The sequence below is a fragment of the Oceanobacillus salinisoli genome (genome assembly GCF_009733865.1).
In the GTDB taxonomy this organism is placed as follows: Bacteria; Bacillota; Bacilli; order Bacillales; family Amphibacillaceae; genus Oceanobacillus; species Oceanobacillus salinisoli.
On record NZ_WOFB01000002.1, the window covers coordinates 1 to 57671 of the forward strand.

The 57671-nt window shown below is 38.0% G+C and carries 57 protein-coding genes, 1 tRNA gene and 1 pseudogene; 41 read left to right on the plus strand and 18 right to left on the minus strand.

Annotated features, from left to right (window positions below; genetic code table 11):
• Window positions 1-836: 836 nt before the first annotated feature.
• Both GMJ66_RS01870 and GMJ66_RS01875 read right to left on the minus strand, forming a co-directional pair.
• On the minus strand, window positions 837-1340 hold the full coding sequence (locus GMJ66_RS01870; protein ID WP_156288655.1) for a hypothetical protein: 504 nt from the start codon (window positions 1338-1340) through the stop codon (window positions 837-839).
• Between the two features lie 405 nt (window positions 1341-1745).
• A complete protein-coding gene (locus GMJ66_RS01875) occupies window positions 1746-2663 on the minus strand; it encodes a helix-turn-helix domain-containing protein (RefSeq protein WP_156288656.1) in 918 nt (305 codons plus the stop codon).
• A gap of 204 nt (window positions 2664-2867) precedes the next feature.
• Between GMJ66_RS01875 and GMJ66_RS01880 the strand changes: the two genes are divergently transcribed.
• Window positions 2868-4991 (plus strand): glycoside hydrolase family 3 protein, encoded by a 2124-nt coding sequence (locus tag GMJ66_RS01880; RefSeq protein WP_156288657.1) that lies wholly within the window; start codon window positions 2868-2870, stop codon window positions 4989-4991.
• A gap of 299 nt (window positions 4992-5290) precedes the next feature.
• Here GMJ66_RS01880 and GMJ66_RS01885 read toward each other — a convergent pair whose 3' ends face one another.
• The gene (locus GMJ66_RS01885) at window positions 5291-5782 is read right to left on the minus strand and encodes a LysM peptidoglycan-binding domain-containing protein (protein ID WP_197046575.1); all 492 of its coding nucleotides are present in this window, start codon (window positions 5780-5782) and stop codon (window positions 5291-5293) included.
• Window positions 5783-6255: 473 nt separating this feature from the next.
• Between GMJ66_RS01885 and GMJ66_RS01890 the strand changes: the two genes are divergently transcribed.
• A complete protein-coding gene (locus tag GMJ66_RS01890) occupies window positions 6256-7221 on the plus strand; it encodes an aromatic acid exporter family protein (protein WP_156288659.1) in 966 nt (321 codons plus the stop codon).
• A 56-nt stretch (window positions 7222-7277) separates the two neighbouring features.
• Here the strand turns inward: GMJ66_RS01890 and GMJ66_RS01895 are convergent, their stop codons facing one another.
• On the minus strand, window positions 7278-7610 hold the full coding sequence (locus GMJ66_RS01895; RefSeq protein ID WP_156288660.1) for a hypothetical protein: 333 nt from the start codon (window positions 7608-7610) through the stop codon (window positions 7278-7280).
• A 292-nt stretch (window positions 7611-7902) separates the two neighbouring features.
• On the opposite strand from GMJ66_RS01895, the gene GMJ66_RS01900 reads away from it, so the two are divergent.
• Together GMJ66_RS01900 and GMJ66_RS01905 are read left to right on the plus strand one after the other, a co-directional pair.
• Complete coding sequence (locus tag GMJ66_RS01900) at window positions 7903-8178, plus strand: hypothetical protein (protein WP_156288661.1); 276 nt, start codon at window positions 7903-7905, stop codon at window positions 8176-8178.
• 77 nt (window positions 8179-8255) lie between these two features.
• Window positions 8256-8660, plus strand: coding sequence for a hypothetical protein (locus GMJ66_RS01905; RefSeq protein ID WP_156288662.1), 405 nt, complete (start codon window positions 8256-8258; stop codon window positions 8658-8660).
• Between the two features lie 50 nt (window positions 8661-8710).
• On the opposite strand, the gene GMJ66_RS01910 is transcribed toward GMJ66_RS01905, so the two are convergent.
• Together GMJ66_RS01910 and GMJ66_RS01915 are read right to left on the minus strand one after the other, a co-directional pair.
• Complete coding sequence (locus GMJ66_RS01910) at window positions 8711-10207, minus strand: BCCT family transporter (RefSeq protein ID WP_156288663.1); 1497 nt, start codon at window positions 10205-10207, stop codon at window positions 8711-8713.
• 174 nt (window positions 10208-10381) lie between these two features.
• The gene (locus GMJ66_RS01915) at window positions 10382-11098 is read right to left on the minus strand and encodes an aspartate/glutamate racemase family protein (RefSeq protein WP_156288664.1); all 717 of its coding nucleotides are present in this window, start codon (window positions 11096-11098) and stop codon (window positions 10382-10384) included.
• A 475-nt stretch (window positions 11099-11573) separates the two neighbouring features.
• On the opposite strand from GMJ66_RS01915, the gene GMJ66_RS01920 reads away from it, so the two are divergent.
• The 3 genes from GMJ66_RS01920 to GMJ66_RS01925 all read left to right on the plus strand — a co-directional run bounded on the left by GMJ66_RS01920 (window position 11574) and on the right by GMJ66_RS01925 (window position 13369).
• Window positions 11574-12791, plus strand: a complete 1218-nt coding sequence (locus GMJ66_RS01920) for a dicarboxylate/amino acid:cation symporter (protein WP_156288665.1) — start codon at window positions 11574-11576, stop codon at window positions 12789-12791.
• Window positions 12792-12795: 4 nt separating this feature from the next.
• Window positions 12796-13026, plus strand: coding sequence for a hypothetical protein (locus GMJ66_RS20360; protein WP_197046576.1), 231 nt, complete (start codon window positions 12796-12798; stop codon window positions 13024-13026).
• 196 nt (window positions 13027-13222) lie between these two features.
• A complete protein-coding gene (locus GMJ66_RS01925; RefSeq protein ID WP_156288666.1) occupies window positions 13223-13369 on the plus strand; it encodes an FbpB family small basic protein in 147 nt (48 codons plus the stop codon).
• 115 nt (window positions 13370-13484) lie between these two features.
• Here the strand turns inward: GMJ66_RS01925 and GMJ66_RS01930 are convergent, their stop codons facing one another.
• Complete coding sequence (locus tag GMJ66_RS01930; RefSeq protein WP_156288667.1) at window positions 13485-15731, minus strand: glycoside hydrolase family 3 protein; 2247 nt, start codon at window positions 15729-15731, stop codon at window positions 13485-13487.
• A 320-nt stretch (window positions 15732-16051) separates the two neighbouring features.
• On the opposite strand from GMJ66_RS01930, the gene GMJ66_RS01935 reads away from it, so the two are divergent.
• Window positions 16052-16312: a hypothetical protein gene (locus GMJ66_RS01935; RefSeq protein WP_156288668.1), complete on the plus strand. Its 261-nt coding sequence runs from the start codon at window positions 16052-16054 to the stop codon at window positions 16310-16312.
• 276 nt (window positions 16313-16588) lie between these two features.
• Window positions 16589-16735, plus strand: coding sequence for an FbpB family small basic protein (locus tag GMJ66_RS01940; protein WP_156288669.1), 147 nt, complete (start codon window positions 16589-16591; stop codon window positions 16733-16735).
• Window positions 16736-16938: 203 nt separating this feature from the next.
• Here GMJ66_RS01940 and GMJ66_RS01945 read toward each other — a convergent pair whose 3' ends face one another.
• Together GMJ66_RS01945 and GMJ66_RS01950 are read right to left on the minus strand one after the other, a co-directional pair.
• Window positions 16939-17397, minus strand: coding sequence for a DinB family protein (locus GMJ66_RS01945; protein ID WP_156288670.1), 459 nt, complete (start codon window positions 17395-17397; stop codon window positions 16939-16941).
• 655 nt (window positions 17398-18052) lie between these two features.
• Window positions 18053-19492, minus strand: coding sequence for a sodium:solute symporter family protein (locus tag GMJ66_RS01950; protein WP_156288671.1), 1440 nt, complete (start codon window positions 19490-19492; stop codon window positions 18053-18055).
• A 235-nt stretch (window positions 19493-19727) separates the two neighbouring features.
• On the opposite strand from GMJ66_RS01950, the pseudogene GMJ66_RS20535 reads away from it, so the two are divergent.
• The 3 genes and pseudogenes from GMJ66_RS20535 to GMJ66_RS01965 all read left to right on the plus strand — a co-directional run.
• A pseudogene (locus GMJ66_RS20535) lies at window positions 19728-20097 on the plus strand (DUF3231 family protein); the annotation flags it as partial.
• Between the two features lie 12 nt (window positions 20098-20109).
• Complete coding sequence (locus GMJ66_RS20540) at window positions 20110-20709, plus strand: DUF3231 family protein (RefSeq protein ID WP_269321859.1); 600 nt, start codon at window positions 20110-20112, stop codon at window positions 20707-20709.
• Window positions 20710-20924: 215 nt separating this feature from the next.
• On the plus strand, window positions 20925-22478 hold the full coding sequence (locus GMJ66_RS01965; protein ID WP_156288674.1) for a bifunctional GNAT family N-acetyltransferase/carbon-nitrogen hydrolase family protein: 1554 nt from the start codon (window positions 20925-20927) through the stop codon (window positions 22476-22478).
• A gap of 33 nt (window positions 22479-22511) precedes the next feature.
• Here the strand turns inward: GMJ66_RS01965 and GMJ66_RS01970 are convergent, their stop codons facing one another.
• A complete protein-coding gene (locus GMJ66_RS01970) occupies window positions 22512-23117 on the minus strand; it encodes a hypothetical protein (protein ID WP_156288675.1) in 606 nt (201 codons plus the stop codon).
• A gap of 420 nt (window positions 23118-23537) precedes the next feature.
• Between GMJ66_RS01970 and GMJ66_RS01975 the strand changes: the two genes are divergently transcribed.
• From GMJ66_RS01975 to GMJ66_RS01985, 3 genes are all read left to right on the plus strand, one after another.
• A complete protein-coding gene (locus tag GMJ66_RS01975) occupies window positions 23538-24173 on the plus strand; it encodes a YczE/YyaS/YitT family protein (protein ID WP_156288676.1) in 636 nt (211 codons plus the stop codon).
• A 305-nt stretch (window positions 24174-24478) separates the two neighbouring features.
• Window positions 24479-25171, plus strand: a complete 693-nt coding sequence (locus GMJ66_RS01980) for a hypothetical protein (protein WP_156288677.1) — start codon at window positions 24479-24481, stop codon at window positions 25169-25171.
• 291 nt (window positions 25172-25462) lie between these two features.
• Window positions 25463-26923 carry a SulP family inorganic anion transporter gene (locus GMJ66_RS01985; protein ID WP_156288678.1) on the plus strand — a complete coding sequence of 487 codons (1461 nt, stop codon included), beginning with the start codon at window positions 25463-25465 and terminating at the stop codon, window positions 26921-26923.
• 312 nt (window positions 26924-27235) lie between these two features.
• Here GMJ66_RS01985 and GMJ66_RS01990 read toward each other — a convergent pair whose 3' ends face one another.
• Complete coding sequence (locus GMJ66_RS01990) at window positions 27236-28348, minus strand: NAD(P)/FAD-dependent oxidoreductase (protein ID WP_156288679.1); 1113 nt, start codon at window positions 28346-28348, stop codon at window positions 27236-27238.
• A 180-nt stretch (window positions 28349-28528) separates the two neighbouring features.
• Here GMJ66_RS01990 and GMJ66_RS01995 point away from each other — a divergent pair, with 180 nt between their 5' ends.
• The 3 genes from GMJ66_RS01995 (at window position 28529) to GMJ66_RS02005 (ending at window position 30462) form a co-directional block, all read left to right on the plus strand.
• The gene (locus tag GMJ66_RS01995; RefSeq protein ID WP_156288680.1) at window positions 28529-29086 is read left to right on the plus strand and encodes a hypothetical protein; all 558 of its coding nucleotides are present in this window, start codon (window positions 28529-28531) and stop codon (window positions 29084-29086) included.
• Between the two features lie 118 nt (window positions 29087-29204).
• Complete coding sequence (locus GMJ66_RS02000; protein ID WP_156288681.1) at window positions 29205-30134, plus strand: manganese-dependent inorganic pyrophosphatase; 930 nt, start codon at window positions 29205-29207, stop codon at window positions 30132-30134.
• A 175-nt stretch (window positions 30135-30309) separates the two neighbouring features.
• Window positions 30310-30462, plus strand: coding sequence for a small acid-soluble spore protein P (locus GMJ66_RS02005; protein ID WP_156288682.1), 153 nt, complete (start codon window positions 30310-30312; stop codon window positions 30460-30462).
• A 53-nt stretch (window positions 30463-30515) separates the two neighbouring features.
• Here the strand turns inward: GMJ66_RS02005 and yidC are convergent, their stop codons facing one another.
• Together yidC and GMJ66_RS02015 are read right to left on the minus strand one after the other, a co-directional pair.
• A complete protein-coding gene (yidC, locus tag GMJ66_RS02010) occupies window positions 30516-31325 on the minus strand; it encodes a membrane protein insertase YidC (RefSeq protein ID WP_156288683.1) in 810 nt (269 codons plus the stop codon).
• Complete coding sequence (locus GMJ66_RS02015) at window positions 31280-31642, minus strand: hypothetical protein (protein ID WP_156288684.1); 363 nt, start codon at window positions 31640-31642, stop codon at window positions 31280-31282. Before GMJ66_RS02015 ends, yidC begins: the two co-directional genes overlap by 46 nt.
• A 257-nt stretch (window positions 31643-31899) precedes the next feature.
• On the opposite strand from GMJ66_RS02015, the gene GMJ66_RS02020 reads away from it, so the two are divergent.
• From GMJ66_RS02020 to GMJ66_RS02045, 6 genes are all read left to right on the plus strand, one after another.
• Window positions 31900-32883 (plus strand): ABC transporter ATP-binding protein, encoded by a 984-nt coding sequence (locus GMJ66_RS02020; protein WP_156288685.1) that lies wholly within the window; start codon window positions 31900-31902, stop codon window positions 32881-32883.
• Window positions 32861-33634: an ABC transporter permease gene (locus GMJ66_RS02025; protein ID WP_156288686.1), complete on the plus strand. Its 774-nt coding sequence runs from the start codon at window positions 32861-32863 to the stop codon at window positions 33632-33634. Before GMJ66_RS02020 ends, GMJ66_RS02025 begins: the two co-directional genes overlap by 23 nt.
• A gap of 149 nt (window positions 33635-33783) precedes the next feature.
• A complete protein-coding gene (locus tag GMJ66_RS02030; RefSeq protein ID WP_156288687.1) occupies window positions 33784-34137 on the plus strand; it encodes a CotD family spore coat protein in 354 nt (117 codons plus the stop codon).
• A 281-nt stretch (window positions 34138-34418) separates the two neighbouring features.
• The gene (locus GMJ66_RS02035; RefSeq protein ID WP_156288688.1) at window positions 34419-34970 is read left to right on the plus strand and encodes an SLOG family protein; all 552 of its coding nucleotides are present in this window, start codon (window positions 34419-34421) and stop codon (window positions 34968-34970) included.
• Window positions 34971-35092: 122 nt separating this feature from the next.
• A complete protein-coding gene (locus GMJ66_RS02040) occupies window positions 35093-35869 on the plus strand; it encodes an SIMPL domain-containing protein (protein ID WP_156288689.1) in 777 nt (258 codons plus the stop codon).
• A 386-nt stretch (window positions 35870-36255) separates the two neighbouring features.
• Complete coding sequence (locus tag GMJ66_RS02045) at window positions 36256-36852, plus strand: GNAT family N-acetyltransferase (RefSeq protein WP_156288690.1); 597 nt, start codon at window positions 36256-36258, stop codon at window positions 36850-36852.
• A gap of 104 nt (window positions 36853-36956) precedes the next feature.
• Here the strand turns inward: GMJ66_RS02045 and GMJ66_RS02050 are convergent, their stop codons facing one another.
• Window positions 36957-37913 carry a glycoside hydrolase domain-containing protein gene (locus GMJ66_RS02050; RefSeq protein WP_231514785.1) on the minus strand — a complete coding sequence of 319 codons (957 nt, stop codon included), beginning with the start codon at window positions 37911-37913 and terminating at the stop codon, window positions 36957-36959.
• Window positions 37914-38494: 581 nt separating this feature from the next.
• Between GMJ66_RS02050 and GMJ66_RS02055 the strand changes: the two genes are divergently transcribed.
• From GMJ66_RS02055 to GMJ66_RS20545, 6 genes are all read left to right on the plus strand, one after another.
• Complete coding sequence (locus GMJ66_RS02055) at window positions 38495-39010, plus strand: GNAT family N-acetyltransferase (RefSeq protein WP_197046578.1); 516 nt, start codon at window positions 38495-38497, stop codon at window positions 39008-39010.
• Window positions 39011-39019: 9 nt separating this feature from the next.
• Window positions 39020-39472, plus strand: a complete 453-nt coding sequence (locus GMJ66_RS02060) for a YrvL family regulatory protein (RefSeq protein ID WP_156288691.1) — start codon at window positions 39020-39022, stop codon at window positions 39470-39472.
• Window positions 39473-40272: 800 nt separating this feature from the next.
• Window positions 40273-40785, plus strand: a complete 513-nt coding sequence (locus tag GMJ66_RS02065; RefSeq protein WP_156288692.1) for an NUDIX hydrolase — start codon at window positions 40273-40275, stop codon at window positions 40783-40785.
• Window positions 40786-40854: 69 nt separating this feature from the next.
• Window positions 40855-41283: an NUDIX hydrolase gene (locus tag GMJ66_RS02070; protein WP_331279651.1), complete on the plus strand. Its 429-nt coding sequence runs from the start codon at window positions 40855-40857 to the stop codon at window positions 41281-41283.
• Between the two features lie 819 nt (window positions 41284-42102).
• A complete protein-coding gene (locus GMJ66_RS02075; RefSeq protein WP_197046579.1) occupies window positions 42103-43140 on the plus strand; it encodes a potassium channel family protein in 1038 nt (345 codons plus the stop codon).
• 140 nt (window positions 43141-43280) lie between these two features.
• Window positions 43281-43406: a DUF6254 family protein gene (locus GMJ66_RS20545; RefSeq protein ID WP_231514786.1), complete on the plus strand. Its 126-nt coding sequence runs from the start codon at window positions 43281-43283 to the stop codon at window positions 43404-43406.
• Window positions 43407-43450: 44 nt separating this feature from the next.
• Here the strand turns inward: GMJ66_RS20545 and GMJ66_RS20365 are convergent, their stop codons facing one another.
• The gene (locus GMJ66_RS20365; protein ID WP_197046580.1) at window positions 43451-43618 is read right to left on the minus strand and encodes a hypothetical protein; all 168 of its coding nucleotides are present in this window, start codon (window positions 43616-43618) and stop codon (window positions 43451-43453) included.
• Window positions 43619-43841: 223 nt separating this feature from the next.
• Here GMJ66_RS20365 and GMJ66_RS02080 point away from each other — a divergent pair, with 223 nt between their 5' ends.
• Both GMJ66_RS02080 and GMJ66_RS02085 read left to right on the plus strand, forming a co-directional pair.
• A complete protein-coding gene (locus GMJ66_RS02080) occupies window positions 43842-44378 on the plus strand; it encodes a DUF3267 domain-containing protein (protein WP_156288694.1) in 537 nt (178 codons plus the stop codon).
• Window positions 44379-44541: 163 nt separating this feature from the next.
• Window positions 44542-44817, plus strand: coding sequence for a hypothetical protein (locus GMJ66_RS02085; RefSeq protein WP_156288695.1), 276 nt, complete (start codon window positions 44542-44544; stop codon window positions 44815-44817).
• 222 nt (window positions 44818-45039) lie between these two features.
• Here GMJ66_RS02085 and GMJ66_RS02090 read toward each other — a convergent pair whose 3' ends face one another.
• Window positions 45040-46596 (minus strand): ABC-F family ATP-binding cassette domain-containing protein, encoded by a 1557-nt coding sequence (locus tag GMJ66_RS02090; RefSeq protein WP_156288696.1) that lies wholly within the window; start codon window positions 46594-46596, stop codon window positions 45040-45042.
• A gap of 231 nt (window positions 46597-46827) precedes the next feature.
• Between GMJ66_RS02090 and GMJ66_RS02095 the strand changes: the two genes are divergently transcribed.
• The 6 genes from GMJ66_RS02095 to GMJ66_RS02120 all read left to right on the plus strand — a co-directional run bounded on the left by GMJ66_RS02095 (window position 46828) and on the right by GMJ66_RS02120 (window position 53048).
• Complete coding sequence (locus GMJ66_RS02095) at window positions 46828-47682, plus strand: DegV family protein (RefSeq protein WP_156288697.1); 855 nt, start codon at window positions 46828-46830, stop codon at window positions 47680-47682.
• A 269-nt stretch (window positions 47683-47951) separates the two neighbouring features.
• Window positions 47952-49628, plus strand: coding sequence for a formate--tetrahydrofolate ligase (locus GMJ66_RS02100; RefSeq protein WP_156288698.1), 1677 nt, complete (start codon window positions 47952-47954; stop codon window positions 49626-49628).
• Window positions 49629-49649: 21 nt separating this feature from the next.
• Window positions 49650-50945: a bifunctional folylpolyglutamate synthase/dihydrofolate synthase gene (locus GMJ66_RS02105; RefSeq protein ID WP_156288699.1), complete on the plus strand. Its 1296-nt coding sequence runs from the start codon at window positions 49650-49652 to the stop codon at window positions 50943-50945.
• A 71-nt stretch (window positions 50946-51016) separates the two neighbouring features.
• Window positions 51017-51574, plus strand: a complete 558-nt coding sequence (gene folE / locus GMJ66_RS02110; protein ID WP_156288700.1) for a GTP cyclohydrolase I FolE — start codon at window positions 51017-51019, stop codon at window positions 51572-51574.
• A 21-nt stretch (window positions 51575-51595) separates the two neighbouring features.
• Window positions 51596-52150, plus strand: coding sequence for a 5-formyltetrahydrofolate cyclo-ligase (locus GMJ66_RS02115; protein WP_156288701.1), 555 nt, complete (start codon window positions 51596-51598; stop codon window positions 52148-52150).
• 418 nt (window positions 52151-52568) lie between these two features.
• Window positions 52569-53048, plus strand: coding sequence for a GNAT family N-acetyltransferase (locus GMJ66_RS02120; RefSeq protein WP_156288702.1), 480 nt, complete (start codon window positions 52569-52571; stop codon window positions 53046-53048).
• 110 nt (window positions 53049-53158) lie between these two features.
• Here GMJ66_RS02120 and GMJ66_RS02125 read toward each other — a convergent pair.
• Together GMJ66_RS02125 and GMJ66_RS02130 are read right to left on the minus strand one after the other, a co-directional pair.
• Window positions 53159-53251: transfer RNA gene (locus GMJ66_RS02125), tRNA-Ser, on the minus strand.
• 139 nt (window positions 53252-53390) lie between these two features.
• A complete protein-coding gene (locus GMJ66_RS02130) occupies window positions 53391-54431 on the minus strand; it encodes a C45 family autoproteolytic acyltransferase/hydolase (RefSeq protein WP_156288703.1) in 1041 nt (346 codons plus the stop codon).
• A 229-nt stretch (window positions 54432-54660) separates the two neighbouring features.
• Here GMJ66_RS02130 and GMJ66_RS02135 point away from each other — a divergent pair, with 229 nt between their 5' ends.
• From GMJ66_RS02135 to GMJ66_RS02145, 3 genes are all read left to right on the plus strand, one after another.
• Window positions 54661-54876 carry a heavy-metal-associated domain-containing protein gene (locus GMJ66_RS02135; protein WP_156288704.1) on the plus strand — a complete coding sequence of 72 codons (216 nt, stop codon included), beginning with the start codon at window positions 54661-54663 and terminating at the stop codon, window positions 54874-54876.
• A gap of 516 nt (window positions 54877-55392) precedes the next feature.
• Window positions 55393-56529: a metal ABC transporter solute-binding protein, Zn/Mn family gene (locus GMJ66_RS02140; protein WP_156288705.1), complete on the plus strand. Its 1137-nt coding sequence runs from the start codon at window positions 55393-55395 to the stop codon at window positions 56527-56529.
• A gap of 391 nt (window positions 56530-56920) precedes the next feature.
• Complete coding sequence (locus GMJ66_RS02145) at window positions 56921-57481, plus strand: NADPH-dependent FMN reductase (protein ID WP_156288706.1); 561 nt, start codon at window positions 56921-56923, stop codon at window positions 57479-57481.
• The last annotated feature ends 190 nt before the right edge of the window (window positions 57482-57671 follow it).

Genomic DNA, 57671 nt, shown 5'->3' on the forward strand with positions numbered 1-57671 from the left:
AGTCCGTACGTCGCTAAACGGGCGCTTGCGCCTTTGTTCTTATAAGGCTGTTTGCTAAAAGATTGGGACTACTTGTTTGTCCCACTGAAAAGCTTTGTTGTTTTTGTCACTAAAGACATAAACCGCGAACTAACTTTTTTTAGATGATATTGGAGTGTTAACTACCGCTCCGGAAATACACTACGCGCACCTTAAGGTGACCCGTGAGCCTCCTCGTGCTGTCTTCTTTAGGGGTCTCACTTTGGCCACTTTCCCGCAGGAGTCTCCGCGTATTTCCTCCGCTATTGTTGAGCATTCTAACTTCTCAACATATTGTTATTGTTAGGTTAACCATCCGTTAGTTAATTACTATTAAAATGGTTTATTGGAGCGAAGTGCAGTCGACTCCTGCTGGAAAAGCAACAACTGAAGACCCTGCAGGAAGTGGTTTCTTCCGAGGAGGCTGAAGTGTTAACCTAAGGTGCGCGACTGCCCGTAGCGGAAATCAACGTTAACACTCACTTAGTTCGTAGTTTATATTTGCTGTGAGATTAAAAACAACAACTACGAATGAGCCTTATATAATCTTCCTTATCATGAAATCATTCGCTTTTAGAACTGAGTGTTTTAGTAATGTCCCAGCCCCAGCAAGTCGATTCCATAATTGTTTTTTTTATGTGATGAAATTGGCTGTATGACCTCACTCCAAGAGTTCGCGACACTCCATGAATTATAAATTGAGGTGCGGGCAGACAGTACACTCCTGATTCGTTCACAATCAGCGGGAGATAAAAAACACTTGTTGAAGATCCACTTGATACTTGTACTGAGAAGTATGAAGTGCAATAGAAGAAGCATTACCACGAACTTTGGTAAAGAAGATAATTATTCTCGAAGAAGGGATCCTCCAGTACTTCTTTTAATGTATTCAGGGTTCTTTCTGTCTCGTCAAAGTAAATGGAATCATATTCTAAACTTCCAAAGAAGGGACCATACATTGTTGGTAAAAGATTGATAGCCTTTGATTTGTCTTTTAGTATGGAATGGCAATGCTGATAAAGCTCCACTATCTGTACTTTTTTTACCTCAGTTAAGGCCAAGTTATCATCTATTCCACCTTGAACATTTTGAACGAACCAATGATGGATATGATTGGCTTTTCTCCAGTATATTACTTCGGTAAAGAGGCTTTCCCATTTGAACTCGAATTCCTCAAAATGTTTCACATAATCCTTAATTTTAAAATAAAGCTCACTTTTTTCTTTTTTCAACGTTGTTAGGTTAGCATTAGACCAACAGATTTCTTTCAATTCGAGGCCTTCAATCTTAGGTGCTGCAAAAAGATACATATCAAGTCCCATTTTTTACACCTACCTTTATTTTAAAAAAGCCCATATCCTCTTTTCTGGTATATCAACTTGTCCTCCTTTCAGATAAATGTTAATGATGGTTTGAATTTGGGAAATTTTTGAATCCTGGAAGCATGCGTTTGGAATTGGATCGTTGAGTAGTAGTAATGGAAGAAAGAAACGCAATGCAGAATGTTGTGGCAAAAAAATAATAGAGTGAAAACGAGGATATAGATTTAGGTATATTTTACCATTAATTAAAAAGGTCTGTCTCCATTTTTTTATAAAAAAAAGATTAAGTTTTGTCACGTGATACATTTCTATATAGCAGGGGAATAGGATAGGGCTTATTCTCCGTTCTCCTTGCTAAATAATAAAAGCCAAAATTCGACAAAAACCGGGAAGTGACAGGCACCATTAATTTTTGTGTTCTTGTTGGAGTTGTTTGGGGGAGAGGTTGTATTCTTTTTTGAATAGCCGGTAAAAGCTGGAATAGTCAGGGAAGCCGCATTGTAAGGCAATGTTCTCTAAAGAAAGCTTATTTTGTTTGATCAATGTGACTGCATTGGATAGTCGCTTTAAGGATACGTAACGGTAAAAGGGCAGGTTCATGTTGTTTTTAAAATAATGGGAAAAATAATATTTGTTTAGATGAAAATAATTCGAAACATGATCTAAACTTAAATTTGAATCGGTTAAATGGGATTCAATGTAATCCAAAATAGCTGCTAACCTTGCATCCAGCTCTTTCTTTTCGTTAAAAATTGGGATACTACTCTCCGGGTTCAAAATAATTTGAAGTGCCTGAAATAATAAGTAATGTAATGTAAAAGAATGGTTCTCTTCGTCCTGCCTGATTCGCTGCGTAATATCATGGAGTAAGTCAACCATTCTTTGAAAGTTTCTTTCATGAAGATTTAGTACATAAGATCCTTGTGTTTTTTGATAAATGATATGCTCTTTCATCGCTTGGGCACTGCGCATATAGTCTTCGAGTAAATGGGAACTAATATTAAGAATAATCCGGTCATAGTTATGAATATCCGCAACTTCCGCTTTATGCACAGCATATGGAGGAACCACCACCACATCCCCCTTTTTCAAGGAGTAGGTCTTTCCTTCACAGAAAAATTCGCATTCTCCACCTAAAAAAACAAGAATCTCCATCACATCATGACTATGTAATCGGAATAACGACTCTAACCGGGAAAATTCCTCTGCGGATTCATTATGTTTCTTGAGCCAATCATAGGATTCGGATTGATTTTCTTTGCCAACAAAATAATAGAGTTCAAAGCTTTTATTCGTTACTGGCAAATGAATGGAATGTTCCATTTTGAATCCCCTTTCTAATAGCAATATTTACAATAATTTTAGCAATAAGTATCATTTATTTATAGCATTTTGTTGCTATTATATCATTATGGATGATAAAAAAGTAATTGCAATATACTAAATAGAAAGCCCTATCATCCCATTTTAAAAGATATATTCTTAAAAAAGATGATTAGGGCAGTTAATGATTAGGAGGCACGTAAAGTGGAAGATAATCAGAAACAGCCAGATTTAGAGGTGAGAAAGAAACCACTCATTGAAGAAAATGGTTTGAAATTTAAAGATTTAAACAACAATGGCAAATTGGATCCATATGAAGACTGGCGTTTAAGCCCGAAAGAACGTGCAGAGAACTTGGTTTCCTTAATGAATATGGATGAGAAAATCGGGATGATGCTCATTAATACACGGAAAATGGGGCTTTCTCAGGAAGATAAGAGTAAGACAAGTCATGATGGTGTATTAGATGAAGGTGTTGTAGAAAAAGGGGAAAATATTTTCGCCGTCAATAAAATATATGGAACGACCCATACCGTTGAAAACATGCATTTGCGCCACTTCATTTTAAGAGACAACTTCAGTCCTGCTGAAATGGCGGAATGGATTAATACCATGAATGAAGTGGCGGAGAGTACACGTTTGGGAATTCCTGTTTTGATCACTTCAAATTCCAGAAACGAAAATGCCGAAGCTGTTTTTGGTATGAATGATGCAGCAGGGATATTCTCCACATGGCCGGGGACGCTAGGTCTTGCTGCAGCAGCGAAGGGTGATATTAAAAATGGAGGAGATGCATCTTTAATCAGCCAGTTTGCTAAAATTGCACGTAAAGAATGGGATGCAACTGGTATCCGTAAAGGCTATATGTATATGGCGGATGTAGTTACCGATCCAAGATGGCAGCGTACATATGGTACATTTGGTGAAGATCCGGAATTTATTGCAGATGCAATTGGTCGTATCATTGATGAATTCCAAGGTGAAGAACTAGGCAAACATAGTATTGCACTGACAACGAAGCACTTCCCAGGTGGAGGGGCAAGAGAAAATGGATTTGACCCGCATTATGAAGAGGGTAAATGGAATTTATATCCAACACCAGGAAGCTTAGAAAAATATCACTTACCACCATTTAGAGCGGCGGTAGAACATGGAACATCTTCTATCATGCCATATTATTCTATCCCAAGCATTAAGAAGAGTGTAGTTCAGGAATTCGAAGGCGAAGATATTCCGTTTGAAGAAGTAGGCTTTACATTTAATCATTACTTCTTAAATGAAATTCTACGCAAGCAACTTGGTTTCAAAGGCTATGTCAATAGTGATAGTGGTATTGTAAACAAGATGAGTTGGGGGATGGAAGATAGTAGTGAAGCAGAACGTTTTGCTAAAGCAATTAATGCCGGTACTGATTTGATCGCTGATACGAATGATATCGAAAATCTTAAGATGGCAATCAGCAAGGGTTGGATTAGTGAAAAACGTATTGACGAAGCAAATGTACGGCTTCTAACGGAAATGTTTACTTTGGGTCTATTTGATGACCGTACGTACAATCCACCAGAAAAGGCAACAGAAGTTATAAGCACAAAAGAACATTGGGAAGCTGCCTATGAAGCACATAAGAAATCTGTAACCGTATTGAAAAATTCCGAACAGACATTACCATTAACAGCAGACAAGTTAAATGGTAAGAAGGTTTATGTGGAAGTATTCCATAAAGAACAGGAAAAAGCGGATAAATATACGGAACAAGCAAGAAATGAAGCAAACGAGGTTGGTCTGTTTAACTTAACTAATAACTATGAAGAAGCAGATACAGCTATTCTGTTCTTACATCCAAAATCCGGAGCTTACTTTAATGCAACACCAGGACTGTTAGAGCTTGAATTATGTGAGGATAAAGTGAACACTGCCTTAGATGGTGCACTATATCAAGAGACTACATTAAGTGGTATGGATCATCTGAAAGAAGTGGCAGACAGTATTCACAACCGCGGTGGAAAAGTCATTATGAGTGTGAATTTCGTTCTACCTTGGATTCTTGGCAATGTAGAGCCAATGGCAGATGCCTTAATTGCTGGATATGACACATTCTTCAATGCTCAGTTTGAGGTTATGGCAGGAAATTATAAGCCAACAGGTGTTTTACCATTAACATTACCAGCCAGCGAAGAAGTCATTGCCGTTTACCAGGATGGTCAAAGTGTATCAAGAAATGATGTGCCTGGCTATGATAAAGATAAATATATGCCAAAAGGAATGAGCTATGCATACAAAGATAGCGACGGCAATGTGTATAAACTTGGTCATGGATTAACTTATTAATATAAAATGGAAGCAAAGGGACTGATCTTTTGCTTCCATTTTTTTTGATGTTTCTGGGAAAGTATATAAAGTAAAGCAAAAACTGAATTCGACGTAGCTAAAATGTTAACGTCCCAAGTATAAGAAAAACTTTGCTAAAGGATGAGCGAATACGAGTTTTCCAAAAGCGATTGATCTATCACAATTCCAACCGCCCCGGGTTTCAAAAATTTGCCCCTGTATCCAATTAAATTAAAAGAAGCAGACACCTGATGATATCTGCTTCTCCTTATTATTTAAACGAGAATCGAAAAACTCATTTATTGTGGAATGATAATGGAGTATCCGGGCCATATTGTACTTGCTGAAAAACCTGGACGCTGCCAGTTAGCACGCAATATATCTTCCACCGAAACCTGAAAGCGATTGGCTATTCCGTTCATGGTATCAGTGGGTTCAATGTCATAAATCAAAGCAGGTATCCGTAATGATTGCCCGATATAAATTAAATTAGGATCTTTTAATTGATTCATGACGGCAATTGATTCGGTTGGAACGGAAAAACGCTGGGCGATGTCAAATAACCTTTCATTTTGTGACACAATATAAAAGGTTGCTGAATCACCATTTCCAGCGATAGGCACTACTAACACCTGCTCAGGAAAAATGAGATATGGATCTGTAACTGGTGGATACAAATGGTTGGCCCTGGCAATGGACTGAATATCACTTGCAAACCTTGCCGCTATTGAATTCAGTGTATCCCCTGGCTGAACAGTATAAATAACATGACTATTCGTTTTAATATTCAAGCATATCATCTCCATTAGTTAAGAAATGTTTTCAGTTTATCATGTGATTAACTGGCTGTAAGACCCCCACTTCATGATTTCAAGTTTTCAAGAGGATTTAATGAAAGGTAAATGGGGGAAGGCAGCCAGTAAACACCTGATTCGTTCATCTAACAATCAGTGGGGGATGAAAAAAACCACTGATTGAAGATTCACTTTATCATATGCAGTAATTGAATGAATGTTTATATCCTTTAAAAAGCCCGTGTTGTGTAAAAGTTTCTTCATCAGTTTGGAATGTCAACAAGACGGAGCATATCTTTTCCTTTTGCATTTCACATATATCAGTGACCAGTACAAGCAAGCTGATCTGTCCTGTCCGGATTTAGCAAGTCAATGACATGACTATAAATTACCATCAAAAAATGATTGCAGTTTGACGGAAAGTATGAAACTATTTATATATTAAACAACAGAGAAGGTGCTTTTAAAAAATGGTTGGCATGGGCTATCGGACGATTAAAACAGCTGTAGGAGCGGGGCTGGCGGTTTGGATTGCCAGTTTACTGGATTTGGAATTTGCTACCTTTGCAGGTATCATCGTCATTATGTGTATTGAGAAAACGAAAAAGAAGACAATTAGTACGATACAAAAAAAGTTCTTTGCGTCTCTTTTATCCATCATTGTTGGTGGTTTGTTCTTTGAATGGTTGGGCTATAATCCACTTGTTTTCTCCGTATTTATTCTCGTGTTTGTTCCAATCCTTGTGAAAGCTCGCATACAAGGCGGTTTCGTCACAAGCATGGTTGTCGTTTTACATCTGTATACGGTGCAGGATGCAAACATGGACGTGTTTTTAAATGAGTTCTATATTATTATAATCGGAATGGGGATTGCCCTGCTCGTCAACAGCTTTATGCCAAATTTTAAAAAAGATATTGAAACATATAAATATAAAATTGAACAGAAATTTGCAATTATCCTGTATGAATTTTCGGCGTATTTAAGGGACGGTGAACGGAACTGGAGCGGGAAAGAGTTATTAGAAGCAGAAGAAATCATTAATCAATACAAAAGTGTTGCCATTCAGGATGTAGAAAATCATCTGTTAAGAAAACAGAATAAAGATTATTATTATTTGGAAATGCGGGAGAATCAGCTGGAACTGCTTAGTCGAATGGCGAAAATTGTTTCGGTTGTGTCTTCTCTAGGGCTACATGTAAAGCAGAAGGAAATGTTTGCCGATTTCCTCGAGTATTTAAGTGAACATGTGCATTCTGGAAATACAACCGGCATCTCATTAAATAGGTTAGAGGAATGCAAGACATCCATTCGCGAGACCGAATTGCCGAAAACAAGAGAAGAATTTGAAATAAGAGCGAATCTCTTTTATCTCATCAATGAAATTGAAAACTACCTAACTATTAAGAAAATGCTGTTTGCAAAAAGGAGCGATTGATGGCAGCATAAGACGGTTCTTTTACATTTGCTGAAAAGAAAGAACCGTCAATCTGCTTAATATTCACTTAAAAATTGCATATCATCCTTTGATAAAGGTTGATTGTTAATCCGTAACCTTCCTCTTGCCTCTACCAGGCTTACTTTTCCATTTATTAAATCTTTCTCTGGAAGAATACATGGAATTTCATAGGTCACAAGCTTTCCTTCCTGATCATAAAACAAATATCCTTCTTTCTCGTCATGGATGAAGGAGTTGATTTTTATATTAGGGGTAATGAACAACGTAATCTTTTCCTTATCATTCCACATGACTTTGATAAGGATTTTTTTCTTTACTTTCTTTTCTGTTAGAGCTTTAATAGCACTTAATGAAATGGAGTCTTCCATTGTTTTTCCTCCAAGCATACGTTTATTTACTCTTTAGTAAAGTATAAAAAAAACTACCACATTTGTTAAAAGATGAGCGAATGCGGGTTTTTCCAAGAATACTCATGCTTTCCTATCCTTAGTATGGACAATTGCTGAAATGAGAGTCATTTTCAGTCCATTTCTATCTGTACCATAAATAACATAGATAATCCACTGTTATAAAGAAATTTTCATCTGGTTTATATTTCGAGCAACTGGATAAAATGATTAAAAATCACAGCTGAAAAGGTGAAAAGAGGGATGGATGCTTATGGAAAAAACGATATTAAAACTGCCAGGGCTGGAGGATGATTTTAAGCCAGTGGAAGGAGAGACTACAGAGGTGTTTGCTTCTTTTATTGGAGAGAATAATAAGAACTTTTTAGCTTTTATACGGAACGAACGAACCGAGAATCCTGTAGAAATGGTGGTTTTAATACCAAATTTAAAACGGTGGTATTTATACAAAAAGTTAAATGAAGAAATCGGCTTAAGTGTTCAGATTTTACAAAGACCGGATAAGTGTATGGATTATAAATTTCTTTAATTTTAATTAAGTGATTAACTAGCTGTAACAAACCGTATTGATGGAAGATTTACTTTATAGATAAGGAAGGGCATATATTGGAATTAGCAGGAATAAAAGATGATTTTATTTTACTTTCTAACAATCCAAGAGGGCTAGCTGTCTATTTAGGTAGAAACCATAGCAATATTCTTATTTTCCACCCTATAGAAGAACCGAGAGAATCAGAAGAGTTACTCGCTCATATAAGGGAGGAGGAAAAGGGGTATTTATTTGACAAGCTAAACCATCAGCATAAATTAGTCGCCTACATTAGTAAACTACCGCTGATGAGAAGCGGTTATACATTGTTTTACCAATCATTTGATGATGTCAATCGATTTATTTTGGATTCCATGTATGATGAATTACTGAAATATTTGAAGGAAAAAGCGAACAATAGTAGTATTTTGGCCTATAATGTAGTCAAAGATGGTGTAGTAAAAGAAGTGCCTTATTTTTAAAGAAGCATGGGGACGGTTCTTGCAGTAGTAAGAACCGCCCCCATACTTCTTCATATATTTTTTTTCTTTTTGATCTCTTTCAACTCTGTATTCAGTGCTTTTAACAGGGAAATGCTCATTAAAATTACGATAAAAGAAAATGGCAGGGCAGCAGCAATGATAGTATTTTGAAGTGCTGTTAGCCCACCAACGTATAGGAGGACAAGTGCTACAGATGATAGAGCGAATCCCCAAACGATTTTAACACTTGCTGCAGGATTCAAGGAACCATTTGTAGTTTGCATACCAAGTACAAAGGTTGCTGAATCGGCAGAAGTAATAAAAAAGGTTAGAATCAGTGCAATGGAAATAATGGACAACAGAAACGAAAAGGATAATTGATCATACATATGGAAATTCAAAACTTCGATTGCATATTGAGTTAAATCCACTCCACTTTCCTGAACACTGCTTGCGGTTGTCCCGAATGTTGCGAACCATATACCGCAAATAACTGTTGGAACAATCATGACTCCAAACATAAATTCGCGAATCGTTCGGCCACGGGAGACTCTAGCAATGAACATGCCGACAAATGGTGCCCATGAAATCCACCACGCCCAATAGAAAACTGTCCAGGCATCGAGCCATGCACGATTATCACTAGGGAGAGGTGCTGTACGGAAACTCATCTGGATGAGATTTTGCAAATAATAGCCAAAGGTTTCCGTGAATATATTAAGAATTAGCAGAGTTGGTCCAATAAGGAACATACTAATAAATAGTAAAACAGCGAGTACCATGTTTGCGTTTGATAAAAACTGAATTCCTTTGCTTAAGCCGGTCCAGGCAGATATGAGAAATAATACGGTGATAATTAGGATAATAAAAAGTTGGCTAACGAAACTTTCTTCCAGCCCGAATAGATGGGAAAGTCCGGCGTTAATCTGTGCTGCACCTAAACCTAATGAAGTAGCAACCCCAAAGATTGTCGCAAAGGTGGCCAGGACATCGATTGCCTTCCCGGAAGGTCCCTTAATTCGATCACCAAATAATGGCTTTAATGTAGTGGAAATTAAACCAGGCTCCCCTTTACGAAATTGGAAGAATGCAAGGGCCAGCGCGACTAATCCATACATCGCCCAGCCATGGAGTCCCCAATGAAAATAGGTGAATACAAGTCCTTCTTTAATAGCTTGCTCGGAACCAGGGTTTGATAATGGGGCATCTGCATAGGAATGAAGCAATGGTTCCGAAGCACCGTAGAATACAAGACCAATCCCGAGTCCAGCAGAGAAAAGCATGGCAATCCATGACGATGTAGAGAAGTCAGGTTTCTCATCATCTCTTCCTAAGCGAATTTTTCCATAACGACTAAAGGCAATGAAAAAGGAAATTGCTATAAACCCAAGCATAATCCACATGTAATACCAGCCAAACGTAGTAGATAAGAAGGCATTTAGATTGGTTGTTAGGTTTTCTGCATATACAGGGAATAAAGCTCCTAATAATACTGCTAAAATAATTAATGCAGCAGTTATGTAAAAGACACTTGTTACTTTTTTCATATTACCCCCCCAAGATATTTTGATTAAGCCTTAGTATGCAAATATTTCTCAGGAGTATACAAAATTAGTAACTGTCACCATCCTCCGCTTCCGTAACTACTGTGAACAGCCGTAACCCCTCCAAAAAAAAGGACTAATTTTTTCGACAAATTTCGGGAAGTGACAGGCACCAAATCAAAAGGGGCCTTGAAATGAATGATAGACGTAATCAATCATTGTCTTATAGTCGAAAACAGGAAGCTGAACCGCATCTTTTACAGCATTTGTGTAAGGAGGCAGGAAGCTACATTCAAGTAGAATTGTTTTTATTTGAGGATCATCATGGACCATTTTAGTTGCAAGGGAAATGACCTCCTGTTTGATTCCCTCGTCGTTCAATAAACCACTTTCATTGATACAAGCATCATAAAAGAATGGCATGTTTTGTAGGCCTTTAATGTGCAGGCGCTGCGTATCGTATATCTTTATTTCACTAAGTAAGTTCTTATTAAGGCTGGTGGAATCTGCGGTAATAATACCGACCTTTTCTGTTTCGTTTAACATATGTAAAAGAAAAGGAAGTTGCAGCAAACTGGATAAAAATACAGGAACCTTTAATGCTTGACGTATTTCGTTTTGATAACAAAGCAAAAAGCCGCAATCTGCTGTAATAGCTTTGGCACCATTTTGTATTAGTTCCTTCCCTCTATTAATAATTTCCGGTAAAACCATTTCATCCTTATTTGTAATTTTTTGCGCGGTCACCTTTTCCAATGTCCTATATATAATAGGATAGGAATACGAGGCAGCATTGCCAACATCACCAAGGATTCTTGGTACATTTGTATCCAGCATTAAAATTCCAATCGTATATCCGTAATTTACCTGTCCTTGTTTCGCGTGATATATCATACAGTGCTCCTTTCCGATAACATAATGTTAGTATGGCCGGCATATTTTGATTTCATTACTATTTGGGGAGGGCAGCATGTATTCAAATCGCACGGCCCTCAAATCAAAAAGGTGAGAAGAGAAACCCCAATCCTAACTTTTAAAAACAGAATCACAAAAAGCTGGTTCTAATAGTTCTATATTCCTTCAATCTAACGTATTATAATAAAAATATTCTGAAAAGTTAATCGGTACATTATCGAGGTCTGTCTTTATTAACGGTTTTAGTCATTTGTTGTAAAAACAAATAGAAACTGGTATGGAGTATTCCATTCCTGCTTCTGAACATTAAAAAGGAGGGGATGCTTTTAATTTAAAAAAGAAGATTACCCGTAATGAAAAGGGAAGTCATTTTGATTCGAATGCTTGGTACCGCCACGTTAAGTTTCTGGAATAATTATGGGATTCTTAGTCATTTAAGAGAGGTGGACAAGAAATGAGTTTAACCAAAAAGATATTAATAGCCCTTTTTCTTGGTGTGATTACTGGTTTAATTTTAACCTTTGTACCGGAAAATATCTATTCTGTCCTGGATACGTACATTTTAAATCCAGTTGGACAAATCTTTATTCATTTAATCATGATGCTTGTTGTACCAATTGTGTTTGTATCTATCGTTCTTGGAAGCGCAGGCTTGGGTGATCCAGCTAAGCTTGGGAAGGTTGGGATACAGACGATCAGTTTTTTCCTTACAACCACAGCCATTGCTCTTTGTATCAGCCTTGCATTGGCATATATGATAAAGCCGGGAACAGAGGGAGTCTTTAATGTAAGCGCTGCAGATTATGAAGCAAGTGAAGCTCCACCTATCATGGAAACACTCGTGAATATTATCCCAACAAACCCGTTATCCTCCATGTCTTCGGGGGACATGCTGCAAATTATTGCCTTTGCGGTTTTTGTTGGAATTGCTCTTGCCTTATTAGGGAAAAAGACTCTTGGCATGTACCGGTTATTTGAGCAAGCAAATGAGATTTTGATGCTGCTGGTTAACATTGTGATGAAAACTGCCCCATATGGTGCGTTCGCTTTAATTGCTTCTGCCATTGGAGGTGCAGGCTTAAATGCGATTGGATCGATGGGAGCATATATGGGAACCGTAATTTTAGGGCTGATTATTCATGCGGCCTTCACATACAGTCTGGCAATCTGGCTAATTGGAAAAGGAAACCCAATTCAATTTTATAAAAACTTTTTCCCGGCGATGTCTGTATCTTTTAGTACGGCCAGTTCCAGTGCAACTTTGCCCATTTCGATAAAAACGGCCCAGGAAAACATTGGCATCGATAAAAATATCAGCAGTTTCGTCCAGCCACTGGGAGCTACGATTAATATGGACGGTACAGCGATTATGCAAGCAACAGCTGCGGTATTTATCTCTCAGGTGTATGCGATACCATTGGATTTTAGTGATATCATTATGATTATTCTTACTGCTACATTGGCTAGTATCGGTACGGCTGGTGTGCCTGGGGTTGGATTGATTATGCTTGCTATGGTGCTAACACAAATTGGTTTGCCTGTCGAAGGAATTGCGCTCATTATTGGTATCGACCGCATACTTGATATGCTTCGAACCGCATTGAATGTTACCGGAGACGCAACGTGTGCTTACTTAATTTCTGAAAGCGAAAAACGAAAAAAGGCAGGTTAATTGGATGCATGGGGATGGCTCTTTTGCTTTATTTAAAGCAGAGAAACCATCTCCATGCTTTGTTATTAATGTGAGCAGAACAGCTGTGAGAACTGCTGGAGCAATTAGTGCTGGTGCTCGTAATGTTGTGCCCGCAGAAAGTTCAGCCCGTAGCGGAAATCAACCTAACAGTTATTTCTGGGTTTATATCAAACCAAAAGCATCAATTAGTGTGAAAAGACTTATAAAGTTGTGAAGGAAGGTCAGTACCCACTATGCTTGTGATGATGATGACCCATTCTTTATTTATACAAAATTTTTATATAATTAACTTGAATTACATCAACTCAGATTATATAATTAGAAATGGTAAAAGTATTAGTTAAATATTCTAATAATTTACATTATAAATTATGTTATAATAAGTTGAAATCTAAAAAGGAGTATGTAAAATGAGACCGAAACTGTTAAATTTTGAACAATTGGTTCAACAAAATAAGCAGGAATTATTAGCAGATGAAAAACGAATAGCGCAAATCGAGAGGCGTTTGGAAAAGAAACAGGAAGAATCAGTTAAGAAAAAACAATATCAGCAATGATAAAGAAGCAGGGAAAGATTTCCTGCTTCTTTTACACTTTTATATTTTTGGGAAAACAGGCTCTTAGAATAAATATGCAGAGCCTGTTTCAATACTTTTCAATTTCGAAAGTGGACTATTTTTTATTCGGATTACCTGCATGCCCTGGTTTTTCAGGGTCACCTGCATGGTTAGGTGCTCCTTGTTCTCCAGCATGGTCTGGTTTACCTTTAGCCTTTCCATTATTATAGGATAGTCCGAAATCGTATCCATATGCATCTCCGTGTTTGTTAACATAAACATAAGACGGATCTTCATCGTAACCAGGAACATCTCCTGCGCCATTTTCAACTGCTTCCATATTAGCTGGAATAGTAAATGGCATTTTTCCAGTAGGGTTGTAGTTACCACGAATAACATCTACTATTGCTTCTGGTTTAACATTGAATGTACTAATTACAGCAGCAGCATTTGGTTCGATAGCTTCTATAATCCATGGGCTGGTCATGTTGATTGAAAGTATAGTTGGGACAGTTTCTTGAATTTCATTGATTCGATCAACCTCTGTGATTCCTGTTTCAGGTCCTATCGTAATGGCTGGATCTCCTGTTGATGTCCGTGGACGTACCCACACAAAGGCATGAGTTGCTTCTTCTACATTATCTGTGATCGTAATACTAGAATCGTATTCTTTGATTGTATCTTTAAGACCGTTTGTAATATCAGTTGAATTGCCAGCAGCAAAAACTTCCACATAGAGCTTTACATCATCGATTTTATTATCTTTTAGAGGTAATAGGTTGTCATCATTTCGCAATAGAACAACAGACTTACGATGAGCTTCATCCGCTTTTTTCTGTGTTTCTGGATTGTTTACCACTTCAAGTGCGTTTTCAGGGTCTGCATAAGGGTTTTCAAATAATCCAAGCTGCATCATTTCTGTAAGTAGATAGTCGATAGATTGATCAATTCTTTCCTCTTCTACTAACCCATCATTAACAGCGTTGATAAGGTAGGTAGGGTCTGGCTCACCAGAAAAAATGTCCACACCTGCTTCCATTGCGTATGCAATTCTTTCTTCTTTCGTTAAATCTTCAACGCCCCAAGGCATCGCTGTAGTTATACCAGTGTCGGTATTAATATATCCATCAAAACCTAACTCACCACGTAGATAGTCTGTAATAAGTGCTCGGTTGTATGCAAAGCCAACTTCTTCAAATTGCTCTGTTTCACTGTACCATGGTACCCCTTGATCTGCACTGAATTCGTTACTAGGATAAGCATAGTACGGCATAATAGAAGTTGTACCTGCATCAATCGCTGCCTGGAATGGCGGAATATGATATTTTTCAAGGCTGCCTTCTGTTGGATATGGATTAAAATTTCCATCTAAATAATGTGGATCTTTTCCATCATCACGAGCTCCACCACCAGGGAAGTGTTTCGTTGTTAGAGACACACTATTTGGCCCAAGTTCTTCACCTTGGAATCCTTTAACGACGTTATAAATCATATCTGCAGCAAGTTCAGGATGTTCACCAAAGGTTCCACTTGTTCTTCCCCAAAGTGGGTCAGTGATAATATCTGCCATATACATGTATCCTTTTTGAATACCGGCAGCTCTCCACTCATTTGCAGCAATCTCTGCAAATTCTCTTACCATTTCTGTATCACGTGATGCAGCCAGTCCTAATTCACCCGGCCAGGCCGAGAATACGCCAGAAGATTCGGAAAATCCAAAAGCTAAATTATCATTAATGTGATTCCGAGGATTCGAAGTTATGACAGCTGGAATCCCTAATCGGGAGCTTTCAGCCACTTCCTGGATTTGATTTAACCATACTGCAAGTTCATCAGCTGGTGGATTTTCACGCAAAATAAAATGACGTAAATTGCGGTCCAGTATCCCCTTTGATGTCCCCGATGCATCAAGGACAGGAGTGTCGAATTCATAATTCGGGTCACCTGGTTCTGCCCAGCGATTTGTTTCTGACCATACGTCCGATTCACATAATAAATCGTATTCTTCATTAAATTCGCTGCAGCTTGCTCTGTTTGCACTGTAATGGGAGGAAATAAACATCAAACCAGCTTTTTCCTCCAACGTCATTTTAGAGATTAAATCATCCACTCGTTCATCTACTGGCTGCCTCCAGTCTTCATATAAATCCAATTCTCCATTGTTATTTAAGTCTCTAAATTCATTGCCATCAATCGTTAAGGTACTCTTTATTCTTGAATGCACTACTGGAGAATTCGTGGTTTCAGTTCCTGCAGTTCCTGCAGTTTCTGCAGTTACAGACTGGAATACTAATGGTATAACTAATAATAATGCTAAAAACAAAACCATCATCTTTTTGATTCGATTTTTGTTCACTTTCATTTCCCCTCCCTAAATAAAATATATTAGAAATGTGAATAGTAGCCCAAATTCACCTCCTTCATACAGGCATCCTAATTTGTTTGTCAAACAAACTAGGAATATAGAGAAATTATAACAAATAAGGAAAACGTTTACAATATAATATTTGGAATATTTTAAAGATAGTAAATAGTACCTAAATCGATGATGGAAAAATTGGTGTATTTAAAGATGGTTTATAAGTTTAGGGAAATTGGTAAATTATTCTGCGATATTTTTACATAAAGCGCTTATCCTGAGAGATTCTAGAAATATATAGGAAGGAAAGAGGAGCTGGAACGATGGATTTTTGCCCTTTATGTAATGGAGTCGAAACGGCCGCCGTTGAATGTCCGAATTGTCAGGCTACCCTGGAGGATCAAGGGAAAATAACCGATTATTTTGATGACTATAGTGCCTATATGGATATTGATATGATGAAGATGTTTGACGGAAATCGGAAATCACTGGAAGATCATGAATGCTTGCATTATTTTTATTGCACAAACTGTCAGCACGAAGAGACAAGAACCATTAGCGACAGTGCCGATGGATTTTCTTGACTTCAAGTGGGAAGCAGGATACGGTTCTGTTGCTTCTTTTTCGTTATATTACTCGGGGTCCGTAAACAAAATATGACGTAAGGTCAGTCCCCACTGTGGTATAGGGAGATTGACCTTTTCTTTTGTTTACATAAACTTTAAAAAAAATAACTTGATTTACATTATCACAAGTTTTATAATTTAAAATGGCAAAAATAGTTTATTCATAAAATGTTCAAATAATTTACATTATAAACTATGTTATAATAAGTTATATATTAAAAAGGAGTATGAAAAATGAGACCAAAACCATTAAAATTTGAACAATTGGTTCAACAAAATAAACAGGAGTTATTAGAAGATGAAAAGCAAATAGCTCAAATTGAGTTGCGCCTAGAAAAAAAACAGGAAGAATTGGTTAAGAAAAAACAATATCATCAATGAAAAAGAAGCAAGGGACATCCCCTTGCTTCTTTTGTTTTTTAGAGATAATACAATCAAATTCCCAAAAGTGTATTCCTGGATATACTGGTGGACAGTCTCACTTCCTGGAAAATCTTGTCCTATATTAAGAAAACTCGTCAATTAATTGGCGAGTTTTTTGTATATCCAATTAGATTATCTATTTGAAAAACGTCCCATTCAGCTTATTGATTATCATAAACTTGTTTCATCATCTTTATTTTCCCAAGCATTTCCGCTTCTCGATGTGAGAGCATTATCAATAGATCTCCATGGGTTTCAATATGACCATAAGGTGCCTTGAATTTTACATTGGATTTCCAGAACAGTTCATCATAGCTGTTAATTCTTTGTTGCTGTTCTGCTAAATCATCGATTAATTGTCCAAGGGATGGTGGCTCGCTGGACCAATCCGAAACGTTAATATCGGAACTAAACAGCTCTGCATATTCTTTTGGTATTCTCTGAGATTTTTTTTGATTTACAAATAATAATTTCTCATTCATTAATAATGTATTACCAATATGCCAGCGTACCGTATTATCAAAGTATTTCGATTGAAAATCTAATATTTCCTCATCCAAATCCTGAATATATGTAAGCAAAGAAGTTCTAGCGAGATTAAATGCTTTTAATGTTGACATTCTCGTTCCTCCTATCCAATTCCACTTTTTAGTATAGTCGAATCAAATAGTAATGAAAAGAAATATGCAATTAAGTTATGTAGGTTTTAAATTACTACATTATTATCCAAGAGGTCACGTAGAAAGACTCTAGGTTCCCGAACGAACGCGGAATCCATCCCAAAGGTCACGTAGAAAGGTTTTAGGTGCCCGAACGAACGTGGAATCCATCCCAAAAGTCACGTAGAAAGGTTCTAGGTGCCCGAACGAGCACAGGATGCATCCCAAAGGTCACGTAGAAAGGATCTAGGTTCCCGAATGAGCACAGGATGCATCCCAAAGGTCACGTAGAAAGGATCTAGGGTCCCGAATGAGCACAGGATGCATCCCAAAGGTCACGTAGAAAGGCTCTAGGTGCCCGAATGAGCACAGGATGCATCCCAAAGGTCACGTAGAAAGGCTCTAGGTGCCCGAACGAACGTGGAATCCATCCCAAAAGTCACGTAGAAAGACTCTAGGTTCCCGAACGAACGCGGAATCCATCTCGAAGGTCACGTAGAAAGGATCTAGGTTCCCGAACGAACGCGGAATCCATCTCAAAGGTCACGTAGAGAGATTCCACGTGACCGAATGAAAGCAGGGTCCAGCCGCAAGTTTAAAAGAGCAAAATGTAAATTTATCGATCATCTGAACCATTAGCTGATGCCGATTCTAAATCTTCCCAGTATACAGCCCGAACTTGCTCTGTTCCTGAATGCCCAGAAAATAGACTAATCAAGATTAAGCTAATCATCGAGACCAAAAATCCAAAAATCGTATGATCAATCGGTATATTTAGCAGTGGCCATATAATGGTTGCAATCATAGCTAAAACCATACTCCAGATGGTTGCTGTTTTCGTAACCCTTTTCCAAAACATTACCGCAATAAACGGGAATACCATAACAGTCGCTGTCAGCCTTAATGCCCATTGAAATGCCGTTTCTATATCTGTAATAAAATAAGCGGTAATCAATCCTAGTATAGTAATAATGACTACTGTTACTCGGGATACTGTCATCAGTTGTTTATTATTGGCATGAGGCTTATATAGGCGTTGGTACATGTCTCTTGTCAGGTTAGAGCTTCCTTGTAAAATAAAGGAAGTAGCGCCTGTCATGAGAGCGGCCATTAATGCAATGAATACGACTCCACCAATTGCCGGGTGTAGCAGCTCGGCAGTGACATAGGAAAATAATAAGTCAGGATCTGTATTCAGTGGCACAAACTGTCTAGCAATGACACCAATGGAAAAAGGCAGAATGGAAATTGCACCAGCAATGAGAAAACCAGTGATTCCAGCTTTTTTTGCTACCTCTTCATCTTTTGAAGCAAAGATTCGCTGCCAGGTTGATTGCCAAACCATATAAAACGGACCAACAGATAAAGCATATAACAATACTTCGGTTAAACCGTATGGACCTATGGGGCTCAAATATTCTATTGGTGTATGAGCAAAGATCTGACCAAATCCGTCCGCATAGTTTACACTAGCGAGAAACAGAACGCTAATACCGATAATAATAATGATGGATTGAAGTGCGTCTGTTAGGATGGTTGCTGGTAAACCTCCTAAAATAGTAAAGCCAAGGATCAGAATAAATGACAAGGCAATACCGATGTTTAGCTCCATTCCCAGCGTAATATTAAAAATGGTAGACATGCCCACCATCTGTAAAGCAAGTGTTGGAACAGAATAAATAATCGCGGAAATAACGGATGGGATTACACCCGATTTCCCTCCAAATCTTTCCCCGAATAAATCTGCTATCGTATAAAGTTTCTGCCTCCTTAAAGGAGCTGCAAAAGCAATGATTAGTAAAAGGCTAAATAAAATACCGGGAAGAGCAAATTTAAAAAAGCCTGAAACTCCTACGGTAAACCCCATCCCTACCCAAGCAATAAAAACAGAAGCGCCACACCAAGTACTAATAATCGTACCTACAATTGGTTTGAACCCAGAATTCCAGCTGCCAATTAAATATTCTTCATACGTTTTAATTCTGAAAAAGTAGTAAAACCCCATTGCAAACATAAAAATGAAATAAATAAACATATAGCTTAAATACCAGGTCATCACTTTTCCCCCATATTCTGTTAACCCGAGAAATGTATTCTCAAGTAGAATGAGTATGTTACTGAAATATCAATCAGCTATAGTTTGGTCTTTATCCTAATTATTATCCGATTTTTTCCTTTCTGACTGCTTGTAACTGTATAAAAATGTAAAATAAAGAAAACATATAAGCAGTCATATTAAGAAGGAGAGGCTTATGGAACCAAATAAATCTATATCACTTACCGCATCAGAAATGGCGAACCTTTGGACACAATACATATTTGATTCCATGTCGATTTGTTTCTTTAAATATGCCCTTGAGCATATCGAGGATGGGGATATTCGTCCTATATATGGCTTTGGAATTAGCAGAATCACATGTTGTAAAAATAGAGGAATTTTTTAAAGGGGAAGACTACCCTGTACCACATGGATTTACAGAAGATGACGTAAATGTCAAAGCCCCGAGGCTATTCCAGGATCCGTTTTACCTTCATTATTTGTACATTATGACATTGCAGGGGTTAACAGGATACGGACTTTCTGTGAGTACATCAATTAGGGAGGATGTTCGTAAATACTATATCGAATGTAATACAGAAACGATGATGCTTTTTGAAAAAACGCTGGATGCGATGCTGAAGAAAGGAATCTATAATCGTCCACCAGTGCTTTCATCACCTGGTTCGAATGATTTTGTGAAGCAGCAAGGATTTTTAACGGGATGGTTAGGAGAACGCCGTCCGCTTACAGCAATGGAAATAAGTGATATTACATTTAATATGAATAAGATGAATCTCCATGTCGCTTTAAAAGTAGGTTTTAGTCAAGTAGCCAAATCTGATAAGTTTCGAAAGTATTCCAATCGGGGTGCTAAAATTTCTAACAAGCAGATTAAAGAATTTCAAAATATCTTTCATGAAGAAAAGCTAAACTTCCCCATGTCACTTGAATCCTACGTGACCGACTCAACTGAAGCTCCGTTTTCTGATAAGTTAATGATGTACCAGATTCAATTGTCAACTCAGATTGCGATTGCATTCTATGGTACTGCATTAAGTGTGAACTCTAGAAGAGACTTGGGTGCAAAGTATGTCATGTTTACCGAGGAGCTGGCGAAATTTGCGGAGGACGGTGCGAACTTAATGATTGAGAACGGCTGGTTGGAGCAGCCGCCATTGGCAACCGATCGGAGGCATTTGTCCAGGGGAAAAAGGTTTAATTTTGAGGAATAGACTAATTGATACTGACAATATTGAAATTGCTTTGGTCCAACACTATAACCGCGCTGAAAATGAAGGGGGAAGGGGAGATAATGAATTCTCACTAACCCCTTCTGTATTTTAAATGTATAATTGAATAGGGATTGTATGAATAAAATGAATCTTATCCTTTCCTAATAATTTTGGGGAAGCAAGGGAACCGCCCCTATCGAAAGGAAGGAATATTTATGTCTAAAAAATTGGATTTATCGAGTTTTGAGAAGAAGCTTGAGGTTAGAAATATTAGAGAAGATGATATCAATCAAATTTTGGAAATGCAGAAGAGTTGTTTCCCGAATATGGATCCATGGAAAAGGGAACAGCTGGAGAGTCATTTGGAAATTTTTCCAGAAGGGCAATTTTGTGTGGAATATGATGGAAAAATTATTGGAAGCTGCTCTAGTTTAATTGTAAATTTTGATGAGTATGATGACAAGCATACATGGGATGACATTACGGATGAGGGATACATTACGAATCATGATCCAGAAGGCTATAATTTGTATGGCATCGAAGTAATGGTAGACCCGGAATATCGGGGGATGAAGATTGGCAGAAGGTTGTATGATGCCAGAAAAGAATTGGCGAGGGAACTAAATCTGAAGAGTATTATTATCGGTGGAAGAATCCCTAATTATCATAAATACAAAGATCAGTATTTACCTAGAGAATATGTGGAAGAAGTGAGTTACCAAAATATTTACGACCCTGTACTGACTTTCCAGATTATGAATGGCTTTACGGTTATGCGGATTAATCCTGGCTATTTACCTGACGATGATAAGTCTTTGAAATATGCGACATTGATGGAATGGAATAACATTGATTATCGAGCAAAGACGAAGCGTCATTTTAAAACGGCATTTCCTGTTCGAATTACGGTCATACAATATATGATGAAAAACATCGAATCCTTTGAAGAATTTGCAAAGCAAGTAGAATACTATGTTGATGTTGCCTATGATTTTCGATCGGATTTTGCTGTATTTCCGGAAATCTTCACTACCCAGTTAATGTCCTTCTTAGAGGAAAAAGTTCCTTCCAAGGCTATTCGTAAATTGGCAGAATACACGGAGGATTATATCGAACTATTTAGCAGCCTGGCCTTGAAATACAATGTTAATATCATTGGCGGTTCCCATTTTGTCGAGGAAGACGATCACATTTACAATATTGCTTATTTATTCCGACGGGACGGAACGATAGAAAAGCAATATAAAATTCATGTAACACCGAATGAGCGGAAATGGTGGGGAATTCAGCCTGGTGATGCTGTTCGTGTATTCGATACCGATTGTGGGAAAATTGCCATTCAAATTTGTTATGACATTGAATTTCCAGAGCTTGCCCGCTATGCAGTAGACAATGGTGCAAATATTATTTTTGTTCCTTTCTGTACTGATGATCGTCAAGGCTATTTACGGGTAAGATATTGTGCCCAGGCTCGGGCCGTAGAAAATCAGGTGTACACGGTCATTGCCGGTACAGTTGGAAACTTAACCCAGGTGGAAAATATGGACATTCAATATGCCCAGTCCGGAATATTTACACCTTCTGATTTCGAATTTGCCCGGGATGGTATCGTTGGAGAATGCCATCCGAATATCGAAACGGTGGTAGTAGGGGATGTCGATTTGGAAATATTAAGGCGGCAAAGAAGGTCTGGTTCAGTAAGACAGCTTCGGGACCGGCGCAAGGATTTATATGAAGTAACATATAAAAATATAGAGGCAGATAGGTGAATCAAAACTTGGGAGGGCCCAATAACCCTCCTATTATTCATTTAAATAATTCGTAATCGCACGCGGCTGCTGCCCGCTCTTCCACTCGGTGTATCCAAAAATTTCATTGGAATCATAGTCATTCAGGTGAATGTCTAAATCATGGAAAATTCGGTGGGCATGAAGGACTCCTTCCACATCTTCCTCTTCCAGTGATTTTTCAACAACGAGGTAAGCATTGGTATAATCATTTAATAGGACATCATCCGTGGAATTTTCGATTAACCTTTCCAGACGCTCCATAATAATTTCAATGCGGTGCAAATCATTGCTGTCCTGAAAATCAAAGTTTTGATATCTTCCCCATCCGGTCATTTCATTCAACCGTTCATGCACTTCAGCAATGAGTTTATTTTCATCGACGTTCTTACCCGTTGTTTCGGAGGATGGACTTTCTTCATTGGCCTCATTGGATTGATCTGGTTCCTGATCTTCCGTTTTTATATTATCTATAACACTTTCTTTTTGTTCTTCCACAGCCCGTTCTTTTTCAGCCCGGTTCTCAATCACATTAAAAATAAACACAATGATTCCAATTGCCCCAACGAAAATAAGCGATAAAATCATATAAAAGGTTGTGTTGCTTTTGTTCTTTTTCATGTGCGTAATTCCCCCCATTAATAGAACATATTAAATTTCTCCAGAGGTATGTAAATCTTAGTAGACAGATTTTAGAAGAATCATAAGCAGATAAAGAAATATGTATTGTACTATATTTTATCACGTAATGAACTGGTTGTAAGCCCCCCACACTCAAGAATTTAAGATACTTCAACAATTATAAGCAGGTGGGAAGCCAATAACCTCCTGAATCGTTCAGAGCCCTTTAGGTCGTATCCTTGTGGAACTAACAATCGGGGGAATGAAAAAAACTGATTAAAGGTGCACTTTAGCTAGCTGGGATGGTGGAATCAAAATGCTTTTTAAAAGTTAGACTTTTTGATTTCCCCAAATGTATAAGAAAATCTGCTATGATGAGATATGTGAAAGAAACTATTTAAATAAGGTAGGATGATTGCATTGAATTACATCATTCGTTGGTCGGTGTTTTTAATTGGACTAATGATTTTCAGTTTGGGAATTACGATGACCATCAATGTCCAGCATTTAGGAATTCACCCTTGGGATGTGTTGAATGTTGCTTTATTTGATATGTTTGGGTTGTCGATTGGTTCCTGGGCTATTATTATTTCTGGTTTATTAATTATTATTTCTTGGATACTGGATAAGCGCTATATTAAAATTGGCACCTTTTTTAATGCAGTACTAATTGGTGTATTCGTTGACTTGTATATGTGGCTGGACTTTTTGCCGAAAGCCACTCAGACATGGCTGGATATTTTGGTAATGCTAATTGGGATTATTGTCATGGGAGTGGGCGGTGGCATATATAATGCCGCTGGAGTTGGATCAGGACCACGGGATGGTTTTATGCTGTCGATTTCTGAGAAGACAGGGCAATCCATTGGTAAAATACGAATTATCACTGAAAGTCTAGTCTTGGTTATTGGGCTGTTGCTTGGTGGACCGGTATTTATCGTTACATTTATTTTTACCTTCATTCAAAGTCCCATTTTTCAAGTAACCTATTTAAAACTAGCCGAACTGCTGAAACGACTGGAATCCAGTTATTTAAATAAACGTGCGGTTTCATAATGGAAAAAGGGGCTTGGAAAAAGTATTTTAGTCAAAGAAATCCGAACTATAATTCTGATGCTAGAATTGTAGTTCGGATTTTTCCTTTTAATGTTGCTGCCTTTTAACAACAACCAAACCTACCAAAAGGGAAGGTTTGTTCATCGATTTAACAAAATCAACAGCAAAATATTTCTGGTTTTATCCAAACTGACGAAAGGAAATATCATTTCTCCAGCAGCTGTCCCTCTAAAACGGATTTTTGGATTCTGCAGCCAATATAAATCCGTGCTAGAATGACAAAAATGAAGAAAGGAGTTTATGAAATGGCAAGAAACATAGATAAGGTTGTTTATTTTCCAGATAGAGTGCAGAATGAGTTATTTGATATTTTAGATGATATTTTTGATTTTGCCATTCATTCTTATCGAAGAATATTAGTCCATAAAACAGAGAGTATTATTTCGGACATCTCTGTAAACAAAGACCTGGAAAATCAAATGTTTTCCCCACTCATTTATTGGGCTATATTCTGTTCGCCAACTGGGATTAGGAACAATACAATCTATCACGAATATCTGCTTCGAAATAAGGAAAAGCTCTACAAGAAACATCCAAAAGTAAAGGAAGTGCTGGTGAAATGGCTGATTATTAATCCAGGATTTTATGATGTTGTAAACGATGAAAGTCTTAGTGGGCGGGTGTTTATGTTTCGGGACTTGTTTTCAGGAATCCAAAAGCTAGTCTGTGTCTATAGTAAGAAGCATCCAGTTCCAAAAAAGGGAGAATTAATAACTGGCATGCTGATCCCTATGGGTGATGGTTCGTACACAGCTTTACGAGGCTTCATCCAAATCCCGAACCATCTTACTAATATCGTTTCCAGTAAAATCATTCCTCCATCCAAAGCAAAAGCAGCCTTGCTAAACCACTCAAACCTTTCCTATCTATACCCATCCTTACTAAAAATGACACTACAGATAATGGATGCAGACCTAAAGGGGAGGGATCCCCAATGAAGGCAAATCTCCCGGAATTAAATGAGGAAAAACTAGAAGATATTATTAATCGAATGGCATGGAAAAGGGTACGAATTATTTTCATCGACCGAATTGTTAAAAATTCTTCATAAAGTTTTTTTATATGATTACAGTGGAAAACGCCAAAAACGGAAGAATGAGAGAGTATTATTCAAATGTTCGCGTTTTCTTGGTGTTTTGCAGAAATCTATTCGTATGTTATGATTCAAAAGTCTTTGACGGATCAAGCTAAAGGAAGCTTGGAAAATCTAAATAGAAAGAGGTAAAAACTTGAAAACAGAACAATTGAAGAGGGAATGGTTTGGCAATGTAAAAGGTGACGTGCTAGCAGGACTTGTTGTAGCGCTAGCGTTAATTCCAGAAGCGATTGCCTTTTCCATCATTGCTGGTGTTGATCCAATGGTAGGACTGTATGCATCATTTTGTATCTCGGTCGTTATCGCCTTTGTTGGCGGTCGACCAGGTATGATTTCTGCAGCTACAGGCGCTATGGCAATGCTAATGGTCAATTTAGTTGCACAGTATGGATTAGAATACTTATTAGCAGCAACGATTTTAACAGGTATTCTGCAAATTCTGTTTGGTGTATTTAAATTGGCTAATCTAATCAAATTCGTACCACGTTCGGTAATGGTCGGATTTGTAAATGCATTAGCTATCACCATTTTCTTATCACAGCTTACGCATTTTGTTGGTGAGACTTGGGTAATGTACGCATTGGTTGGTTTAACGTTGGCTATTATTTATCTTTTCCCACGAATTACAACAGCCATTCCTTCCACACTTGTAGCCATTATTGTTATAACAGCAATTGCTATTTTTGGAGGAATTGGTGTACGTACGGTAGGAGATATGGGTTCTCTAACCCAACAATTACCAGTATTTTTAATACCAAATATTCCATTTAATTTCGAAACTTTGATGATTATTTTCCCTTACTCTCTATCTCTTGCACTTGTGGGATTGTTAGAATCCTTGCTAACGGCAAATATAGTTGATGATATGACAGATACAGAGAGTGATAAAAACAAAGAATCACGAGGACAGGGGATTGCAAATATTGTCTCTGGATTCTTTGGTGGGATGGCAGGCTGTGCGATGATTGGTCAGTCTGTAATTAATGTGAAATCTGGTGGTAAAGGACGTTTATCCGCACTTGTTGCTGGAGTGTTCCTTATGTTTCTGATTGTTGTCCTGGGAGGTCTTGTCGTTCAAATCCCAATGGCAGCATTGGTTGGTGTTATGATTATGGTATCCATCAGCACATTCGACTGGTCATCATTAAAAACACTGCATAAAATTCCACGTACTGATGCACTTGTCATGATAGTTACTGTTGGAATTGTATTAGTGACACATGATTTATCAAAAGGTGTATTAGCTGGGGTATTACTAAGTGCCATCTTCTTTGCAGCGAAGATATCCAAGGTTAAGGTAGAAGAAGAATTGGATATGCGTAGTCAAAAACGAATTTATCGTGTAGAAGGCCAATTATTCTTTGCATCTGTCAATGACTTTACTGAAAAATTCAATTTCATGGATACCGTCAAAGATGTTGAAATTGATTTAACGAAAGCTCATTTATGGGATGACTCAGCAATTGGTGCCTTAGATAAAATCGAAATGAAATTGGAACAAAACGGAATTCGAGTCCATTACACTGGATTGAATACCGAAAGTAAACAGCTGAAGAATAAAATCGGAGGGCTTACAAAAGCATCCGGACATTAATTTATGAGAACGGGCAGTTATTCCTATTGGAATGACTGCCCGTTTAAGTTATGAGTAAGGAAGCTTATGCAGAACGTAATTAATCAGCATCACGTGGATTTGCTCGGCCTCCTGTCTAAATCGAGCGCCAGCAAAACGGAAACGCGCAACAGCGAAGCAGGAACGCGCGAGATTCCAATTAAATAGAGCGACAGCGAAGCAGAATCGCGCCACACCGAACAAAGTCAATCGTAGTTAACCGAACAAAATCGAGCAACAATCAAGTAGAACACACCGCACGAACTTATGAAAAAAACGAACTACCAGAAATCATCATTTCAATGCTCCACCAACATCATAGTCATCTAGATCAATCTCCAGCTCCTTCTCTAGGGCTAAATTAGCTAACTGCCGTCCAACATATGGTCCAGTTGTTAACCCGGATGATCCAAGCCCGTTGGCTAAGAGCAATCCCCCATATCCGGGGAGTTCTCCAATGACTGGCAAAAATCCTGGGGTAAATGGTCGGAATCCTACTCTGTTTTCCAAAAGCACACTGTTCTTCAGTCCCGGAGCTATGTCCATTACATTGGATAAAATTTCGTGTAGACCACCAGCAGTCGTTTGATAATCAAATCCGCTGTCATCCTCATGAGTGCTACCTAAGACAATTCGATCCTTAAAGGATAAAATATATTTATTGGTTGGCGGCATCACGACCGGCCATTTGGATGTATCTATATTTGGAATCTGGACATGGAGGATTTGTCCTTTTTGCGGAACGACATTCAAGTCAACATCGAGGGGTGCAAATAAATCCTTCATCCATGCACCGGATGTAGCTATCACTTTGTCCGCCTCAAAGACTTCATCTCCAATCGAAGCACCAGTAACTTGATTTTCGTTTACCATGAGGGAGGCATCACCATAGATTAGTGTGGCACCATGTTTTTGGGCGCCACGAAGCAGAGCGTCCCGCATAGCACGTCCATCAACTCTTGCTCCACCAGCAATATGGACGGCGCGGTACCCATCTGCCAACAGTGGAAACATCTCCTTTATTTCTGCTTCATCGAGAATGGTTACTTCACCAATTTCTGGTGCGTCATCCCGGCGTTTTAGTGCACGGTCTCTCATCGCAATTAATTTTTTCTCCTCGGTATGCAGGCTAATGGCCCCAACTTGGGAATAACCAGTTTTCTTTTCCCCGTCTGCAGCAAGTTCCTTAACCAGTTCAGGGTAAATTCTTGCTCCGCCTTTTGCTAATTGATACCAAGCTTTGTTACGGCGCTGGGTAATCCAAGGACAAATCATTCCCGCAGCAGCATCAGTTGCTTGTCCGAGATCATTTCGATCGATAATTACTACTTCAGCACCACTTTTGGATAAATAATAAGCTGTGCTTGCTCCTAATATCCCGGCACCAACAATGATATATTTACTCATAAATAACGACCTGTTTCATGGTTTTTACATTTTTTAATATATAATGGTACATGCTGCTGTATCCATATGAATTGCTCATACATGAAAATCCCTCCTACCTTCGTTACAATTATTACTATAAAAATAAAGAAACTAAATGTAAAATAATAATTACAGTGATTTTGAAAAGGGGGAGTAAGATTGTTGCAGAAAAATATTATTGGAAATATATTATTTTATAGTGGGCTCATTGTGATTATTACTGGGGTCATCTCCGCATATTTGAACGCAAATTATGTAAGTTATTCCGGACCATATGGAGAAGAGGAAATGACCTTTGAATGGAGATTCTTTTTTCAATCTGCAACCCAATCTATTTTTAACGGAATGATTCTCATTGCATTCTCGGAATTTATCAAATTGCTTGATGGATGGAAGAACAAAAAGATTCAAGTGAATATGCCTGCTACTCCAAGCAGTGATTATTCGAATGCATTAGAAATGAAACCAGAAGAAAAACTGGAAGCTTGGTCTATAAGTGAGGCGGACCAGAAAAAAATATATGAATTATACGCCGATCAAGCAATCCTGGAAATTACTGCATCAGATTGGAAGGGGTATTGCATTGTTAAGTTGCAGGATTATGATGGTCCACTTAGCCCGAATTTAAAAGTAGTGGATGTTCGTAATGCATCAGCAGAAGAAGTGCATCATCCAGAAATTATCCAAAAGCTTTTATCATCGTATCGTAATGCCTAGTATTGAAGTAGGAATAGCCTTGTGATAGAATTTGAAAAGGAATTATGCTATTCATATACGAAAAAATTATGATAATCTATTAGTTAGATGAAAATACATATTTAAAGGAGAGTTTCAAATGACAAAAAAATTAATATTTGGTCATAAAAACCCGGATACAGATACGATTTGTTCTGCAATAGCCTATGCAGATTTAAAAGGGAAAATTGGCGAAACAGCAGAAGCCGCAAGACTTGGCCAAGTTAATAAAGAAACGCAATTTGCATTAGATTATTTTCAAGTGGATGCACCTCCATTGGTGGAAGAAGTGGCTGAAGGATCGGAAGTTATTCTAGTCGATCATAACGAGTTCCAGCAAAGTGTAGACAACATCAGAGACTTAAAAATTACAGAGGTTATTGACCATCACCGTATATCCAACTTTGAAACGAAAGAACCACTATATTTCCGTGCAGAACCAGTTGGATGTACTGCAACCATCTTAAATAAAATGTACAAAGAGAAAAATGTAGAAGTTTCCAAAGAAATCGCAGGTCTGTTATTATCTGCCATTATTTCTGATTCTTTATTATTAAAATCACCAACATGCACACAGGAAGATGTGGATGCAGCCCATGAATTAGCGGAAATCGCCGGTGTGGATTTAGAAAAATACGGATTGGATATGCTTAAAGCAGGTGCGGATTTAAGTGATAAATCAGCACTTGAGCTTGTTACTATGGATGCTAAAGAATTTGCAATGGGTGACGCAAAAGTAGAAATTGCCCAAGTAAATACTGTGGATGCAGAAAAAGTGTATGAAATCCAAGCTGACTTGGAAACGGAAATTGAAAAAATTATCAGTGACAAAGGTTTAGACTTATTCCTATTTGTTGTGACAGATATCCTAAATAACGATTCTGAAGTTCTCGCACTTGGAAAAGGAAAAGGAAAAGTGGAATCCGGTTATGGTGTCACCTTAGATGAGAACAACCGTGCACTTCTAAAAGGCGTTGTATCACGTAAAAAACAAATTGTTAACGTACTAACAGAACAATTCACGAAATAACTGGTGCCTAACTGGTGCCTGTCACTTCCCGGAATTTGTCGAATTCTATCGTTTGGTTAGGGTAAGGGGTTAAATAGCTTTCTTTTTTAATGGTTATTGACCATGCCTGTACTTCCTTCCGTGTATAAATATCCATTTTTCTCAAACAATAAAATGGCGAAAGGAGGAAGTACGAATGGCAGGAAAACCGAAAGGACCGAAGCAGCAGGAACGACCTCGTTTGCCAAAAAGTCCAGAACAACCATATGGTGAACCATTGAGCGGATCAAAGAAAGTGAAAAATGCGAATCATTCTAGACAAAAACATAATCCTCATCATGATATGTAATCATCCCTAACCGAAAAAAACACTTCCATCGCCACGATGGAAGTGTTTTTTTGTTAACTACTTAATACGGAATTGGATGTTGAGCGATAGATTTTCCGGGAAATGACTGTTTGGACAATGATAAACAGTCCTCCAACTGCCCAGTACAGTGGAAGGGCAGCTGGAGCCGTCAGGGAGACGATCCCAATCATAATCGGAGAAATTAATCCAATTATTGCCATTTGCTGTTTCATTTTTGCATCCATCCCGATTTGAGATACTTTAAATTGAATGTAATAGATGACTACAGCGATAACGGTTAAGATTATATCGCTTTGCCCTAGGTCGAACCACAAAAAGGAATGGGTTGCAATTTCCGGTGTACGAAGAATTGCATAATAAAATGCGATTAAGATAGGGAACTGAATGAGCATTGGCAAGCAGCCACCCAGTGCGGCCAGTGGATTCATCTCATGTTTTTGGTACAGCTGGATCATTTCCTGCTGCATCATTGTCTGTGATTCCGCATCTTTTTTATTCCGGTATTTTTCCTGCAAGGCATCAAGATCAGGCTTCATGACCTTCATTGTATCTTTCATTTGAACACTGGACTTTGTCTGTTTCAACATAAATGGCATTAAAGCAAATCGAATGATTAGTGTAATAATTATAATCGATAAACCATAATTTTCGTTAAACATGTCGGCAATTCCCTTAATTAGCAAGGAAAACGGATAGACAAAATAATGATCGAACCATCCATCTGAATTAGCGTCAATAGGTTGGTCGACCGCGCTTTGACAACCAGAAAGTATAAGCAGGGTGAAAATCCCTAAAATCAAGCTATATTTTTTAAAGAAAGTGAATACAGATTTTGTTTCCATTGTTTTCCTCCTCGTAATTGAATCGAATGTATAAACGAGAAGGAAGGTGCTTCAGAATCATCATCTGGTGCTTCAATTCGCTTGGTTTTCGTCGTTATCCAGTTACGGATTTCTATGATTCTAGGAATACATTTTTGTTTAGGCAGCAGTCTAAATTCTACTTCATGACATTTGCGAATATAAAGCTGATTTTCCAATCCATGTTGCTGCCATTCAAAACGAATGCGCTCCAGGTAGACAATAGAAATGAATACACTTAAATAACAGTAAAAGGGTGATAATTCATTCAACAATTCATTGATTATTTCCAACAGCATCTGTATTTACCTCCTTTTTTGGCGTCCATTTAATAGTAGCACGTTTCAATCGTATGACAGGTTTCATTTTGAAGCAATTGAAAAGTTATCAAACTGAATGGAAACATTCCTTTTTCCATTCGTAATACCATTATCATACAAAAGTCCATGAATTTCAGACTGCAGACGGAGGGCGTTTCGAACTTCAGTTTGTAGGGGGTAAACAGGAAATGGGGTAGAATGAGTAGTAGGAGAAGTGAGGGAAAGGATGAACGCGGATGGAATCGATTATTGAGGTTCACAATCTTAAAAAGTCTTATAAAAAAAGGAAAACGAAAGAGGAAATTCATGCTGTGAAAGGAATCTCTTTTTCGGTAAATCGTGGAGAAATTCTTGGATTGCTTGAACCAAATGGGGCGGGAAAATCCACAACGATTAAAATGATTTGTGGCTTGGTGAAACCGGATTCTGGCCGTATTATCATTAAAGGATTGGATAATCATGAAAAACGGCTAAAAGCATTACGTCATATTAGTGCGGTTTTGGAAGGGAATCGTAATCTATATTGGCGTCTGACGGTAAGAGAAAACATGGAATATTTTGCAGGAAACAGAGGTTTTTCACGTAAGGAAGTAAGTGAACAGATTGATGGGCTATTAGCGGAATTTCATTTAAAAGATAAGGAATATGAATTGGTGAATCGTCTTTCCCGCGGAATGCAGCAAAAATTAGCAATTGCCGTTGCGATGCTTGCAGACAGTGATGTAATCTTGCTGGATGAACCAACACTTGGTTTGGATGTGGAGACGAGTTATGAGGTACGTGAACTACTGCAGCATGTAGCCCATGACCATCATCGGACAATTATTATAAGTTCTCATGATATGGATGTTATTCAGGATATTTGTGAACGGACTGTGATTATTAATAATGGTTCAGTAGTTACCGATGATAGGGTGGAAAATTTACTAAAGTTATTTGAAGTCCGTGCGTACAGTCTGACGTTGGGTGGACTGTTAACTGATCAGCAGCAGCAAATTTTACAGCAAAAATTTCCGTTATCTCAGTATATTCCAGATACTTATCAATCGACGTTCGAAGTTGAGCTGGAAAAAAGTGAAGAAATCTATGAATTATTCGACATCTTCAAAATAGAAAGTACACCGGTAGAAGCAATTGACCGGAAAACGGTGGATTTTGAGCAGATTTTTATGAAGATTGTAAAGGGGGAAGCAAAACATGAGATGGCTCCATCTTCTTAAAGCGAATACGAGAAAAGAATATATTGAATTAAAGCGATATTTGCCAAATACAATCGCTATGCTGCTTACATTTTATATTATTTTTCTTGCGATGTTTGCAGGGATTCAGGTGATTGGGGATCCAAGCACACAAGATATGAACGTTCAATTTGTCATTGTCAATTATATTTTCTGGTATTTGGCTATGGTTGTTGTACAAGATATTGGCTGGCAAATTACGAATGAAGCAACACAGGGAACACTTGAACAACTTAGCATGTCGCCAATGGGGGTATGGAAAATCATACTTACCCGTTTACTGGCTTTGGTCTTGGTTCATTTCCTGATTGTTGTAGTTCTGCTATATTTGTCTATGCTGACTACGGGCCAGTGGCTAAATATTGATGTCCTAACCCTTTTGCCAATTCTCGTTCTAACATTAATCAGTATGTTTGGTTTAGGATTTATCATTGCAGGGATGTCCATTATCTTTAAACAGGTGCAAGCTTTCCTGCAAATTTTGCAGTTTATACTTGCAGGGCTGGTGTTCGTTCCGTTATCCGTTGCACCATTTTTAGCTTTTTTGCCTATTGTAAAAGGAGTAGACCTTGTACGTAGTGTGATGATTGATGGAATTATATTAACTGGTATCGGTTTTGGTGATTATATGATTATCTTGTTTAATGCTATTTTTTATTTTGTTATAGGGCTAGTTTTCTTTTTAAATTGTGAGCGGATGGCGATGAAGAAAGGCTTACTGGCGCATTATTAATGTACTTTCTTTAGGCTATGATAGGCTTTGTCACTTAAGGGATAAATGCTGAGTTTTTTCTGTTTACCCTAAATTGGGTAATTGTTTATACATTCGTGTGACAGTTGACATAGGTTAATAGTGTATTACAACATGAAAGGAGATTATATATGCATCATCATCCACCACATTGCAAATGTCCAAAATGTGTTTATCCAACGAAAGTGAATCAAGTTAACACGTATTCAGAAAGCTGTGTAGAGCATGTTCATCCATCTCATACAAATGTAGTAAATCATCATACGATTAAAAACTATCATACGTATCCACACTCTACTTCCTATCAAAATCTAGTGAACAGTGTGGATATTCAAGGACCGGCATATGAAGTTCCGGCACCACCAGCACCAGCAGGACCAGGATTTGGCCCAGGAGCAGCACCGGGAGCGGCAGGACCAGGATTTGGCCCAGGAGCAGCACCAATGAATCCAGGTTTTGGAGCACAACCGTGGAGAAAAAGATAAATCATGTAATCTAGAAAAGCTGGCAAATAACTGCCAGCTTTTCCTTTACGTTAAAAAGGGATACAAAATTTATCACGTGATTAACTGGCTGTAAGGACCCTTAACGAGAATAATTCGAAATGCCTCAAGAATTATAAGTGGAGGACGGGCAACCAGTATTTCGATGCAGAAAAGTTTGTTACACTAAATATATGAAAAAAGAAGGCATTCAGAATAAGGCCTGCAAATGCTAATTACTAAATTGGTTTATAATGGTTCATAGCTAGGAAAGAGGGATACATATGAAAGTATTATCTGTAACAGGGTACAAGCCAATGGAAATGGGTATTTTTAAAGAGAATGATCCTAGGGTAACGTTTATAAAGGCAGCTATTCAGAAACGCCTAATCGGTTTCATTGAGGAAGGACTCGAATGGGTAATCGTTACCGGACAAATGGGGGTGGAATTATGGACAGCAGAGATTGTACTGGATTTAAAAGAAACCTATGACATTAACATCGCCATCATTCCTCCATTTGAAAACCAGGAAAGCCGCTGGCCGGATCCACTGAAGGAAAAATATCAGGAATTGAGCTTTGTGGTAGATTTTTATAAGCCTTTATATGAAGGGGATTATAAAGGTCCATATCAATTTAGGGCAAAAAACATGTGGCTGGTAGATAAAACTGATGGCTGCCTGTTCCTAATAGACGAGGAAAATCCAGGTAGCAATAAATATTTATATGATGTTGCAAAAAAAGCTGAGGATTATGAAATATTTGTGATAACGGCAATGGATTTAGAGGATATTGTAGAAGAGATAAGAATGAACGATCCGGATTATTGGGATTAAGTGGAAAAGTGAACACAGCTATATCCAAAAGCAATCCCTCTAACCTAATCAAAAAGAAACCATAATCATTCCACCAAATTCCGCATAGTATTTAATAAAATATATAAAGGTGGAATGTACTTATGTATTATCCATATTATTTATCTCCTCAAGGGAGCCAGGCTTATACTCAGAACAGCCAGTACCCGCATCAGCCAACTCTCAGCCCACATCCGAGCCTATATGAACCGAGCCCACAGCCAAGCAAACAGCAAACATCAATCCGTCAGCAATCCGAGCAAAATCAACAGCGCAAAATTACCGTAACAGGAACTGCCTCGATCTCAGCGCAACCGGATATTGCCAGTATTCGGCTTGCGGTTATTACGGAAGATTCCTCTCTCCAGCAGGCGCAGCAGGAAAATGCAAATAGGATGAATCAGGTAATCCATGCTATTGTTGGGCAGGGGATTCCAAGAGAAAAAATCCAAACTTCGTGGTTCGCCATTCAAGCGAGGTATGACTATGTAGAGGGAAGGCAGGTTTTTCGTGGATATGAGGTGTTAAACGAAATTACAGTTCGTATTCCAAATATCGAACAAACCGGTGTTATTATTGATACAGCGGTAAATGCAGGGGTTAACCGTGTGACCCATATTCAATTTACGATTGAAAATAGAGATGTGTATGAGCAGCAGGCACTACAGCTCGCTGTTAGAAATGCAACTGAAAAAGCTAGGGCCATTGCGGGTGCACTGCAAGTTATGATAAATGAAGAGCCGCTTAAGGTTACTGAAGAAATAGAAGAACAGCCACAAACGTATCAAGTCCTTGCAACAGCCCAAGATCAAGTTACTACACCGATTGAACCAGGACAGGTTGTGATAAAAGCCAGAGTAACCGCAGTTTTTCTATATTAAAAGGATTTAACCCGTTTGTATAGAATAATGTGTATAGATCATGACATACTTGGCAGAAAAGAAAGGGTAATAAATTAGGCTATTATCATAAAGCTTGCTTATAGCTAGGGTTTTACCAATGATGAATCTATATAATCCAGATATTGAAAAGAAATTCGTTGAGAAAGTGTTGGCGGAAAAATAAGAAAAACTCACATTCACTCGTCTTTTCTCCTTGAGTTACTGCATGATTATCTACTTGAATTATTTCCTTGTAGCTTCGTAGGGAGTGCTGCTTCACCGAATCACCTTGTAACACGATGAGCACATTTGTATTCATTTTTCCTATATTTTCTGATGTGTGGAATGAGTAAACAAAGCTTTAGAGTTGATGGGGAGGAAACAAAATGGGGGAATTTCCTAAGCTGGAGACCAAACGGCTGTATCTTCTGCAAGTCAGTCAGCGCTATAAGAGAGATTTATACGAAATTTTATCCTTGGATGAAGTGACGAAGTATTATGGAAAAGAAAATCTGGAAAGTATAGATGAAGCTACTGATCTGATTGATAATTTTTATCGATTATTTCAGCAAAACCGAAGCATCAGGTGGGGCATGGTATTAAAAGATACGGAGCAGTTTATTGGAACAGTGGGGCTAAATAATCTAAATCTCTTAAATAAAAAAGGAGAAATTGGTTATGAACTCCACCCTACATACTGGAGGAGGGGGATCACCAGTGAAGCTGTTCGGGAAGTGCTGAGCTATGCCTTTAATAAACTGGGGTTATTTCGAATTGGTGCGGTAACTTTTCCTGAGAACATTGCTTCCAATCAGTTATTGAAGAAAATGGGATTTAAACAGGAGGGACTGCTTAGGGGGTATTTGCATCAGAATAATCAATCACATGATGCGGTTATGCACTCCCTGTTAAAACCGGAATGGACTATGACAAAGAACGAGGATGGTAAGGTACAAGAAAGAATTCAGTTACCGATTATATGAAAGCAGAAAGCGAAGAAGGATGAAGGAGATGAATGGAAAAATAAAAGAATATAATGAAACATGTCCACCATCCATGCAAAAAAGTGGTGGAATAGGGATAAACCCTATTCTCGCCACAAGTAATCCATCATTTCGTTTGTAAATAAATTGGTATCTATATTACAAGTCTCTGCATCGATGGCGTATTGCCAGCCATACAGCATGGAGTTTTCTGGTCCTTGAGGATCGTATTCTGGAGCGTTATCTTTTGAGGTGGGCTCCTGTTGAGGAAATGCGGTCCATACGATAGTATTTTCCTGAACTTCCTGATCCATCGCATTGTATGCCTCTAATAGTGCACTTCCTTCATCAAATACACCATAGACCGCCGGATAATAGGAGGAATCTGTTAGCGTATCGTACCAGCCTTCCATAAATGCGGAGTCAACAGGATACTCTGGTTCGATATCAACAAAGAGTACAACCCCTTCTGGAATTCCTAATTCTTCGGCCATAGAGATAGCTTGGTTACCATGATCAACACCGTGATCATAGCCCACCGCTTCATTGACATGATTATAGATTACTAGAATTGGGATATCATTTTCATGGAGATAATTTACTTCCTCGCTATCCATACCAGCAGAAACGCCTTCTCTATCTCCTAAATAACGCCCCCAAACTTCTGGTTCACCAAAGTTATCAACCACACATGAATATACATTTTCATTGGTATAGCTAGCTGAATCTACACCCCAGTAATATTCTTGAGAGGACTCTTCTTCATTGTTCGCATCTTCCCCGTTTCCTTCTTCCTCGTTGCTGCCGGAATCTTCTTTATTATTTTCTTCATCCTCGTTTGCATCTTCTTTATTATTACCTTCTTCACCGGAATCTGCATCCTGATTATCCCCGTCATCTCCAGATTCCTCATCTTCAGAAGGCTGTTCAGTAGGGGGGGATTGCTCTTCCTTTTCACTTTCATTTATTGACGGTGCAGCCAGAATGAAAATTAACAAAAACGATATGGCAAAGAAAGCAGCCAAGCCAAATAGAGTGAAAATGAAATAGTTACGCATCATACGCCTTTTCCCTCCTTTCCACACCTAATGCAGTATATTAAGGAGGGTGATCCGGTGTGCGGGAAAAGGGCTCTGGTAGTAAAAAAACATTGGGATAGGTGATTCACTTGTCACGGCTGTAATTTATCAGGTGATTAACTGGCTGTAAGACCCTTAACGAGAAAAATTCGAGATGCCTCAAGAATTATAAGTGGGGACGGTCAGCCAGTAAACTCCTGATTCGTTGATAGGCCTTTAGGTCATCCTTTAGAGCTAACAATCAGAGGGGATGGAAAAACCCACACTGATTGAAGGTTCACTTTATCGGGTTACTAACAGTATGAAGAAGGTAAGCATAATGACTCATGTCCTTAAATATGTATATAGTTTTCATTATCAACTTATTCGTGGTAATTGTGGTGTGTGCAAACAGAGGGGGATGAACTAAATTGGCAGTATTGGCTCATCAAGGAATTTCATCAATTCCAATAAGAAGAAAAGCATGGTATGAGGTATGAAAACAATGCTTTTTTTCCATAGATAAATAGGTTATAATATTACAAACTATTATCGACTCACTAACAATTAAAGGGTGATATGTTTTGGATTACATCATTCGTTTAATGACAAAGAAGGATATATCACAGGTACAGCATGTTGCAAAGACAAGCTGGAATAATACATATGAGGGTATCATTCCGCTGGAGATTCAAAATGAATTTTTAAAAAATGCCTACAGTTCTAAAAATATGAAAAGGCGATTGAAGTACACGACCGTTTTTGTTGCGGAAGTGGATGGCAAAATTGTAGGATTTGCCAATTATTCTCCTGTCTCCAGGGATGGTTCTACGATTTTAGGAGCTATTTACATATATCCAGAGTACCAGGGCAAAGGTATTGGCTCTGCTTTCTTGAAAGAAGGAATGGAAGAGCTGGGAGATGTTAGAGAAATTCAATTAAACGTGGAGAAAAATAATACCATTGGCATGCGGTTTTACCGGGCTAAAGGTTTCGTTAAGGTAAAAGAATATGAAGAGGACTTTGATGGACACATACTGCAAACGGTTAAAATGGTATTAAAGGTGAAAGATAATATAAATGCTAGAAAAAATGGTTAGGATGTTTTCATGAAGAAAAAAGATTCATTTAATGAATTAAAATTTGGTGGAAAAATCGTTGTGATGACCTTATTTGGGTTGTTAACTACGGTCGTAGTATTGTTCGTTGTTGGAGCATACTTTTTTGGATTCGCTGGATTTTTTCATGTGTTTAATGTTGAATATGAATCTAACGGGGCACTGTTGTTGTTTCTTATTTTTTATCTCATATTAAATTTTTTTACTAGTTTATTTGCTCAAGCTTCTCTTATCATTTCGTCTGCCTATGTGAAGGATAAAAATAAAATCGTCACCATGAAAATTTTGTTGGAATTTCTGTTCGCCTGGTTAGCGATATATGTTGTCGATGAAATGATGGTTCGTATTCAGGTGCCTGTTGGGACAGAAATAACATTAGCTCTAATACTAGTAGTTGCCGATCATTTAATGGCTGGAAAGAGAAAATCTCCTAAAAAAGCTTAAAAATAAACAAATGGGAAGAAGGATGGGGGACGGTTCTCTCTTCTTCTTTTTTTGTATAGAAATAAGGTGGGAGAACTTGTAAGGATATTGAAAAAGCCTTTTTAAAAATGAACTCTCTTACTTTCATTAAAAATCCCTCTTCATGTTGTAACCGTATACATCACCTATATGTACATCTTATCATAAATGTTTATTTCAATGAATATTAATTTTTTGTCCATTTTATGTACAAACTTGGGCGATTCGAATTGGTAAAAAATACACTTTGCTACGCTATATCTTTAAGTGCGTGTTCAAAGGAGGATGAAAAGGACCGAAGTTCGAGGCGGTGAAGCTTTGAGTAGCGGAACGTATGCAGTTAATACGTGAGCAGCGGAAAAGCGAGCCAACGAGCTTGCGCGTGTTGTGGTGACTTCTACGTTGCCCACAGGACAAGGAACACTTCGTCAGCGATACATCGCACGCAGAAAAAGTGCTTTTCTTTTTCAAGGACGTGGGCGGTTTTAGTAGAAGGTTCCCTATATAGATGTGTCCTTTTCACCGGACTTTTTGAACATCTTCTTTAAGTAGCAATTCGGTTTCTGGTGTATTATCGTGAATACCTGATATGACCAAGAATCTCATCCTCTGTGCCCACTTGCCCATTTCTTACCTCCTATATTAGCGAAATCTTCTTAATGTAATTGAGCCAAAATGCAGGAAAACTGTCTGTATTTAGCGAATTAAAGAAAGCAGATGCCAAAGCAGGTGCCTGTCACTTCCCGAAATTTGTCGAATTGGTTTTGCGAAGGGGGATAGAAATGCTTGAATATACGATAGGTTTTATTAAACGTGGGAATGAGATTTTGTTGTTAAATCGAGAGAAATCAAGTTGGATGGGGAGATGGAATGGAGTTGGCGGAAAACTGGAAGCGAATGAAACACCTACTATGTGTATACAAAGAGAAATAAAGGAAGAGACTGGGATCGTTATTCATGATGCAGCATACAAAGGGATGGTGACATGGGAAGTAGATAGTTCCCATGTTGGCGGAATGTACGCGTATATTGCAGAAGTACCAGAAGACTATACATATCATACCCCAATAAAGACGGATGAAGGAATACTGGACTGGAAAAAGATTGATTGGGTTCTACATCCTAAAAATGAGGGAATCGCCAATCTAAAATACTATTTAACAAAAATGCTAGAAGATGATCGTATGTATGAACATCGATTTGTTTACCAACAGGGAGAAGTTACAGAATTCCATTCAATTGAATTAGAAAAGAAGATCAGCAGCAGGACAAAATTACATGCTAAGAATAGGTAAAGCAGGATTTTGCCTACTAGGATAACAGGCTGCGTGAAACACTGTGATAACGAATAGGAGAAATAGTGGATGGGATACATAGAAGATTTACGAAAAGCAGTTGGGCAACGACCACTGATTTTACCAGGCGCAGTGGCAGTAATGGTCGATGTCTCTAGCAGGATTCTCCTGGAGCAGCGAGTCCATCCGGAAGGCACCTGGGGATTGCCAGGAGGATTAATGGAATTAGGGGAATCCACAGAGGATGTCGAAAGCGGGGAAGTATGGGAAGAAACCGGGCTGTCTATTGATCATCTGCATTTAATCAATGTTTATTCCGGCCCTGAAAATTTTGTGAAAGCAGCAAATGGAGATGAATTCTATACGGTAACGGTTGCTTATTATACAACCGAATTTTCGGGGGAAATAACGATAGATAAAACGGAATCTGTGATGGCCGAATTCTTTTATCCCGATCAATTGTCAAAGAAAATAATAAGAAATTATCGCATAATTTAGATAAGTTTTTGACAAATCATTACACAAAGTTAAAAAGGGGAGTGGAAGAAAAAAATGGCTTTTGAATATTTGAGGCCCATCTTTACCACGTGATCAACAGCCAGTAAACTCCTGATTCGTTCATCTAACTATCAGTGGGGGATGAAAAAAAACCCCATTGATTGAAGATTCACTTTATGACGTGTTTAATAGTACTAATTTCTTTATTGCTCGTCATTATATTTCAGTGAACGCGAATCGTAAACCTATTTTCTGTCCTACTTATATCATTTCTTTGTATTATTATATCTGGGATTATTCTATTTCAGCTGGGAATCATTACAGATGAATGGAGTCAAGCTGGGGACACTGTATCAACTTATCTTTTCCTTGGTATATGTGGTTTTGGTGTGTTGAACGTCACTATTTACAATTGGAGAAGGCAATAAGAAACAGGAGATCCGAAGTCATTTGGGAAAAGTAGAAAAAATAGTATTTTTTGTGTTTTTCCGAATAGCGGTATAGATACAGATGGAAATTCATGAAATAGCTACTACAAGAAAGTAATGGAAGAATTAGGTGTCCAAAAAATCTAATAAGGGCAGCTTGATAAGGTTTGGTAAAATGGAATATGTACTTTTATTTAGCTGAAGTCATTCGTGGGAAATTAACTCAAGGTACGGTATGAGTGAGGATTTTTCCATTGTTCATAAAGGAGACCATGAATCAGCTGTAAATGAATATTGATAAACTTAGTTGTTTCGATGTAAAACATGAAATAGTAAATGTATAATGGATACATATATACAATGGCTGTTGTTGGAAATGAGGGGGAAAACTATGATTTTACGGATCATCCAGAAAGCAATGAAAATGGATGTCAAAATAACCATATTTATTGGGCTGTTAGCTTTCATCATAATATCTACAAGGATAATACAAATGATCGAGCCAGAGACGTTTCCAAACTATTTTGAAGCTTTATGGTGGGTGATGACCACTGTGACGACGGTAGGTTATGGAGATGTGTCCCCTGTTACATGGGGGGGCAAGCTATTTGCTATGGCGATTGTTTATATTATTGGAATTGGTTTAATGGGTGTTGCGGTTGGATACATAGTCGATGTTTATGTTGAATTTAAAAAGAAAAAGGAGAGCGGGAAATTGACGTTTAAAGGGAATAATCACCATGTTATTATCAATTATTCAAGAAGATCCAAGGAAACATTGAAAGAATTACTCGCCATGCATAACGAAAAAGATATTGTCCTGATTGATGAGGGGCTGGAGAAGAATCCATTTGATAATGACCGTGTTCACTTTATAAGTGGAGATCCTGCAGACATTCAGACCCTTTCACGAGCAAATTTTTTGGATGCGGAGTCGGTCATGATTTTTGCTTCTGATACGGTTAATCACTCCTCCTTAGCCGATGGTCAAACACTGTTAATTGCAACGGCGATAGAAGATTATGCGAAAAAGTCACAAAAGCCGGTCTATACGATTGCCGAAATTAATGATGAGATACATATTTCCAGCTTTCTTCACTGTGGGATTGATGAGTTTGTGACACCAAATCATACAAGTGCCAGATTAATTGCCAAAAGCGGATCTTATAAAGGAGTCAGTGAGGTGTTCCGTCAGCTAGCTTCCTCCAATTACGGAGAAGATATTTTTACAATCACACCACATCGAAACTGGCACACGTATCAGGATGCATTCAATGATTTATATGAAAAGGGAGCAACCTTATTATCTGTTGATAATAAATTAAATGTATCAGCCAAATCCGATGAAGCACTTAGCCCGAAATCTAAATTACTGATTGTATGTCAGGAGAATACGTATAGGAAGATTCAGGAATATGTGGCTAAATAATAAATAAGCAGGTTTTTTAGGATTACGCTGTTATAGGTTTTGTTTGATCATAATTGAGAAAAAAACACGGCATTTAGGATGAATATCAATGAAAAGGTTAATTTAAAAGGGAAGTATTTAAACAAAGGAGTATGAGATAAATGACACAATCCAAACGGCAACGAGAACGTCAATGGAAGGGACGAAAGCAATCACAAAATCCACATGGAAATGTAAAATCCTTTGAACAGCTAGCCGATGAGGCTGGAAAAGATGAAAGAAAATAATAGAGAAAGGACCAAGTTTTATTTCCTTGGTCCTTTCTTAATTGTTACGGCATTTCATCCTCTTTCGGACGATTTTTAAAAGCTTCGTGTGTCACAATATCTTCTTCTCGTTCAAACTGTCTGCTATGCTCCTTCCCCTCAACCATATTATGTTTAGGGAAGTCTCCGGGATGTCCTTGTCTCTTATGGTTAAAACCTTTGCCACGACTCATGCTTACACTCTCCTTTCGATATTCATGTTTAGTTTTCTCCATAATACTGGTTGCAATTCAAGTAATAACTTGAGAGGTCTCAAACGTTTGGAGAGATTGGGCAATCCAAAAAAATTGAAAATAATTTCCTTATTAAAATTAAATATTTTAAAAATGGATGAAACGATAGCATTGATTAAAACGTATAGTATGAAAAAGTAACTTTTATGGGGAGGGAGAGCAAATGGAACATAGGAAAGAAACAGTCGTGTCGATTTCAACATGGAAAATGCAAGTATATCTTTTTCTTTTAGCAATTGTAATGATAATAGCTGTGCAATTTGTGCATGCACTTCTTTTTGATGAGGTTGTCCTACAAATTACACTTTCCGGTCTTGGTTTGTTTACGGTTGCTATGATTATCATTGTTTGCCTGCATGAAGCAATTCATTTACTTGGATTTCGTTATATTGGTGGTGTGCCGAGGAAGGAGTTAGCCTGGGGATTCAACTGGAAGCTTGGTGTAGCCTATGCACATGCAAAGAAGTCCATTACAGTGGAAGAGATGAAAAAAGTATTGTTACTACCACTAATACCAACAGGAATTTTGCCGCTAATTGTAGGAATAGCGATGAATTTTCCTGCAATATCTGTGCTGGGTGTTTTATTAACTGTTGGCAGTTTCGGTGATCTCGTTTTATATCATAAACTTCGAAAGTTGCCTAATGATGCACTTGTTCTGGATCATCCTACGAAACCGCAATTTACTGTTTATGAGTAGAGTATGAAAAATGGTGTAAGATCTTTTTGCAGGTTAAGAGGGCAGTGATTTCCCTACTGATTGAGTTTTCAGCTTGCTGAGACGATTGAAAATACATAAACCGCAATCTTCACGGAATAATAACTATATGCTACCGATTAAAATGAAGGAGGGTACATATAGTATGACTAATCAAAATTTACATCAACAATTACAGCAAGCCAGCCAGCAAGTAAAGCAAGCTCAAGAGGCTGTCCTTCAGGCACAAGGTAAGGATATGAAATTACTGGAGCAGGCTGAACAACAATTACAGCAGGCAGAACAGGAGTTAGAAAATGCTCAGCAGCAAGCCGGAACAGAGGCAACAGAGAACGCCCAATTTCAGCAGGCTTTTGAAGAATTGCATGATGTCCGTCAGCAAGTCCAGGAAGCCCAGCAAAATATAAATGATATCTTATAAAAGATGTGAAAAGGTTTCACTGTATACCAATAAGATCCATTTGCGATAATATTATCCAATCGAAGCTCTGCGTTTAGAAAACCTTTTGTTTTCATATCCATTAGGTAAGCATAAAAATTTAAATTTGACGTAGACAAAATTTGAGAAAAACTAAGGCATTCGCCTAAATACGGCGAATGCCTTAGTTTTACTTGCTTTAGGACAGCCTTGGTGTATTCTGACCTAGAAAACCTTCGTTGTCCAATCTTCACAGTTCCAGACGTCTGTAACAATACCTTCATAAAAGTCTGGTTCGTGGGAGATAAGCAGGACACTGCCTTTGTATTCATTGATTGCCCGTTTTAGTTCCGCTTTTGCTTCAGGGTCCAAGTGATTGGTTGGCTCGTCAAGGACGAGTAAATTGGTTTCTTTGTTAATTAATTTACATAGACGAACTTTCGCTTTTTCTCCACCGCTCAACACCTGAACCTTACTTTCGATATGCTTCGTTGTTAGACCGCATTTTGCAAGAGAAGCACGTACTTCATATTGATTCAGGTGGGGAAATTCATCCCAAATTTCTTCGATGCACGTATTCTGACTTTCCTTTTTGATTTCCTGTTCAAAGTACCCGATATGGAGATGCTCGCCTTGTTGAACAGACCCCGATACAGCAGGGATTTCACCAAGGATATTGCGAAGTAATGTCGTTTTTCCGATTCCGTTGGCACCATATAAGGCGATTTTTTGACCTCGTTCCATCGTTAGATTAAGTGGTCTGGACAAAGGCTCGTCATAACCAATAATGAGATCTTTTGTTTCAAACAAGTATTTACCAGGTGTTCGAGCTTGTTTGAAATGGAATTCCGGTTTAGGTTTTTCAGCATCTAACTCAATAACATCCATCTTATCCAGCTTCTTCTGACGAGACATGGCCATTTTGCTTGTCGCTGCATTGGCCTTGTTTCGGGCAACGAAGTCTTTTAAGCTGGCAATTTCCTTTTGTTGCTTTTTATAAGCTGCTTCCAGCTGTTGTTTTTTCATTTCGTAAACACGCAAAAATTCATCATAATCCCCAGGGTAGCGCGTTAACTGCTGATTTTCCATATGGTAGATGATATTTACGACACTATTTAGGAAAGGGATATCATGGGAAACGAGAATAAAAGCATGTTCATATTCAAGTAAATAATTTTTCAGCCATTCGATGTGCTCGACATCCAAATAGTTCGTCGGCTCATCCAGCAGCAGGATGTCAGGTTTTTCCAAAAGCAGTTTAGCAAGCAGGACTTTCGTACGCTGACCACCACTTAAATCATGGACATCACGGTCTATACCAAATTCATTTAGTCCAAGCCCGTTGGCAACCTCTTCCGCTTTCGCATCGATAGTGTAAAAATCACTGTTTGTTAGGGAATCCTGAATTCTTCCTGTTTCCTCCAGAAGTTTTTCCAGTTCTTCTGGTTCTGCCGCTCCCATCTTCTCAAACAGACGATTCATTTCTGCTTCCATATCAAATAAATATTGAAAAGCTGTTCGTAAGACATCAAGAATCGTCATCCCCTGCTTTAAGACTGCATGCTGATCCAAATAGCCAACCCGTACATGCTTGGACCATTTTACATTCCCTGCATCGGGCTCTAATTTTCCGGTAATAATATTCATAAAAGTGGACTTTCCTTCTCCATTTGCTCCGATCAGTCCAATATGCTCTCCTTGTAATAAACGGAAAGAAATGTCATCGAAAATCGCACGATCCCCGAATCCGTGACTTAAGTTTTTAACGGTTAATAAACTCATGAATAAACACCTATTCCTTCTAAAAGTACATTCTTTCTTATTATAAAGGTCATGATGGAAAAGGGCTAGTGGTGATTTTTTCAATGAAGAGGCAAAAGTGAAATGACAGCATAAACTCTTATATGGAACAAAAAAATCGTTAATTATTAGTACCAATTACTAATAGTTGGTATAATCCATTATTATATGTATAATCATAGTTAACAAGAAGAGTAGAAAGGTGCGGAAATCATGTCAAAGAAAAAAATTGCCTTTGTAACAGATAGTACAGTATATTTAACAGAAGAGTTACGCGCTCATCCGGATGTATATGTGGTTCCCATTGTTGTAATATCAGAGGGGAAAGAGTATGAAGATGGGGTGAATTTATCTTCTGAAGAATTATATAACATGATTCGCAATCAGAAAGAAGTTCCAAAAACATCCCAGCCCAATGTTGGAAAATTTATAGAGCTATATGAAAAATTGAAGAAAGATTATGATGAAGCAATCGCTATTCATGTTTCATCAAAATTGAGCGGTACGATTTCAAGTTCGACAACCGCAAAGGAACAGGCTGGTTTTCATGTAGAAGCTGTTGATTCCTTCTCCCTTTCATACGCGATTACAGAACTGCTGTACAAAGGCCTGGCTTTAGTTGAAGAAGATAAGGATGCTAAAGAGATTGCTAGCGAACTTCAGGAAAAAGCGAAAACATCCAGAAATCTCATTTTACTAGGCAGCCTGGATCAATTATATAAAGGTGGAAGAATGTCGGGTGCACAGTTTTTACTGGGAAATTTACTTAAAATCAAACCGATACTTTCAATTAAACCGAATGGAGAACTGGATGTATTTGAAAAGGTTCGTTCCGAGAAAAAAGCAACTAGTAAGATCATAGCGCAGCTCAAACAGTCAAGTGAGGAAAATAAGGTTAGCCATGTTGGAATCATGCATGGGAATGAGCTGGAAAAGGCAAAAGAGCTAGAGAAGCGGATTAAAGAGGAAATTCCTGGTGTTAATACGTTGATTGGAGAATTGAGCTCATCATTAGCCGTACATGCCGGGGAAGGAACACTTGCCATATTTTGGAATTTGGAAGGTTAAATGGTAGGTTCTCTTTATTATTATAAAGAGAACCTTATTTGCATATATGAAGAAAAATAAAGTGACAGCTTGATAAAAAGAGCTTGTGGTCGGTGGGAAACCCGAAAAGCAGCCCCACCCTACCTTTTAATTACCACTCCTGAATATTAATCCCCGTACCTCCTGCAGCCCATGTCCCTTGCTTCCCAATCGTTATAGTTCATTGTTTGCAATTCTTTGTCGAATCGCGTCATTTCTTCTATAATGGAACTAGAATAAGGAGGGAAAACATGACACATAAATCAGACATTGAAATTGCCCAGGAAGCAATGCTACTCCCAATTGAAGAAATCGCTATCCGAGCAGGGATTGAGCGGAGTGATTTGGAGCTATATGGAGACGATAAAGCAAAGATTCATTATAACGCGTTGGATAAATTACAGGATAAAGAAGATGGAAAATTAATTCTTGTGACGGCAATCACACCAACTCCTGCAGGGGAGGGGAAAACCACGACTTCCGTTGGTCTTGGAGATGGTCTAACGCGGATCGGCAAAAACGCAATGATTGCAATAAGGGAGCCGTCCTTAGGTCCGGTGTTTGGAATAAAAGGAGGAGCTGCCGGCGGAGGCTACGCTCAAGTTGTGCCAATGGAAGCTATTAATTTACATTTTACGGGAGATTTTCATGCGATTGGTGCAGCGAATAATTTGCTTGCTGCAATGCTTGATAATCATATACATCAAGGGAATGAACTTGGCATTGATCCTCGTAAAATCACCTGGAAGCGTGCAGTCGATATGAATGATAGACAGTTGCGTTATATCGTAAATGGCTTACAAGGAAAAGCAAATGGTGTACCAAGGGAAGATGGGTTCGACATTACAGTGGCGTCTGAGGTTATGGCGGTTCTATGTTTATCCAACTCCATTACAGAATTAAAAGATAAGCTAAAGAAGATTATTATCGGTTATACATATGATGACAGGCCAGTAACAGCTGGGGACCTAAACGCACATGGGGCAATGGCGGCGTTGTTAAAAGATGCACTTAAGCCAAATTTAGTACAGACTTTGGAGCATACACCTGCCATTGTCCATGGAGGCCCGTTTGCCAATATTGCTCATGGCTGTAACAGCGTAATGGCAACCAAACTAGCGCTGAAATATGCAGACTATGTGGTAACAGAAGCGGGTTTTGGTGCCGATTTAGGAGCGGAAAAATTCTTTGATATTAAGTGCCGATTATCTGAAGTGCAGCCTGCTGCAGTGGTACTCGTTGCCACTATAAGAGCACTGAAAATGCATGGCGGAGTTGGAAAGAAGGAATTGGCCGCTGAAAATTTGTCAGCATTAGAAGCAGGGATACCAAACTTAATGAAACATCTGGAAAATATCCGGAATGTTCATGGAATGCCAGCTGTGGTTGCGATTAATAAATTCCCGACAGATACAGATGCAGAAATTAAGTTCATTGAAGAAAAATGCAAAGAGCTTGGTGTCGAGACCGTTCTCTCCGATGTGTGGGCAAAAGGTGGTGCTGGCGCAGAGGATTTGGCAAAAGAAGTTGTTCAACTTGCGGAAGGAGACCACGAGCATCGCTATGCATATGAACTGGAGGATTCGATTACAGAAAAAATCGAAAAGGTTGTCCAAAAGGTTTACGGTGGAAATGGAATAGAATTATCACGTGAGGCGGAAAGAGAAATTACGAAATTGGAAATGTTAGGATTTGAAAAGTTTCCAATCTGTATGGCAAAAACGCAATACTCATTTTCGGATGATCCGTCTAAGGTTGGGAGACCAACAGATTTCGATGTCACGATCAAAAATGTAAAAGTATCAGCTGGGGCAGGATTTATTGTTGTGTTGACAGGCGAGATTATGACGATGCCTGGATTGCCGAAAAAACCAGCAGCAGAACGAATTGATGTGGATGCACAGGGGCGCATTCATGGATTATTTTAAATGGTAAGGGAGCAGGTTCTCATGAATTATGAAGAAGCACTTCGCTATATTCATAGCCCAAAGTTAAATGGTATGAGATTGGGTTTAGATAATATAAAAGCATTAATGGCTGCATTAGATAATCCGCAAAAACAGCTGAAATTTGTGCATATTGCAGGGACGAATGGAAAGGGATCAGTAGCTTCCTATCTTGCCCATATTTTAACGAAAGCAGGCTATAAAACGGGGTTATTTACTTCACCCTATATAGAAAAATTTAATGAACGAATTAAAGTGAATCATGAGAATATTTCCGATGACGCCCTTGGTAAAATAACTGGTATGGTGAAAGACAGAGTAAAGTCGTTTCAGATAAGTCTAACCGAATTTGAAATCATGACGGCGATTGCTTTTCTATATTTTTATGAACAGGAATGTGATATTGTCGTGCTTGAGGTTGGTTTGGGCGGTAGGCTGGATTCCACTAACGTTATTGACAATCCCTTGCTATCGATTATTACTTCCATCAGCTATGACCATCAGGCATTTCTTGGGTCGACATTAGCTGAGATCGCTGGAGAAAAGGCAGGAATTATAAAGGAAAATAGTCCAGTGCTTCTTTATTCTCAAGAAAAAGAAGCAGAAGAAGTAATATACCGTGCAGCACAGGAGAAAGGAGCAAAAGTTTACCAGCCGGAATTTACTGCAATCACAAGGATTCAGACGGATTTGAATGGACAGGTTTTTCATTATAAAACGTACAGAAATTTACGTATCTCTTTACTGGGAGAACATCAATTGAAAAATGCGGCACTCGTTCTGGAGGCCATCCAACTGTTGAACAGTAAAGGATTGGAAGTGAGTGAGAATGCTTTAAGGGACGGATTAACAGAAACAACTTGGCCAGGGCGCTTTGAAATCATCCATCAGCATCCAACCGTCGTGATTGATGGAGCCCATAATATTGACAGTATAAAGGCTTTAGTAGATAATTTAACAAAGTATTTTTCCGATAAAAGAATCATAGCGATTGTCGGAATTTTAAAGGATAAGGATGTAGACCAGATTGTAGGAGAAGTATCATCGGTTGTGGATACTTTTATAACAGTTACTCCAGATAGTCCAAGAGCGATGAAGGCTGAAGTTTTGGCTGATTTTTTAAAAGAAAAGAATCTGCATGCAGTATCCAGTCGTACCTATGATGAAGCAGCGGATTTGGCACTTAAGCAAGCTGGGGAAAATGATGTGATTTGTGCATTTGGATCCTTATATTATATCGGAGCAATTCGAGGTATCTTTACATCAGAAATATTTGCAGGAAAGTTTGCAAAGGATTAACTTTCTTCCTGTATTAAGGCATAAAAACATGGTGTTCGTTATGTTTACTAAAAAGAAATGAGGCTTTAAATATGGATAAAGAGAAGATTGCATCAGCGGTAAGACAAATTTTAGAAGCAATTGGGGAGGACCCGGACAGACAAGGGTTATTGGATACACCAGAACGGGTTGCGAAAATGTATGAGGAGGTATTTTCGGGACTTTCAAAAGATCCTGCTGTACATTGCGAAACCGTATTTGAGGAGCAGCATGAGGAAATGGTGCTTGTTAAAGATATTCAGTTTTCATCGATGTGTGAGCATCACTTGGTTCCGTTTATTGGTGTTGCCCATATTGCCTACATTCCGAAAAATGGCCGGGTGATTGGGTTAAGTAAGATGGCAAGAATTGTGGATGACATCAGCAAACGGCCACAATTACAGGAGCGAATTACAAAATCGGTTGCAGATTTGCTCATGGAGGAATTGGATCCAGTAGGCGTGATGGTTATTTTGGAAGCGGAGCATATGTGCATGAGTATCCGCGGAGTGAAAAAGCAGGGGTCCAATACGGTAACGAGTGCTGTTCGTGGATCCTTCAGAAAGAACAGCAAATCGAGAAATGAAGTGTTGTCGTTAATTGGTAAATAGAATGGTTTTGGGGGGATTACTCTGAATAAAACAGAACTTCGAGAGTCGGTTATTTCGAAATTAAAAGGCTTATCCAGAGAAGAGAAGCAAAGAATAGAAGAGCGATTGATGCAGCAATTAATTGACTCTAGTTTGTGGGCTAAAGCCGGGGTGGTTGGGATTACGGTTTCCCAAGGGTTTGAATGGAATACACGGCCTATCATTGAAAAAGGGTGGGAACAGGGAAAAACAGTCTGTGTTCCCAAATGTTTCCCAAAAGATAAGAGCATGGAATTCTATCGATTGGATAATTTTGATCAGTTGGAAACGGTGTACTACAATTTGCTGGAGCCAAAGCCTGAGGCAACGGAAAAAGTGGATAAAAATACAATGGATTTGTTAATCGTACCTGGAGTACTTTTTGATAAGAAGGGGTATCGCATTGGTTTTGGCGGTGGGTATTATGACCGGTTTTTGAGGGACTTTGAGAATGAAACAATATCATTGGCTGCTCGTATGCAATTGGTGAAAGAGGTGCCCACCGAAGAATTTGATTTGCCTGTGAGATGTGTGATTTCGGAGGATGGTGTTGTGTAAAATCCATTAAAACGGTTTGAATATAGATTATAGTTGTATAAGTTAAAACTAATAGAAATAACAAATGGACAATTAGCAGAATTATTTGATAAATGTGATTGGAATATGGATAATAATAAGTGAAACTTGATTTATCATATTGTAATTATGACGGGAAGACAAGATTTTTAGTTTAGGTGCGAATATATAGTTAACATAGATTGCTAGTGGGTTTCGCACCTAATATTTTTCAAAATTCATTGGAAAGTTCTTTAATTTATATGTTTTATTCTTGTTTTCATTAAGAAAATGGCGATTTTTAATAAAAAATAGCTTGATTTTTGTATATTTTGTGTAAAAAACACTGTCGCATCCATTATGGTGCGTGGATTGAATTTTTTAGACCAGATATAGACATGCACAGAATCGAGGAAAACCCATGCAATTTACGATTAAAAACATGACAGAAAACTATGCGATTGAGGTGCTTTGTTGGAAATACGAGAAGCCATATGACTTTTATAATAATGTATTAACCAGCGGTGCAATCATGGAGTTATTAACGTATAAATATTATGTAGTGTTAGATGATTATAACTCTTTAATTGGTTATTTTTGTACCGGCAGACCAGCACAAGTTCCAGCGGGCGATGGGCATGGTGCCTATAAAGAGGATTGCATTGATGTTGGAATAGGTATGCATCCGGAATTAACAGGAAAGGGAAAAGGATCTGTCTTCTTTTCAAATGTTCTACGCTTTTTAAAAGAAAAACATAGAGGAAAGGATATTCGGTTAACGGTAGCTACCTTTAACACAAGAGCCATTCGACTCTATGAAAAGGTTGGTTTTGTTAGGGATTTTACATTTATGAGCGACGATGTCGAATTTATTACAATGAAAAAAGTAGTAAAGAAGTAAGGTTTTTATATTAAAGATCTAAGGGATATTTTCTGTCTACCTTGATGCGTTTATTGCTTTATATCAGTAAGTATTTGTGTCGTGAAGTATTGGAATCTAGTAATGAGTAATGGCGGAGAAGGTGGGATTCGAACCCACGCGGCGGTTGTCCGCCCTAATGCATTTCGAGTGCATCCCCTTCAGCCGGACTTGGGTACTTCTCCAAGATGAAAAGTGGGGAGTTGAACCTCCCCGGATGACTGTGTCTAGTAAAATATTATAAAAAAGAAATGAAAATTTGTCCATCCTGCTGCCTACATTATCACTCAACATTCGACAAAATTCGGGAAGTAACAGGCACCATTAGTCCATATGGGCAAATTTTAGGTTTGTATCAACTTGTCCGTGAATTCGTTCTGTTAATATATCCACACCTTGGAGCCACTCATCGAAATCAAAAATAATCGGTTCTTGATTTCCTCCTAATGCAAACCAGGCCTTCTTCTCTTTAGGAAGATATGCAGATGTATGAATCGTGCCTGCCCAATTTTTATATTCTTTAGAGAACACTCCTTTATCCGTATCATTCATTATTCGGAATGCCTTATAGACATCTGTAGCTTGGTCTTTCTGGTTAATCATGGCGTTTAATCGACTGAAGGAGTCATCTAAAAATCGTTTGTTCTCATCCTTTTGAATTTCGAAATGATTAGTGCACGCTCTTGACTGACGAACTTCTACAGATCGTGGACTTGCTTCTACAATATATGTTTCTTCCTTTTTGTCTAATAAGATATAGCTAAAAGAATGGCGATGCGGAATTTCTTTTAAAAGGGATAAGGCATCTTCTACGTTAGTGCAAGTCTCCAAAATCATTCGGCCAATCATGTGGCAAATAAAGCCATCACCGGGTTTTTTCCGATGTATGGAGTTATAGCCCATCACAAGTCCCTTCTCATTCATTCCATCCATTCGTCCTGTTACTCGCTGCTGGGGGCCGATTACCGCAAATCCAACATCACTTGGTTGAAAAAAACTATATCTCCCCTCATAAGTTTTTGGATGATAATCATAATTGCGTACCATGTAATTCTTATCTGTAAATACTGAGCAGCCACTAGGCTCCGTCTCTATTCTGTAACCACCGAAATCACGCAATATTTCCTCCATAGGCTCCTCTAGGGCATCATGCAATCCTTCGAGTTCCTCCCAAATTCCAGGAGCAAACTTCATAAGTATATTTTTTGTTTCCGCTGTATTTACGGTGAAACGGGGACGTCTTAACTTCCAAGCCCTTTTTCTGTTTTTAACTACCAAAGAACCCCTTATCTGTTTTCCCTGTATGTAACCAAAATCATAATGGCTGCCACGAAATTGAATGATTTCACTGTATATTTGCTTCACTATTCTCATCCTCTAATATAATGTCTAATAACGATTCTACATCTTTTTTTATCTTATGAAAATGATTTTGTACTAAACGTGAAATTAACAATATTCATACTTATAAAAGATTCTCTGATGGTTCATCCTTATAAGTGTGAACAAATCATGACACCTTTTGAGATAGGAAGATTTTTAGAGAAAAATGGTTTAAAATCAATCTGAAGAATTTGTTAGGAGGATAAACAAAATGCAAAAGGCCGTGTTCGAATTAGAACCATTAGCATGCCCGTCATGTATAAACCATATTGAAAACACACTGAATACAACAAAAGGAATTTACTCTGCAAGTGTATCATTCAGTTCAAAAAGAGTAGAGACACAATTTGATGAAAAGCAAATTGAAGTGAAACAAATAGAAGAAGTTATAAGTGAGCTAGGATATCCGGTATTATTGGCTAAATAAACTTAAGACGATACTGAGGCAGCCTTCATTAAGGAGGGCTGCCTTTTTGGTTTTTTCATATTAAGGGAGTAGAGTATTTCAGTTGGTTTTCCTAGCTCCTAAATATCCAGTCAAGAGAGCCGCAGTATTTTGTCTCATTGAAAGACATTAATTTCATCTTCACATGGAATCATTTAGATACTTTTCTTACTCGATCTCTAATGGTCATCTAATAAACGTAATCATTATGATTTTAGGATTGCATATAAATTTTAATAAGTCCATAAAAGAACAGAGAAAGTATAGGTGTGCTGTCAATGGTTTTTATTTTTAAATTATGAAATATTTTATAAAAATCGTAATGATTACTGTTTACAAATCGTAACGATTACGATACGATATAAAAAGTTTAACTTACGGATTTTTCTATAAAATTTTTAACCACTAAACTACGATGAAACTGCTTTGTTGCATTAAAAATCCGAAACTTACGAAAAAAGCCAAATGAAAAAACATACATAGGAAAGGAAGAGGGAAATGAGAATAATTAAAGCACTTATCACTTTATTTTTTGTAGGAATGATAACTGTCGGTTGTACATCAGGCAATGAAGTAGCGACGGATGCTGAAGAAACTGCTTTAACCGTATATACGACTATATACCCAATTCAATATGCGGTTGAACAAATTGGTGGGGATACCGTTAAAGTGAATGCTGTAATCCCACCAGGGGGAGATGCACATACAGCTGAGCTTACACAAAAAGACATGACCTCCATTGCAGAAAGTGATGCATTTATCTATTTGGGAGCAGGAATGGAAGGATTTGCAGAAACTGCTGCTGGTGCCTTAGCGTCTCAAAAGGTAAAATTAATAGAGATTGGAAAACATGATGAGCTTTTCCATGCAGATGAAGAAGGTCATACAGAAGAGTTGCATGACCATGAAGAGGAAGAAGGCCATATAGAAGAATTGCATGACCACGAAGAGGAAGAAGGTCATACAGAAGAGTCGCATGACCACGAAGAGGAAGAAGCCCGTACAGAAGAATCGCATGATCATGAAGGGGAAAAAGATAACACAGAAGAGTCGCATGACCATGAAGAGGAAGAAGCCCATACAGAAGAGTCCCATGATGGCCATTATCACGGGGATTATGATCCGCATATTTGGTTAGACCCATTACGTATGGTTGAAGTAGTGGAAATTATTAAGGATGAACTTATTACCTTAAACCCTGAAGAGGAAGCTATTTATAATGAAAACTTTGAGACATTAGAAGCGAATTTAATCGCACTGAATGACCAATTTACGGAAGTATTAGGGGAGAAAGAAAATAAACAAATTCTAGTATCCCATGCTGCATTTGGATATTGGAAAGAACGCTATGATATAGAACAGATAGCAGTAAATGGTTTGTCAACGGAAAACGAACCATCACAAAAGGAATTAACAGAAATAATTGATCTAGCAAAAGAATATAATCTTGAATATATTCTGTTTGAACAAAATAGTTCAAATCGAGTATCAAAAATAATACAGGATGAAATTGGCCTGAAGGAATTATCGATTCATACGCTACAAGTATTGACAGATGAGGATTTAAACAATAAGGAAGACTATATTTCAATAATGAAGCATAACTTAGAAGTGCTTGATAAAGCAACTAAATAACCGCTTATTACTCTCTTATCACTGTAATCATAGTGGTTAAGGAGATAAGGAATCTTTTTAAAATCCTTGTAAAGATAATGTGTGAACTGCTGTAAAAAAGTCTTAAAATGAAGCAAGATTCTTATGCTCGTAATAAAATCCATTCATTAAAAAATTGAATGAGAGCTTTTAAGAAACGACTAACTGCATCTAAAACAAAGAATGCTCAACCCCTTTGAACAAAAAGGTTTGATCATTCATTTGTGCTAGTGCTGGTGAAAGGGAAAATACACGTCTGATAAAACTTGTAAATATACCCATTTAAAGAAACAAACGTCACTTGATTTGAAGGTTATTATTTGAAATAATATATTTATAAATTAAAAGAATATACATATGGAGGAATACATGTATGAAAATTGTAGCAATGGTAGGTAGTAATCGTAAGGAATCTTACAATATGAAATTAGTGAAGTATATGCAAAACAGATATGCGAACAAGGTGGAAATTGAGATTTTGCCAATTGGTCAGCTTCCATTTTATAATCAGGATGATGAGTTAAACCCTCCTGAACTTGTAAAAGAAATTAGAGGGAAAATTAAAGAGAGCGATGGAATTTTATTCGCAACACCAGAATACAATGCATCTATTTCCGCTATTCTAAAAAATGCTATAGACTGGTTTTCTAGAGTAGAAACTGTATTAGTGGATAAACCTGCGATGATTGTAGGAGCATCCATGGGAGCATTAGGTACGGTGAAAGCTCAATTACAGCTTCGTCAAATCCTAAATGCAGCCAATGTTTCCACAAGAACCTTACCAGGAAATGAAGTATATGTAGGATCAGCTCATGAAAAAATAGATGATTTTGGAAACCTGACAGATGAAGCAACCATTCAGTTTATTGATTCTGTAGTAGATAACTTTGTTGAATGGATCGAAAAATCAGTTGCTTATGAAAGTGCATATTAAATAAGGAAAATGGAAAATTTTAGACGACTCAAACTTTTAATAGTAGGGTCGTCTTTTTCATGCTATATTTTAAATTTGGTATTTGAGTGAGAATGCTAAAATGTCATGGGGCTAAACAATCTTATTTCGATTCCTTCATCCGTAATTTCCCTCTTCCCTTTTGGAATTAACAATATAAAACCTATCAACT

Excerpts from the sequence above, each read along its gene's own strand:
- GMJ66_RS02035 (WP_156288688.1), top strand. The coding sequence starts at position 34,419 with ATGAAAGTATTATCTGTAACAGGGTACAAGCCAATGGAAATGGGTATT.
- GMJ66_RS02080 (WP_156288694.1), top strand. The coding sequence starts at position 43,842 with ATGGAACATAGGAAAGAAACAGTCGTGTCGATTTCAACATGGAAAATG.
- GMJ66_RS02075 (WP_197046579.1), top strand. The coding sequence starts at position 42,103 with ATGATTTTACGGATCATCCAGAAAGCAATGAAAATGGATGTCAAAATA.
- GMJ66_RS01935 (WP_156288668.1), top strand. The coding sequence starts at position 16,052 with ATGGATTTTTGCCCTTTATGTAATGGAGTCGAAACGGCCGCCGTTGAA.
- GMJ66_RS01965 (WP_156288674.1), top strand. The coding sequence starts at position 20,925 with ATGTCTAAAAAATTGGATTTATCGAGTTTTGAGAAGAAGCTTGAGGTT.
- GMJ66_RS01900 (WP_156288661.1), top strand. The coding sequence starts at position 7,903 with ATGGAAAAAACGATATTAAAACTGCCAGGGCTGGAGGATGATTTTAAG.
- GMJ66_RS20540 (WP_269321859.1), top strand. The coding sequence starts at position 20,110 with ATGCTGAAGAAAGGAATCTATAATCGTCCACCAGTGCTTTCATCACCT.
- GMJ66_RS01895 (WP_156288660.1), bottom strand. The coding sequence starts at position 7,610 with ATGGAAGACTCCATTTCATTAAGTGCTATTAAAGCTCTAACAGAAAAG.
- GMJ66_RS01940 (WP_156288669.1), top strand. The coding sequence starts at position 16,589 with ATGAGACCAAAACCATTAAAATTTGAACAATTGGTTCAACAAAATAAA.
- GMJ66_RS02015 (WP_156288684.1), bottom strand. The coding sequence starts at position 31,642 with ATGCTGTTGGAAATAATCAATGAATTGTTGAATGAATTATCACCCTTT.
- GMJ66_RS02005 (WP_156288682.1), top strand. The coding sequence starts at position 30,310 with ATGGCAGGAAAACCGAAAGGACCGAAGCAGCAGGAACGACCTCGTTTG.
- GMJ66_RS01980 (WP_156288677.1), top strand. The coding sequence starts at position 24,479 with ATGGCAAGAAACATAGATAAGGTTGTTTATTTTCCAGATAGAGTGCAG.
- yidC (WP_156288683.1), bottom strand. The coding sequence starts at position 31,325 with ATGGAAACAAAATCTGTATTCACTTTCTTTAAAAAATATAGCTTGATT.
- GMJ66_RS02045 (WP_156288690.1), top strand. The coding sequence starts at position 36,256 with ATGGGGGAATTTCCTAAGCTGGAGACCAAACGGCTGTATCTTCTGCAA.
- GMJ66_RS02095 (WP_156288697.1), top strand. The coding sequence starts at position 46,828 with ATGTCAAAGAAAAAAATTGCCTTTGTAACAGATAGTACAGTATATTTA.
- GMJ66_RS02100 (WP_156288698.1), top strand. The coding sequence starts at position 47,952 with ATGACACATAAATCAGACATTGAAATTGCCCAGGAAGCAATGCTACTC.
- GMJ66_RS02060 (WP_156288691.1), top strand. The coding sequence starts at position 39,020 with ATGAAGAAAAAAGATTCATTTAATGAATTAAAATTTGGTGGAAAAATC.
- GMJ66_RS02000 (WP_156288681.1), top strand. The coding sequence starts at position 29,205 with ATGACAAAAAAATTAATATTTGGTCATAAAAACCCGGATACAGATACG.
- GMJ66_RS01990 (WP_156288679.1), bottom strand. The coding sequence starts at position 28,348 with ATGAGTAAATATATCATTGTTGGTGCCGGGATATTAGGAGCAAGCACA.
- GMJ66_RS20360 (WP_197046576.1), top strand. The coding sequence starts at position 12,796 with ATGCATGGGGATGGCTCTTTTGCTTTATTTAAAGCAGAGAAACCATCT.
- GMJ66_RS01890 (WP_156288659.1), top strand. The coding sequence starts at position 6,256 with ATGGTTGGCATGGGCTATCGGACGATTAAAACAGCTGTAGGAGCGGGG.
- folE (WP_156288700.1), top strand. The coding sequence starts at position 51,017 with ATGGATAAAGAGAAGATTGCATCAGCGGTAAGACAAATTTTAGAAGCA.
- GMJ66_RS02085 (WP_156288695.1), top strand. The coding sequence starts at position 44,542 with ATGACTAATCAAAATTTACATCAACAATTACAGCAAGCCAGCCAGCAA.
- GMJ66_RS01875 (WP_156288656.1), bottom strand. The coding sequence starts at position 2,663 with ATGGAACATTCCATTCATTTGCCAGTAACGAATAAAAGCTTTGAACTC.
- GMJ66_RS01945 (WP_156288670.1), bottom strand. The coding sequence starts at position 17,397 with ATGTCAACATTAAAAGCATTTAATCTCGCTAGAACTTCTTTGCTTACA.
- GMJ66_RS01910 (WP_156288663.1), bottom strand. The coding sequence starts at position 10,207 with ATGAAAAAAGTAACAAGTGTCTTTTACATAACTGCTGCATTAATTATT.
- GMJ66_RS01925 (WP_156288666.1), top strand. The coding sequence starts at position 13,223 with ATGAGACCGAAACTGTTAAATTTTGAACAATTGGTTCAACAAAATAAG.
- GMJ66_RS01870 (WP_156288655.1), bottom strand. The coding sequence starts at position 1,340 with ATGGGACTTGATATGTATCTTTTTGCAGCACCTAAGATTGAAGGCCTC.
- GMJ66_RS02090 (WP_156288696.1), bottom strand. The coding sequence starts at position 46,596 with ATGAGTTTATTAACCGTTAAAAACTTAAGTCACGGATTCGGGGATCGT.
- GMJ66_RS02065 (WP_156288692.1), top strand. The coding sequence starts at position 40,273 with ATGCTTGAATATACGATAGGTTTTATTAAACGTGGGAATGAGATTTTG.
- GMJ66_RS02050 (WP_231514785.1), bottom strand. The coding sequence starts at position 37,913 with ATGATGCGTAACTATTTCATTTTCACTCTATTTGGCTTGGCTGCTTTC.
- GMJ66_RS01920 (WP_156288665.1), top strand. The coding sequence starts at position 11,574 with ATGAGTTTAACCAAAAAGATATTAATAGCCCTTTTTCTTGGTGTGATT.
- GMJ66_RS02145 (WP_156288706.1), top strand. The coding sequence starts at position 56,921 with ATGAAAATTGTAGCAATGGTAGGTAGTAATCGTAAGGAATCTTACAAT.
- GMJ66_RS20545 (WP_231514786.1), top strand. The coding sequence starts at position 43,281 with ATGACACAATCCAAACGGCAACGAGAACGTCAATGGAAGGGACGAAAG.
- GMJ66_RS02105 (WP_156288699.1), top strand. The coding sequence starts at position 49,650 with ATGAATTATGAAGAAGCACTTCGCTATATTCATAGCCCAAAGTTAAAT.
- GMJ66_RS02140 (WP_156288705.1), top strand. The coding sequence starts at position 55,393 with ATGAGAATAATTAAAGCACTTATCACTTTATTTTTTGTAGGAATGATA.
- GMJ66_RS02020 (WP_156288685.1), top strand. The coding sequence starts at position 31,900 with ATGGAATCGATTATTGAGGTTCACAATCTTAAAAAGTCTTATAAAAAA.
- GMJ66_RS01930 (WP_156288667.1), bottom strand. The coding sequence starts at position 15,731 with ATGAAAGTGAACAAAAATCGAATCAAAAAGATGATGGTTTTGTTTTTA.
- GMJ66_RS20365 (WP_197046580.1), bottom strand. The coding sequence starts at position 43,618 with ATGAGTCGTGGCAAAGGTTTTAACCATAAGAGACAAGGACATCCCGGA.
- GMJ66_RS02135 (WP_156288704.1), top strand. The coding sequence starts at position 54,661 with ATGCAAAAGGCCGTGTTCGAATTAGAACCATTAGCATGCCCGTCATGT.
- GMJ66_RS01915 (WP_156288664.1), bottom strand. The coding sequence starts at position 11,098 with ATGATATATCACGCGAAACAAGGACAGGTAAATTACGGATATACGATT.
- GMJ66_RS02025 (WP_156288686.1), top strand. The coding sequence starts at position 32,861 with ATGAGATGGCTCCATCTTCTTAAAGCGAATACGAGAAAAGAATATATT.
- GMJ66_RS02120 (WP_156288702.1), top strand. The coding sequence starts at position 52,569 with ATGCAATTTACGATTAAAAACATGACAGAAAACTATGCGATTGAGGTG.
- GMJ66_RS01970 (WP_156288675.1), bottom strand. The coding sequence starts at position 23,117 with ATGAAAAAGAACAAAAGCAACACAACCTTTTATATGATTTTATCGCTT.
- GMJ66_RS02070 (WP_331279651.1), top strand. The coding sequence starts at position 40,855 with ATGGGATACATAGAAGATTTACGAAAAGCAGTTGGGCAACGACCACTG.
- GMJ66_RS02030 (WP_156288687.1), top strand. The coding sequence starts at position 33,784 with ATGCATCATCATCCACCACATTGCAAATGTCCAAAATGTGTTTATCCA.
- GMJ66_RS02040 (WP_156288689.1), top strand. The coding sequence starts at position 35,093 with ATGTATTATCCATATTATTTATCTCCTCAAGGGAGCCAGGCTTATACT.
- GMJ66_RS01950 (WP_156288671.1), bottom strand. The coding sequence starts at position 19,492 with ATGACCTGGTATTTAAGCTATATGTTTATTTATTTCATTTTTATGTTT.